At 71.7% G+C, this 55813-nt stretch carries 54 protein-coding genes, 1 tRNA gene and 1 riboswitch (2 of these 56 cut by a window edge); of the genes, 16 read left to right on the top strand and 39 right to left on the bottom strand.

Annotated elements, in window-relative coordinates; genetic code table 11:
• On the top strand, window positions 1-394 hold the end of the coding sequence (locus DJ010_RS07560) for a DUF1206 domain-containing protein (RefSeq protein ID WP_109692992.1). 419 nt of this gene lie to the left of the window's left edge; only the last 394 of its 813 coding nucleotides appear in the window; its start codon lies off the left edge, out of view; its stop codon occupies window positions 392-394.
• A gap of 10 nt (window positions 395-404) precedes the next feature.
• Here DJ010_RS07560 and DJ010_RS07555 read toward each other — a convergent pair whose 3' ends face one another.
• Window positions 405-3383 (bottom strand): AfsR/SARP family transcriptional regulator, encoded by a 2979-nt coding sequence (locus tag DJ010_RS07555; protein WP_146207281.1) that lies wholly within the window; start codon window positions 3381-3383, stop codon window positions 405-407.
• Between the two features lie 50 nt (window positions 3384-3433).
• Window positions 3434-4201, bottom strand: coding sequence for a PIG-L deacetylase family protein (locus DJ010_RS07550; RefSeq protein WP_109693167.1), 768 nt, complete (start codon window positions 4199-4201; stop codon window positions 3434-3436).
• A gap of 149 nt (window positions 4202-4350) precedes the next feature.
• On the opposite strand from DJ010_RS07550, the gene DJ010_RS07545 reads away from it, so the two are divergent.
• Window positions 4351-5451, top strand: a complete 1101-nt coding sequence (locus tag DJ010_RS07545; protein ID WP_109692990.1) for a class I SAM-dependent methyltransferase — start codon at window positions 4351-4353, stop codon at window positions 5449-5451.
• A 3-nt stretch (window positions 5452-5454) separates the two neighbouring features.
• On the opposite strand, the gene arc is transcribed toward DJ010_RS07545, so the two are convergent.
• The 4 genes from arc to DJ010_RS07525 all read right to left on the bottom strand — a co-directional run bounded on the left by arc (window position 5455) and on the right by DJ010_RS07525 (window position 10206).
• A complete protein-coding gene (gene arc, locus DJ010_RS07540) occupies window positions 5455-7197 on the bottom strand; it encodes a proteasome ATPase (protein WP_439331691.1) in 1743 nt (580 codons plus the stop codon).
• A gap of 92 nt (window positions 7198-7289) precedes the next feature.
• Window positions 7290-8057 carry a glutamine amidotransferase gene (locus DJ010_RS07535; protein ID WP_109692988.1) on the bottom strand — a complete coding sequence of 256 codons (768 nt, stop codon included), beginning with the start codon at window positions 8055-8057 and terminating at the stop codon, window positions 7290-7292.
• Complete coding sequence (locus DJ010_RS07530; RefSeq protein WP_439331690.1) at window positions 8057-9025, bottom strand: tRNA (adenine-N1)-methyltransferase; 969 nt, start codon at window positions 9023-9025, stop codon at window positions 8057-8059. Before DJ010_RS07530 ends, DJ010_RS07535 begins: the two co-directional genes overlap by 1 nt.
• 35 nt (window positions 9026-9060) lie before the next feature.
• Window positions 9061-10206: a site-2 protease family protein gene (locus DJ010_RS07525; RefSeq protein ID WP_245927322.1), complete on the bottom strand. Its 1146-nt coding sequence runs from the start codon at window positions 10204-10206 to the stop codon at window positions 9061-9063.
• A gap of 44 nt (window positions 10207-10250) precedes the next feature.
• Here DJ010_RS07525 and DJ010_RS07520 point away from each other — a divergent pair, with 44 nt between their 5' ends.
• Window positions 10251-11171: a RecB family exonuclease gene (locus DJ010_RS07520; protein ID WP_109692987.1), complete on the top strand. Its 921-nt coding sequence runs from the start codon at window positions 10251-10253 to the stop codon at window positions 11169-11171.
• Here the strand turns inward: DJ010_RS07520 and DJ010_RS07515 are convergent.
• From DJ010_RS07515 to metH, 9 genes are all read right to left on the bottom strand, one after another.
• Window positions 11147-12466, bottom strand: coding sequence for an ABC transporter ATP-binding protein (locus DJ010_RS07515; RefSeq protein WP_211318690.1), 1320 nt, complete (start codon window positions 12464-12466; stop codon window positions 11147-11149). The genes DJ010_RS07520 and DJ010_RS07515 overlap by 25 nt on opposite strands.
• Window positions 12450-13505 carry an ABC transporter ATP-binding protein gene (locus DJ010_RS07510; RefSeq protein ID WP_109692985.1) on the bottom strand — a complete coding sequence of 352 codons (1056 nt, stop codon included), beginning with the start codon at window positions 13503-13505 and terminating at the stop codon, window positions 12450-12452. The genes DJ010_RS07515 and DJ010_RS07510 overlap by 17 nt, the downstream gene beginning before the upstream one ends.
• A 1-nt stretch (window position 13506) precedes the next feature.
• Window positions 13507-14445 (bottom strand): ABC transporter permease, encoded by a 939-nt coding sequence (locus DJ010_RS07505; protein ID WP_109692984.1) that lies wholly within the window; start codon window positions 14443-14445, stop codon window positions 13507-13509.
• A complete protein-coding gene (locus DJ010_RS07500; RefSeq protein WP_109692983.1) occupies window positions 14445-15485 on the bottom strand; it encodes an ABC transporter permease in 1041 nt (346 codons plus the stop codon). The genes DJ010_RS07505 and DJ010_RS07500 overlap by 1 nt, the downstream gene beginning before the upstream one ends.
• A 106-nt stretch (window positions 15486-15591) precedes the next feature.
• On the bottom strand, window positions 15592-17226 hold the full coding sequence (locus DJ010_RS07495) for an ABC transporter substrate-binding protein (RefSeq protein WP_158282965.1): 1635 nt from the start codon (window positions 17224-17226) through the stop codon (window positions 15592-15594).
• 86 nt (window positions 17227-17312) lie between these two features.
• A complete protein-coding gene (locus DJ010_RS07490) occupies window positions 17313-18002 on the bottom strand; it encodes an HAD family hydrolase (protein ID WP_245927320.1) in 690 nt (229 codons plus the stop codon).
• A complete protein-coding gene (locus tag DJ010_RS07485) occupies window positions 17999-19018 on the bottom strand; it encodes an aldo/keto reductase (protein ID WP_109692981.1) in 1020 nt (339 codons plus the stop codon). The genes DJ010_RS07490 and DJ010_RS07485 overlap by 4 nt, the downstream gene beginning before the upstream one ends.
• Window positions 18954-20252 carry a PAS domain S-box protein gene (locus tag DJ010_RS07480; RefSeq protein WP_439331685.1) on the bottom strand — a complete coding sequence of 433 codons (1299 nt, stop codon included), beginning with the start codon at window positions 20250-20252 and terminating at the stop codon, window positions 18954-18956. Before DJ010_RS07480 ends, DJ010_RS07485 begins: the two co-directional genes overlap by 65 nt.
• Window positions 20253-20258: 6 nt before the next feature.
• The gene (gene metH, locus DJ010_RS07475) at window positions 20259-24023 is read right to left on the bottom strand and encodes a methionine synthase (protein WP_109692979.1); all 3765 of its coding nucleotides are present in this window, start codon (window positions 24021-24023) and stop codon (window positions 20259-20261) included.
• 14 nt (window positions 24024-24037) lie between these two features.
• Window positions 24038-24116: riboswitch (S-adenosyl-L-homocysteine riboswitch) on the bottom strand.
• 80 nt (window positions 24117-24196) lie between these two features.
• On the opposite strand from metH, the gene DJ010_RS07470 reads away from it, so the two are divergent.
• Window positions 24197-25042, top strand: a complete 846-nt coding sequence (locus DJ010_RS07470; RefSeq protein WP_109692978.1) for a PAC2 family protein — start codon at window positions 24197-24199, stop codon at window positions 25040-25042.
• Here DJ010_RS07470 and mshC read toward each other — a convergent pair whose 3' ends face one another.
• The 4 genes from mshC to DJ010_RS07450 are packed head-to-tail and all read right to left on the bottom strand — an operon-like array spanning window position 25043 to window position 28361.
• Window positions 25043-26281 (bottom strand): cysteine--1-D-myo-inosityl 2-amino-2-deoxy-alpha-D-glucopyranoside ligase, encoded by a 1239-nt coding sequence (mshC, locus tag DJ010_RS07465; protein WP_109692977.1) that lies wholly within the window; start codon window positions 26279-26281, stop codon window positions 25043-25045.
• 30 nt (window positions 26282-26311) lie between these two features.
• The gene (locus DJ010_RS07460) at window positions 26312-27052 is read right to left on the bottom strand and encodes an SCO1664 family protein (protein WP_109692976.1); all 741 of its coding nucleotides are present in this window, start codon (window positions 27050-27052) and stop codon (window positions 26312-26314) included.
• Window positions 27053-27059: 7 nt separating this feature from the next.
• Window positions 27060-27644: a DUF3090 domain-containing protein gene (locus DJ010_RS07455; RefSeq protein WP_109692975.1), complete on the bottom strand. Its 585-nt coding sequence runs from the start codon at window positions 27642-27644 to the stop codon at window positions 27060-27062.
• 9 nt (window positions 27645-27653) lie between these two features.
• Window positions 27654-28361 (bottom strand): histidine phosphatase family protein, encoded by a 708-nt coding sequence (locus tag DJ010_RS07450; protein ID WP_211318689.1) that lies wholly within the window; start codon window positions 28359-28361, stop codon window positions 27654-27656.
• 71 nt (window positions 28362-28432) lie between these two features.
• On the opposite strand from DJ010_RS07450, the gene corA reads away from it, so the two are divergent.
• A complete protein-coding gene (gene corA / locus DJ010_RS07445) occupies window positions 28433-29416 on the top strand; it encodes a magnesium/cobalt transporter CorA (protein ID WP_109692974.1) in 984 nt (327 codons plus the stop codon).
• Window positions 29417-29422: 6 nt separating this feature from the next.
• Here the strand turns inward: corA and DJ010_RS07440 are convergent, their stop codons facing one another.
• Window positions 29423-30247: an undecaprenyl-diphosphate phosphatase gene (locus tag DJ010_RS07440; RefSeq protein ID WP_109692973.1), complete on the bottom strand. Its 825-nt coding sequence runs from the start codon at window positions 30245-30247 to the stop codon at window positions 29423-29425.
• A 74-nt stretch (window positions 30248-30321) separates the two neighbouring features.
• On the opposite strand from DJ010_RS07440, the gene DJ010_RS07435 reads away from it, so the two are divergent.
• On the top strand, window positions 30322-31272 hold the full coding sequence (locus DJ010_RS07435) for an aldo/keto reductase (RefSeq protein WP_109692972.1): 951 nt from the start codon (window positions 30322-30324) through the stop codon (window positions 31270-31272).
• A complete protein-coding gene (locus DJ010_RS07430) occupies window positions 31272-31469 on the top strand; it encodes a DUF5703 family protein (protein WP_109692971.1) in 198 nt (65 codons plus the stop codon). The genes DJ010_RS07435 and DJ010_RS07430 overlap by 1 nt, the downstream gene beginning before the upstream one ends.
• A 9-nt stretch (window positions 31470-31478) precedes the next feature.
• Here the strand turns inward: DJ010_RS07430 and DJ010_RS07425 are convergent, their stop codons facing one another.
• Both DJ010_RS07425 and DJ010_RS22400 read right to left on the bottom strand, forming a co-directional pair.
• Window positions 31479-32789 carry a M20/M25/M40 family metallo-hydrolase gene (locus tag DJ010_RS07425; RefSeq protein ID WP_109692970.1) on the bottom strand — a complete coding sequence of 437 codons (1311 nt, stop codon included), beginning with the start codon at window positions 32787-32789 and terminating at the stop codon, window positions 31479-31481.
• Window positions 32790-32801: 12 nt separating this feature from the next.
• Window positions 32802-34064: a hypothetical protein gene (locus DJ010_RS22400; RefSeq protein WP_211318688.1), complete on the bottom strand. Its 1263-nt coding sequence runs from the start codon at window positions 34062-34064 to the stop codon at window positions 32802-32804.
• Window positions 34065-34127: 63 nt separating this feature from the next.
• Here DJ010_RS22400 and DJ010_RS07415 point away from each other — a divergent pair, with 63 nt between their 5' ends.
• Window positions 34128-34595, top strand: a complete 468-nt coding sequence (locus tag DJ010_RS07415; protein WP_109692969.1) for a GNAT family N-acetyltransferase — start codon at window positions 34128-34130, stop codon at window positions 34593-34595.
• Between the two features lie 7 nt (window positions 34596-34602).
• Here DJ010_RS07415 and DJ010_RS07410 read toward each other — a convergent pair.
• Window positions 34603-34691, bottom strand: a tRNA-Leu gene (locus tag DJ010_RS07410).
• 143 nt (window positions 34692-34834) lie between these two features.
• Between DJ010_RS07410 and DJ010_RS07405 the strand changes: the two genes are divergently transcribed.
• Window positions 34835-35113 (top strand): Fe-S cluster assembly protein HesB, encoded by a 279-nt coding sequence (locus DJ010_RS07405; protein ID WP_109692968.1) that lies wholly within the window; start codon window positions 34835-34837, stop codon window positions 35111-35113.
• Here DJ010_RS07405 and DJ010_RS22900 read toward each other — a convergent pair whose 3' ends face one another.
• Both DJ010_RS22900 and DJ010_RS07395 read right to left on the bottom strand, forming a co-directional pair.
• The gene (locus DJ010_RS22900; RefSeq protein WP_211318687.1) at window positions 35114-35707 is read right to left on the bottom strand and encodes a M23 family metallopeptidase; all 594 of its coding nucleotides are present in this window, start codon (window positions 35705-35707) and stop codon (window positions 35114-35116) included.
• Window positions 35708-35891: 184 nt separating this feature from the next.
• On the bottom strand, window positions 35892-36389 hold the full coding sequence (locus DJ010_RS07395; protein WP_245927318.1) for an HNH endonuclease: 498 nt from the start codon (window positions 36387-36389) through the stop codon (window positions 35892-35894).
• 55 nt (window positions 36390-36444) lie between these two features.
• Here DJ010_RS07395 and DJ010_RS07390 point away from each other — a divergent pair, with 55 nt between their 5' ends.
• The gene (locus DJ010_RS07390) at window positions 36445-37050 is read left to right on the top strand and encodes a LysR substrate-binding domain-containing protein (protein ID WP_245927316.1); all 606 of its coding nucleotides are present in this window, start codon (window positions 36445-36447) and stop codon (window positions 37048-37050) included.
• A gap of 8 nt (window positions 37051-37058) precedes the next feature.
• On the opposite strand, the gene DJ010_RS07385 is transcribed toward DJ010_RS07390, so the two are convergent.
• The 5 genes from DJ010_RS07385 to DJ010_RS07365 form a co-directional block, all read right to left on the bottom strand.
• The gene (locus tag DJ010_RS07385; protein ID WP_158282964.1) at window positions 37059-37571 is read right to left on the bottom strand and encodes a calcium-binding protein; all 513 of its coding nucleotides are present in this window, start codon (window positions 37569-37571) and stop codon (window positions 37059-37061) included.
• A 120-nt stretch (window positions 37572-37691) separates the two neighbouring features.
• Entirely contained in the window at window positions 37692-38327 is a 636-nt protein-coding gene (locus DJ010_RS07380; protein ID WP_146207279.1) for a sigma-70 family RNA polymerase sigma factor, read from the bottom strand.
• Window positions 38327-39352, bottom strand: coding sequence for a serine/threonine-protein kinase (locus DJ010_RS07375; protein ID WP_158282963.1), 1026 nt, complete (start codon window positions 39350-39352; stop codon window positions 38327-38329). Before DJ010_RS07375 ends, DJ010_RS07380 begins: the two co-directional genes overlap by 1 nt.
• 73 nt (window positions 39353-39425) lie before the next feature.
• Window positions 39426-40748, bottom strand: a complete 1323-nt coding sequence (locus tag DJ010_RS07370; protein ID WP_109692964.1) for a choice-of-anchor P family protein — start codon at window positions 40746-40748, stop codon at window positions 39426-39428.
• A gap of 123 nt (window positions 40749-40871) precedes the next feature.
• Window positions 40872-42311, bottom strand: coding sequence for a GuaB1 family IMP dehydrogenase-related protein (locus tag DJ010_RS07365; protein ID WP_211318686.1), 1440 nt, complete (start codon window positions 42309-42311; stop codon window positions 40872-40874).
• Between the two features lie 35 nt (window positions 42312-42346).
• Between DJ010_RS07365 and galK the strand changes: the two genes are divergently transcribed.
• The gene (gene galK, locus DJ010_RS07360) at window positions 42347-43465 is read left to right on the top strand and encodes a galactokinase (RefSeq protein ID WP_109692962.1); all 1119 of its coding nucleotides are present in this window, start codon (window positions 42347-42349) and stop codon (window positions 43463-43465) included.
• Between the two features lie 4 nt (window positions 43466-43469).
• On the opposite strand, the gene DJ010_RS07355 is transcribed toward galK, so the two are convergent.
• From DJ010_RS07355 to DJ010_RS07345, 3 genes are all read right to left on the bottom strand, one after another.
• The gene (locus tag DJ010_RS07355; RefSeq protein ID WP_109692961.1) at window positions 43470-43781 is read right to left on the bottom strand and encodes a hypothetical protein; all 312 of its coding nucleotides are present in this window, start codon (window positions 43779-43781) and stop codon (window positions 43470-43472) included.
• 64 nt (window positions 43782-43845) lie between these two features.
• A complete protein-coding gene (locus DJ010_RS07350; protein WP_109692960.1) occupies window positions 43846-45060 on the bottom strand; it encodes an acyl-CoA dehydrogenase family protein in 1215 nt (404 codons plus the stop codon).
• Window positions 45060-46424 (bottom strand): acyl-CoA dehydrogenase family protein, encoded by a 1365-nt coding sequence (locus DJ010_RS07345; protein ID WP_109692959.1) that lies wholly within the window; start codon window positions 46422-46424, stop codon window positions 45060-45062. The genes DJ010_RS07350 and DJ010_RS07345 overlap by 1 nt, the downstream gene beginning before the upstream one ends.
• Window positions 46425-46530: 106 nt before the next feature.
• Between DJ010_RS07345 and DJ010_RS07340 the strand changes: the two genes are divergently transcribed.
• Complete coding sequence (locus tag DJ010_RS07340; RefSeq protein WP_109692958.1) at window positions 46531-47136, top strand: peptide deformylase; 606 nt, start codon at window positions 46531-46533, stop codon at window positions 47134-47136.
• Window position 47137: 1 nt separating this feature from the next.
• Here DJ010_RS07340 and DJ010_RS07335 read toward each other — a convergent pair whose 3' ends face one another.
• Both DJ010_RS07335 and cobA read right to left on the bottom strand, forming a co-directional pair.
• The gene (locus DJ010_RS07335) at window positions 47138-47956 is read right to left on the bottom strand and encodes a TrmH family RNA methyltransferase (RefSeq protein WP_109692957.1); all 819 of its coding nucleotides are present in this window, start codon (window positions 47954-47956) and stop codon (window positions 47138-47140) included.
• Entirely contained in the window at window positions 47949-49205 is a 1257-nt protein-coding gene (gene cobA / locus DJ010_RS07330) for a uroporphyrinogen-III C-methyltransferase (RefSeq protein ID WP_211318685.1), read from the bottom strand. Before cobA ends, DJ010_RS07335 begins: the two co-directional genes overlap by 8 nt.
• Window positions 49206-49273: 68 nt before the next feature.
• On the opposite strand from cobA, the gene DJ010_RS07325 reads away from it, so the two are divergent.
• The 3 genes from DJ010_RS07325 to DJ010_RS07315 are packed head-to-tail and all read left to right on the top strand — an operon-like array spanning window position 49274 to window position 52240.
• Window positions 49274-49801, top strand: coding sequence for a YbhB/YbcL family Raf kinase inhibitor-like protein (locus DJ010_RS07325; protein WP_109692956.1), 528 nt, complete (start codon window positions 49274-49276; stop codon window positions 49799-49801).
• Between the two features lie 15 nt (window positions 49802-49816).
• Window positions 49817-50167 carry a hypothetical protein gene (locus DJ010_RS07320; RefSeq protein ID WP_109692955.1) on the top strand — a complete coding sequence of 117 codons (351 nt, stop codon included), beginning with the start codon at window positions 49817-49819 and terminating at the stop codon, window positions 50165-50167.
• 60 nt (window positions 50168-50227) lie between these two features.
• Window positions 50228-52240: an elongation factor G gene (locus tag DJ010_RS07315; RefSeq protein ID WP_109692954.1), complete on the top strand. Its 2013-nt coding sequence runs from the start codon at window positions 50228-50230 to the stop codon at window positions 52238-52240.
• Here the strand turns inward: DJ010_RS07315 and DJ010_RS07310 are convergent.
• The 4 genes from DJ010_RS07310 to DJ010_RS07295 form a co-directional block, all read right to left on the bottom strand.
• On the bottom strand, window positions 52229-52882 hold the full coding sequence (locus tag DJ010_RS07310) for an FMN reductase (protein WP_109692953.1): 654 nt from the start codon (window positions 52880-52882) through the stop codon (window positions 52229-52231). The two genes, DJ010_RS07315 and DJ010_RS07310, sit on opposite strands and share 12 nt — an antisense overlap.
• 2 nt (window positions 52883-52884) lie before the next feature.
• On the bottom strand, window positions 52885-54060 hold the full coding sequence (locus DJ010_RS07305) for an LLM class flavin-dependent oxidoreductase (RefSeq protein WP_109692952.1): 1176 nt from the start codon (window positions 54058-54060) through the stop codon (window positions 52885-52887).
• A gap of 84 nt (window positions 54061-54144) precedes the next feature.
• On the bottom strand, window positions 54145-54882 hold the full coding sequence (locus DJ010_RS07300) for a PP2C family protein-serine/threonine phosphatase (RefSeq protein ID WP_109692951.1): 738 nt from the start codon (window positions 54880-54882) through the stop codon (window positions 54145-54147).
• 64 nt (window positions 54883-54946) lie between these two features.
• Complete coding sequence (locus DJ010_RS07295; protein WP_109692950.1) at window positions 54947-55174, bottom strand: hypothetical protein; 228 nt, start codon at window positions 55172-55174, stop codon at window positions 54947-54949.
• 220 nt (window positions 55175-55394) lie between these two features.
• Here DJ010_RS07295 and DJ010_RS07290 point away from each other — a divergent pair, with 220 nt between their 5' ends.
• Window positions 55395-55813, top strand: partial view of an alpha/beta hydrolase gene (locus tag DJ010_RS07290; RefSeq protein WP_245927314.1) — the 5' portion only. It continues 586 nt past the right edge of the window; 419 of the gene's 1005 nt are visible here — the first part of the coding sequence; the start codon lies at window positions 55395-55397; its stop codon lies off the right edge, out of view.

Here is a 55813-nt window from a genome sequence, read left to right as displayed (position 1 = left end):
CTCGAAGCTGATGGACCTGCCGTTCGGTCCCTGGCTGGTCGGGGCGGTCGGCGTCGGGATCATCGGCTTCGGCCTCAACAGCGTCCACCAGGGTCTCAGCGACCGGTGGGAGAACGACCTGCAGCACGGCGCCCGGTCCGGGAGCACGGGCACCGCGCTCGCCACGATCGCGCGCACCGGGTTCGTCGCGCGGGGCGCCGCGTTCGCGATGATCGGCGGCCTGTTCGTGTGGGCGGCACTCACCCACGACGCCCGGAAGTCCGCCGGGCTCGACCAGGCGCTGCGCGAGCTCCGCGACGCGCCGTACGGCCCGTGGCTGCTCGGCGCGATCGCCGTCGGTCTGGCCGCCTACGGCTTGTTCAACGTCGCCAAGGCCTGGGCGCTGCGCGACTGACGCGCCCGGCTCAACCGGCGACCGCCATCAGCTCGGCTCGTGCGCGGTCCAGCACCTCGCCGGCGGTGAGCCGGTCCGCTTCGGCGCGCACCGACGTCAGCTCCTGGGCGGGCACGAGGTCGTCGACCGACACGTAGACCCGGCTGCTGTGGCGCGCGATCGACGGCCCGACGGCCGCGGCACCCGGTTGGACGTCGGCGACCATCAGCAGCAGCGCCGCCGTCCGGTGCCGCCCGGCCTCGGCGAGCAGGCCGGCGGCGTTGCGCGCCGTCGTCCAGAGCTGGGTGGCGTGGCCGGTGCGCTGCCAGAGGTCGAGCAGCTCGGCGAAGTCCCGTGCGGCTGCGGGCAGGTCGCCCAGCCGGGTGCGGGCCGACGCCAGCGCCACGCTGGCGACCCCGACGACGAAGGTCGTGCCGGCCCGCCGGGCCATCTCGATCGCCTCCAGGTAGCAGCCGACTGCCTCGGCCGGCGACGTGGTCGCGCGCAGCTCGCCCTCGACGTAGGCCGCGAACGCGGCGTGGGACCCGCAGCCGGACCTCCGGATCGCGGGGTGTGCTCGGTCCAGCAGCTCCCGCGCCCGCTCGTGGTCGCCTCCGTACGCAGTCGCGAGCGCAGCGGAGGCCAGCCAGGCGCCGCTCACGACGCGGCGGCCCTCGCCCGAACGGACCCAGAGCTCCGCGGCCCGGGCGAAGTCCCCACGGAAGTGGGCCACCGAGCCGAGCACGCGGAGCGGGCGGTGCAGCTGCGCTGGCGTGGCGTCCGGGCCGGCGAGGGCGATCGCCCGCTCGGCCAGCGTCCGGGCCCGGTCGAGGTCGCCGACCAGCCGGGCGGCCTCGCCAGCGGCGCCGACCACCTCCACCTCGCTCTCGTGCCCGGCGAGACGGGGATCGTCGGCCAGCTCAAGCGCCCAGGCCCACAGCTCCCGCAGGTCCCGCCAGATCGAACCCTCCTCGAGCGCGAGGGTGATCCCGACCAGCACGTCGTCGCGGCCTCGCGTCCTCGCAACGTCCCGTGCTGCGCGGAAGTTGTCGAGCTCGGCCCGGAGATGCGCATCCATCGCGACCTCCTCGGGCCCCATGATCCGGCGTCCGACGTCCACGGCGACCGTCAGGCACCGGTCGAGGAAGCGCTCCTCGGCACGCTCGAGCTCGCCGAGCCGAGTGAGCTCGTCGAGCAGGAAGGCGCGCACCGTGTAGAGCAGCCGGTATCGGCCGCTCACGGGGTCGGCTGTGAGCAGCGAGACGTCGACCAGCCGGTGCAGCGCGTCGACCGGGTCCGCCACGTCGACGGCCGGGCCGAGATCGTCGGCGACGGCCTCGACCGTCGCCAGGTCCGCGCCACCGGGGAACGGCGCCAACGCTCTCAGCAGCGCCTGCTCCCCGGGAGCGAGCAGGCAGTACGACGAGTCGATCGTCGCTCGCAGCGTCCGCTGCCGCTCGTCGTCGCGGTCACCGCGACCCGTCGCCAGGTCCAGAGCCCGGCTGAGCCGCTCCCGGACGTCGCGCAGCGGCATCACCGCGACCTGGCGTGCCGCCAGCTCGATCCCGAGCGGCAGCCCGTCGAGCCGTTGCAGCACCTCGACCAGGTCGTCGGGGTCCGCGGTGGCCAGGTCGAAGTCCGGACGTCGCCGGCGAGCGTGTTCCACGAAGGCCCGGACGGCGTCGTGGCGGTCGAACGCGGCCGGGTCCGTCGCGTCGCGGGGCACTGACAGCGGCTGGAGGCGTACGACGTACTCCCCGGCCGCGTTGAGGCTGGCCCTGGACGTGGCCAGCACCGCGACACCGGCCGCGCCCCTCCCGAGCGCCTCCACCAGTCGGCGGGCGGCGTCGCTGACGTGCTCGCAGTTGTCGAGGACCACCAGCAGGTGCGCCTCGGACAACGCGCCGGCGATTTCGTCGGCCGTCGCGTCGCCGTCGAGCCGGAGGCCCAGGGTCGTGACGACGGCCTGGCACACCCGCTCGGGCCGGTCGACCGCGGCGAGGTCGACCACCACGGCCGGCAGCCCGGGCTCGTGCGGGTCGGCGGCGATGTCGAGGCTCAGTCGGGTCTTGCCCACCCCGCCCGGACCGGCGAGGGTGACCATCCCGTGCGTCGAAAGCAGCCGGGTCACTTCCGCCCGCTCGTGCCGACGGCCGACGAGGGGGCCCTCGGAGCGCACCCGTCGAGCGGGACGGGACGGCGGGGTCGGCGTGGTCGACGCGGCTGGAGGGGCCGCCGAGGCCGGCGCGAGCCCTCCCGCCGCCACCTGCTGCTCGAGCTCGGCGAGGGCCGGCGACGGGTCGAGCCCGGCCTCCTCGATCACCCGGCGCCGGAAGTCCTGGGCCGCTGCCATCGCGTCCGCCGTGCGGCCCTCCGCAGCCAGCGCACGGACGTGGAGCAGGGCCGTCCGCTCCCGCAGCGGGGCCGCTGCCGTAGCGCGGGCCGAGTCCACCACGATCCCGTGCTCACCGGTGGCGAGCCTCGCTTCCAACAGGTCGTCGACCAGTCGGAGCCGCAGCTCCTCGACGGCGACGGCCTCGACCTCCAGCTCGGGCACCGCGCGGAACTCCTCGAGGGCCGGACCGCGCCACAGCTCGAGCGCCGCCCTCCCGAGCGCGGCGGCCTCGACCGGCGGGCGGCCGTCCCCGATCGCCGTCCCGAGCCGGCGCGCCGCGTCGAGGTCCAGCTCGCCGGGCTCCAGACGCAGCAGGTAGCCGCCACCGTGACGCTCGAGCCGGTCGGCGAGCGGCCCGAGGTGGCCTCGGAGCCGGGACACGTGGCTGTAGAGCGCCTGCACGGCGTTGTCCGGTGGCGCGTCGGGCCACAACCCGTCGACGAGCCGGTCGGCACCGACCACCCGGCCGGCGGCCAGCGCCAGGAGCGCGAGCAGGGTGCGTCGTCGTACGCCCGGCACGTCGACCTCGGTGCCGCGGACCCGGAGCGCGAGCGGCCCCAGCAGGTCGACCCGCAGCGGGAGCGACGTCCGGTCGACGGCGGCGGGGTCGGGCACCCGCCTACGATGCCGCAGCTGAACCGGGGATTTCTCCCGATTTCCGCGGTTCAACGAGCGGGCGCCGCGAACACCTCCACCGAGACCCAGCGCCGGAACCGCTCGATGCCGACCGCGTCGATCAGCCCCGACGTCTGCGACGCCTGGGCGTGCAGGGCCGCCACCTTGCGGTCGAGCAGGGCGTCGTCGGGCACCAGGTGCACGACGACCTCCTCGGGCGTGACGATGCGCGGCCGGCCGAGCTCGTAGACACCGAAGTCCTCGTCGAGCTCACGGTCGCGCTGCGCCGTCGCCGGCGTCTCGACCGGGTGGAGCAGCCGCACGTCGCCGCCCGCCTGGTCGAGCGCGAGGTCCACCCAGCGGCTCACGGCGCGGTGGTCGGGGTGCCCGGTGACGCCGTCCGGGCCGAAGGTGAGCACGGTGTCCGGCTGCACCTGGTCGAGCACGGCCCGGATCCGCGCCACGGGTCCCGCGGCGTCGACCTCGGCGCACCCGCCGTCGGGCAGGTCGAGCCAGTGGTGGTCGGAGACACCGAGGATGGCCAGCGCGTCCTCGAGCTCCCGGGTGCGGACCGCAGCGAGGGCCGCTCTCGCCCGCGCCCCGGCGTCCGGGTCCGCGGCCTCCCCGCGGGTGGCGGTGACGCACACGGCGGGGCGATCGACGGCCGCCAGCGCGGCCAGCAGGGCACCGGAGAGGTAGGCCTCGTCGTCGGGGTGCGCCCACACGCCGAGGACCGTGCCGAGCCGCGCGACGTCGGCCGCGCCCACGGTCCCGCCGACGAGCCCGTCGGCGCACGGAGTGATCAGGTCGTGAGTCATGTCGCCGATGCTCCGGGCCACCGCTGTCACGGCTCTGTCACGGCTCTCGCCGGCGGTGGTGGTGGCGCGGCAGCGCCCTGCCAGCACGGGACGTGACGGTAGGGCACCAGCGGCGCCACCGGGCGCTGTCCAGCAGAAGGAGAAGGACCATGACCACCACCGACATCGACACCGACATCGACACCGACGTCGAGACCGCCCTCGACCTCGCCCGCCTCGAAGGCTTCGCGACCCGCGTCGCCCTGGACCGGGCCGCCGCCTACAACGGCGTGCTGGTCTACCTCGGTGACCGGCTCGGGATCTGGCGCGCGCTTGCGGCGGGTGACCGCTTCACGGTCGCCGAGCTCGCCGAGCGGTGCGGCGTCGCCGAGCGCTACCTCCAGGAGTGGCTGTCGACCCAGGCCGCTGGCGGCTACATCGAGTACGACGCGCCGACGCGGTCGTTCTCACTGCCGGCCGAGCACGGCCTGGTCCTGGCCGACGAGAACACCCTCGCCTCGGGGATCGCCGGGTTCGAGGTCATCGCCGCCGTGTGGGCCGCAGCCGACCAGCTCGCCCACGCCTACGTCACCGGTGACGGGGTCGGCTGGCACGAGCACGACTCGCGTCTCTACTCCGGCGTCGACCGGTTCTTCGCGACCCAGTACCGCAACTCGCTCGTCCAGGAGTGGATCCCCGCGATCGACGGCCTGACCGAGGAGCTCGAAGCGGGCATCCGGGTGCTCGACGTCGGCTGCGGGCTCGGCTCCGCCGACATCCTGATGGCGCAGCGGTTCCCCGGCTCCACCTTCGACGGCGTGGACTACCACGAGGAGTCCGTCCGCCGCGCCATCGCGGCGGCGGCCGAGGCCGGTGTCTCCGGGCGGGTCACGTTCCGGCAGGCCGACGCGACGTCGTACGACAGCAGCTACGACCTGATCTGCTTCTTCGACGCCGTGCACGACATGGGAGACCCGGTCGGCGCCCTGGCCCACGCCCGCGAGCACCTCGCCCCGGGCGGCCGGGTGCTCGCCGTGGAGCCGTACGCCGAGGACACCCTCGAGGCGGGCATCGGCAGCCCGGTGGCGCTGACCTACTTCGCCGCCAGCTCCGCGCTCTGCGTGCCGAACAGCATCGACCAGGGCGGGGAGGCGCTGGGGGCGCAGGCCGGTCCGAAGCGGCTGCTCCAGGCCTTCGTCGACGCGGGGTTCAGCCACGCCGTGGTCGCCGCGGAGACGCCGTACAACCTGCTGATCGAGGCGCGCGCCTGACCCTCAGAGGTACTGACCGGTGTTGGAGACCGTGTCGATCGACCGCCCCGGCTCTGTGCCCTGCTTCCCGGTGATCAGCGTGCGGATGAACACGATCCGCTCGCCCTTCTTGCCGGAGATGCGGGCCCAGTCGTCGGGGTTGGTCGTGTTCGGCAGGTCCTCGTTCTCCTTGAACTCGTCGACGCAGGCCTGGAGCAGGTGCGAGATCCGCAGCCCCTTCTGGTCGTGGTCGAGGAAGTCCTTGATCGCCATCTTCTTCGCGCGGTCGACGATGTTCTGGATCATCGCGCCGGAGTTGAAGTCCTTGAAGTACAGGACCTCCTTGTCGCCGTTGGCGTAGGTGACCTCGAGGAAGCGGTTCTCCTCGGTCTCGGAGTACATCCGCTCGACCGCGGCGCGGATCATGCCCTGGACCGTCGCGGCCGGGTCGCCGCCGAACTCGGCGAGGTCGTCGGTGTGGAGCGGCAGGTTCGACGTGAGGTACTTGCTGAAGATGTCGCGTGCCGACTCCGCGTCGGGCCGTTCGATCTTGATCTTCACGTCCAGCCGGCCCGGCCGGAGGATCGCGGGGTCGATCATGTCCTCGCGGTTCGAGGCGCCGATGACCAGCACGTTCTCGAGCAGCTCGACGCCGTCGATCTCGCTGAGCAGCTGGGGGACGATGGTGTTCTCGACGTCGGAGGAGACGCCCGAGCCGCGGGTCCGGAAGAGCGAGTCCATCTCGTCGAAGAACACGATCACCGGCGTACCGCTGCTGGCCTTCTCCCGGGCCCGCTGGAACACCAGCCGGATGTGGCGCTCGGTCTCGCCGACGTACTTGTTGAGCAGCTCGGGGCCCTTGATGTTGAGGAAGTATGACTTCCCCTCCGCGCCGGTCTTGGCGGCGACCTTCTTGGCCAGCGAGTTCGCGACCGCCTTCGCGATCAGCGTCTTGCCGCAGCCCGGCGGGCCGTAGAGCAGGATCCCCTTCGGCGGCTTCAGCTCGTGCTCGGCGAACAGCTCCGGGTAGAGGTAGGGCAGCTCGACGGCGTCCTGGATCATCTCGATCTGGTTGCCGAGCCCGCCGATGGTCTCGTAGGTGATGTCGGGGACCTCTTCGAGGACCAGCTCCTCGACCTCCGACTTCGGCACCCGCTCGTAGACGTAGCCCGCGCGGGCGTCGAGCAGCAGCGAGTCGCCCGCGCGCAGGGTCTCGTCGAGCAGCGGCTCCGCGAGCCGGACCACGCGCTCCTCGTCGGCGTTGGCGATGACCAGCACCCGCTCGCCGTCAGCGAGCAGCTCCTTGAACATCACGACCTCGCCGACCGTCTCGTAGTCGAACGCCGCCACCACGTTCAGCGCCTCGTTGAGCATGACCTCCTGGCCGCGCCGCAGGGAGTCGAGGTCGACGTTGGGGCTCACGCTGACGCGCAGCTTGCGGCCACCGGTGTGCACGTCGACGGAGTCGTCCTCGTTGCGCTGGAGGAACGTGCCGAACCCGGCCGGTGGCTGGGCGAGCCGGTCGACCTCCTCCTTGAGCTTGAGGATCTGGTCGCGCGCCTCCCGCAGGGTGCCGGCCAGCCGTTCGTTCTGTGCCGTCACTGCCGCGAGCGAGCGCTGGGCGTCGGCGAGCCGCAGCTCCAGCGAGCGCGACCCCCCACCCGGGGTCTCGGTCAGCCGGTGACGCAGGTCGTTGATCTCGGCCTCGAGGTAGCGCACCTGCTCCTCGAGCTCCTCGCGGCTCTGGCGACGCCCGTCAGCACCCATGCTCGACATCGGCTCACACCTCCTGGTCGATACCTGACTACGACCCTACTCGGAGGGATGTTGCAGGGAAGGGCAACTTCGCGGGGCGTCGGTCACGATTGCATTGCGTCGGGCTGCCCGTCGCCCTGCCGGCAGCGGGCCGCGAAGTTCCTCAGGATCGTCATCGGGTGGACCACCGTGACGGCCGCGGCGGCCGCCCCGAGCACGTCCTGCTCGGAGGGGTCGAAGTAGCCGTGGTGGGCGTAGACCGCGATCCGGGTGAGGATGCCGCCGAGGTCGAGCTCGGGATGGAACTGGGTCGCGTAGACGTTGCTGCCGACCCGGAACGCCTGGACAGGAGCCGCGGCGGACGTGGCGAGGGCGACGGCGTGGTCGGGCAGCCGGCTGATGGCCTCCTTGTGCCCTCCGTACGCCGTGAACGCGGGCGGCAGGCCGGCGAACAGCGGGTCGACGGCGCCCTCGTCGGTCAGCTCGACGCTGACCGGGCCGACCGGCTCGGGCCAGGAGCGGTCGACGACCGCACCCTGGTGCCGGCCGACCGTCCCGATGCCGTAGCAGGCGCCGAGGAACGGGAAGTCCCGGGCGACGACGTCGTCGAGGAGCCGGGCCAGGTCCTGCTCGGCCTGGACCTGGGCGTCGGGCTTCGACTCCTCGGGGTCCGAGGCGTTGTAGGCACCGCCGCCGAGGATGATGCCCGCCCAGGCGTCCAGGTCGACGTCCGGCAGCGGGGAGGTGCCGAGCTCGAACCGGCGGACCTCCTCGATCGGGACACCGAGGAAGCGCGCGAACGCGGCGTGCTCGTCGAGGGCGGCCCGTTCCTCCGTGCGGATGGACAGCAGCAGGAACGGCTTGGCCGCCATCAGTCCTCCGCGGCCTCGTCGGTGCGCGGGTCCGCCTCGTCCGCGCGGGGCCCGGTGTAGTCGGGCCCGTAGGCGCCGGGGGCGGGCCGCCGGGACTTGCGCGGGGCGCGCTCCCCCGGCGCCATCCGGCGCGCGGTCACCAGGAACGCGGTGTGGCCGATCATCTTGTGCCCGGGACGGACGGCGAGGCCCTCGACGTGCCAGTCCCGCACCAGCGACTCCCACGCGGACGGCTCGGTGAACCCGCCGTGCACCCGCACGGTCTCCACGAACCGCGACATCTGGGTGGTGGTCGCGACGTAGGCGCAGAGGATGCCGCCCGGGCGGAGGGCGTCCGCGGCCGCGTCGAGGCAGTCCCAGGGGGCCAGCATGTCGAGGATGATCCGGTCGCACCGCTCCCCCGACGCGGGCAGCGCCTCGGCGAGGTCACCGATGGTCAGCTGCCAGGCCGGGTGCGCCTCGCCCTCGGCGGCGCCGAAGAACTGGCTGACGTTGCGCCGGGCGACGTCGGCGAACTCCTCGCGCCGCTCGTAGGAGGAGACCCGTCCGTGCGGGCCGACGGCGCGCAGCAGCGAGCAGGTCAACGCTCCGGACCCGACCCCGGCCTCGACCACGTGGGCCCCGGGGAAGATGTCGGCCATCGCCACGATCTGGGCCGCGTCCTTGGGGTAGACCACGGCCGCGCCGCGCGGCATCGAGACGACGAACTCCGACAGCAGCGGCCGGAAGACGAGGTACTCGCCGCCGGCCGAGGAGGTCACGGTGAACCCCTCTTCCCGGCCGATCAGCTCGTCGTGGTCGAGGTGGCCGCGGTTGGAGAAGAACCGCTTGCCCGCCTCGAGGCAGAAGTTGTGCTTGCGTCCCTTGCCGTCGACCAGGCGGACCCACTCGCCGGCGCGCAGCGGTCCGCGGTGCACGCCGGACCAGGCCGCGGCAGCGACGTCGCCGGGGTCCCCGGCGGGGTCGATGGTGCCGGCATCGGTGGAGCTCACGGTCGGGGAGCCTATCCAGCCCGGACGGCCCGCTCCACGTCGGCGGTGGCCAGCACGCCGAAGACCGAGCCGTCGGGCTCGACGAGGAGGTACTCGCTGGCCGGGGTCCGACGGATCGCGTGGAGCAGCTCGGCCCCGGTGATGGACACCGGCAGCCGCAGCCCCTCCTCGAGGGTCCGGGTGACCGTCGACACCGCGACCCACGGCCGCCGCTCCTCCGGCATCGCCCGCATCGCGGCCTCGTCGACCACGCCGACGGCGCGGCCCGCGGTCGTCACGGTGACGATGCTCCCGGCCTGCGCCTCCTGGGCGCGTCGGACGGCCTCGGCCAGCGGCAGGTCGTCAGGGACGGCGAGGGTACGACGCGCCAGGTCGCGGGCGACGACCGCGGAGAGGCGGGTGCGGATCTTGGCCGAGGCGATCGCCTGGCTGGCGCCCGTCCAGAGGAACAGCGCGATCACGAACGCGAGCACGGTGTCGAGCAGCGTGATCTCGTCGTACCCGAGGGCCGGCAGGACGAGCGGCAGCAGCAGCACGGCCACGGCCGTCACGCGCCCGCCCCAGCCCGCGGCCACCACACCGGTCTCCGAGCGGCCCGTCGCCTTCCACACCGCGGCCTTCAGCACCCGGCCGCCGTCGAGCGGCAGGCCGGGCACCAGGTTCATGACGCCGATGATCAGGTTCGCGCCGGCGAGCCCCTGGACGGCGAGCAGCAGCAGCCCGTCGGGCGTCACGAACCACAGCGCGACACCGACCGCGCCGACGCCCAGGGAGGTCAGCGGGCCCACGACCGCGATCCAGAACTCCTGGCGCGGGGTGCGGGACTCCCCCTCGATCGCCGTCACCCCGCCGAGGAAGTGCAGCGTGATCGAGTGCACCTCGAAGCCGTAGTGCCGGGCCGCGACGGCGTGAGCGGCCTCGTGCAGGAGCACGGCCAGGTAGAGGACGACGGCGAACGCGACGCCGGCGACGTACTTCCAGCCGCCGAGGCCCGGCTCCACCGCGTCGACGTGCGGAGCCATCACGAACGCGATCAGACCGGCGACGAGGAACCACGACGAGGACACCAGCACGTCGCTGCCGGCGATGGTGCCGATGCGGAACGTCCCGGGAGGGTTCCGCCCGCGCCGGCCGCTCTCCTGGTCGCTCGTAGCCACGACTCGAGGCTATCGCTGTCGGTGGCATCCCCTACCTTCGGTGCATGAGCACCCCGACCGTCCCGGCCGGCGTCACGCCCGTCGATCCCGCGGAGCGGGTCGGCACGCGCGTCGACGGCGTGGACGTGCTCGGGGCGTTGTCGCCGTCGCGCGCGGGCGACTTCCTCGCCTGCCCGCTGCTCTACCGGTTCCGCACCGTCGACCGGCTTCCCGAGCCGCCGTCGGTCGACGCCCTCCGCGGCACCGTGGTGCACAAGGTGCTGGAGGACCTGTTCGACCTGCCGGCGCCCGACCGGGTGCCCGGCCGCGCCGCCGCGATGGTCGAGGGAGCCTGGGAGGTGCTGCTCGCGGCCGAGCCGGCCCTCGCCACGCTGTTCCCCGAGCACGACGAGGGAGCGGCGGTCGGCGCCTGGCTGGAGTCGTGCCGATCGGTGCTGGAGCGCTACTTCAGCCTCGAGGACCCCCGCCGGCTGGAGCCCGCCGACCGCGAGCTCTACGTCGAGACGGTAACCGACTCCAAGCTGCTGCTCCGCGGGGTCATCGACCGGGTCGACGTCGCGTCCGACGGGGCCATCCGGCTGGTCGACTACAAGACCGGGACCAGCCCCGGGCTCGACTACGAGGGCCGGGCGCTCTTCCAGCTCAAGTTCTACGCGCTGGTCGTCTGGCGGATGCGCGGGATCATCCCCAAGCGGTTGCAGCTGATCTACCTCGCCAACGCCGAGGTGCTCTCCTACGACCCCGACGAACAGGACCTCCTCGCCACCGAGCGCAAGGTCCTCGCCGTCTGGGACGCGATCAAGCACGCCCAGGAGACCGGCGACTGGCAGCCGAGCCCGGGGCCGCTGTGCCGCTGGTGCTCCCACCAGGCGCTGTGTCCCGCCTACGGCGGCACCCCGCCGCCGTTGCCGGAGCCGTCGGAGGAGTCGGGCCGGGAGGCTCAGGCCTCCGACTCCTCCGGGTAGAGCACGCACGCGACCTCGACGCCGCCCGACCGACGCAACGCCGGGTCGACACCCTCGTGGAACCGGACCCGGACCCCGGACCCCTCGTCCTCGATCATGTCGACGCCGCGCCACATCGGGTCGTCAGGAGCCTCGGACCGGACCCGGTCGAGGAACGCTCGGGCCGACTCGGCTCCCTCCTTGCCCAGCGTGGCGCTCTTCTCCGGCCGCTCGAGGTGGTCGAGGTCGCCGACGAGCGAACGCTCCGCCTCGTACTCCTCCGGCGAGCGCCGGGTCCAGTGCGCCTCCACGATGGTGCGCAGGTCCCGCGACTCCCAGCCGCAGATGTCCGTCGCCTCGCTGCACCGCGGGTGGAACGAGCAGCCGAGCGGCGGCTGGGCGGCGTCCGGCACCTCTCCCCGCGGCAGGTCGCGCGGCAGCTGGCGCCCCGGGTCGGGGTCGGGGATCGCGCGCAGCAGCGCCTTCGTGTACGGGTGACGCGGGTTGGCGAAGATCTCCTCGGTCGGCCCGATCTCCACGATCCGGCCGAGGTACATGATCGCGATCCGGTCGCAGAAGTACTTCGCGCTCGCGAGGTCGTGGGTGATGTAGACGTAGGTGAGGCCGAGGTCCTTCTTGAGGTCGAGCATCAGCTGCAGGATCTTCGCCCGCACCGACATGTCGAGCATCGAGATCGGCTCGTCGGCGACGAGCACGCTCGGGCCGGTGATGATCGCCCGCGCGATGACCACGCGCTGCTTCTGCCCGCCGGAGAGGTCCCGCGGGTACTTCTCGAGGAACAACTCGACCGGGGACAACCCCACCCGCTCGAGCGCGTCGATCACCTTCACGCGCCGCTCCGCCGCGGACCGCATACCGTGGACGCGCAGGGCGTCGCCGACGGCCTCCTCGATCGTCATCGCCGGGTTGAGTGCGGCGCTGGGGTCCTGGAAGACCATCTGGATGTGGCGGCGCATGTCGCGCAGGCTGCGGCGGCTCAGCGAAGCCAGGTCCTGCCCGCGGAACTTGATCGAGCCCTCGGTGGCGGGCGCGAGGCCGAGGAGCGACCGGCCGAGGGTCGACTTGCCGCTGCCGCTCTCGCCGACCAGCCCGACCACCTCACCCGGCGCGAGCGCCAGGTTGACGCCGTCGACCGCCTTCACGACGCCGGCGTCACGGCCGAACAGGCGCGCCAGCGTGCCGCCGCGCAGACCGAAGTGCACCGACAGGTCGCGGACGTCGACGATCGGGGACGCCCCGAGCCCCGACCCCGGCATCGTGCTGTCCGGCATCGTGCTGTCAGGCTTCGTCGGCAACGGCCAGCTCCTCCTGCTTGAGCGGGCGGGTGCCGCCCTCCGGGATCTCCTCCTGGGGTCCGACCAACCAGCACTCGACCCGGCCACCGGTGGGCCGCTCGATGTTGATCGGGTTCTTCGTCGCGCAGACGGCCATCGCCTCCGGACAGCGCGGGTGGAACCGACAGCCGTCCGGGGGGTCGACCAGGTCCGGCGGCGACCCCGGGATGAAGTTCAGCCCGGTCGTGCGCAACGAGATCGTCGAGCGGAGCAGCTCGCGGGTGTAGGGGTGCTGTGGGTTCTCGAAGACGTCGGCGACCCGGCCCTGCTCGACGATCCGGCCGGCGTACATCACCGCGACCCGGTCGCACGCCTCGGCCACGATGCCCACGTTGTGGGTGATGAGCAGCAGCGACGTCCGGAAGTTGCGGCGCAGGTCGTTGAGGATCTGCACGATCTGCGCCTCGACCAGCACGTCGAGGGCCGTGGTCGGCTCGTCCGCGACGATGAACGCCGGCTTGAGCACGAGCGCCAGCGCGATCATCAGCCGCTGGCGCATGCCGCCGGAGAACTCGTGCGGGTAGGAGCGGTAGCGGGTCGGCGGGATGCCCATCTGACGCAGGGCGTCGAGCGCCCGCTGCTTGATCTCGTCCTTGGACAGCCCCGGGTCGTGCTGCTTGATGGTCTCCTCGAAGTGGTCGGAGATCCGCAGGAGCGGGTTCAGCCGGGTCAGCGGCTCCTGGAAGATCATCCCCAGCTCGACGCCCCGCAGCCGGTAGGCGTCCTTCGGGCGCATCGACAAGACGTCCTTGCCGTCGAACCAGACCTCGCCGTCGCGCTTGGCGCCGGGCGGCAGCAGCCCCATCAGCCCACGGCCGAGGGTCGACTTCCCGCAGCCGGACTCGCCGACCAGCCCGAGGGTCTCCCCCGGTGCGATGTCGAAGCTCACGCCGTCGACCGCGCGGATCGCGCCGCGCGTGGTGCCGTACCAGACCCGCACGTCCCGCGCGGAGATCACCGGATCCGTGGAGGAGGCCTCCATCGAGATGGCCGGTTCCATGTCAGCGCTCCTCCCGGGCCGCGGGCCCGCTCATGACCACCGGCAGCAACCGGCGCCGGCGCAGGGTGGGGTTGATCGTCTCGTTGAGCCCCTCGCCGACCAGCGTCAGGCCGGTCACGAGGAGCACGATCGCGAGGCCGGGGTAGAGGCCGGTCCACCAGATGCCGGAGCCCGCGTCGGCCAGCGCCCGGTTGAGGTCGTGCCCCCACTCTGCCGCGTCGGTCGACTGGATGCCGAGCCCGAGGAAGCCGAGGCCGGCGAGCGTCAGGATCGCGTCGGCGGCGTTGAGCGTGCCGAGCACCGGCACGCTCTGCACCACGTTGCCGAACAGGTAGCGCCGCATGATCACGAAGTCGCTGGCCCCGATCGCACGGGCCGCTTCGACGTACGCCGCCTCCTTGGCGCTCACGGTGGTGTTGCGGACGACACGGAAGTACTGCGGCACGTAGATCGCCGACAACGACAGCGCGACCGCGAGCACGGTGCCGCCGAGCAGGCCGGTGAGCAGGAACGAGAACACGATCGCCAGCAGGAAGGACGGGAAGGCGAACATCGCGTCCATGATCAGCACGAGGATCCGGTCGACCCACCCGCCGTAGTAGCCCGACACCAGGCCGAGCGGGACGCCGACCGCGACGCAGATGACGATCGACAGGATCACGACCTCGATCGCCGTGCGGGCGCCCCAGATGACCCGGGACAGGACGTCGAAGAACAGGCGGTCGGTGCCGAACCAGTGGTCGCCGCTCGGCGCTCCTGCCTTGGGGAACTTCACCCCGTCGGCGGAGGCCTGCGCGAAGCCGTACGGCGCCAGCAGCGGCGCGAAGATCGCCAGGATGACGAAGACGGCCGTGATCGCCAGCCCGATGACGAGCATCCAGCGGGCCAGGCCCGCGGTCTCGGTGAACGGCTTGGCCAGGATCTTCAGGAACTTGCGCATCAGTACCTCACCCGCGGGTCGATGAGCGCGTTGACGATGTCGACGAGCAGGCTGATCAGGACCACCGCGATCGCGAAGACCGTGACGATGCCCTGCACCGCCACGTAGTCGCGGTCGTTGATGTACTCGACGAGCCGTTGCCCCAGCCCCGGCCAGTTGAACGTCGACTCGGTGAGCACCGCACCGCCGAGCAACAGCGCGAACTGGAGCCCGATCACCGTGATGACCGGCACCAGGGCGTTGCGGAACGCGTGCCGGCGGGTCACCTTGCTGGTGCTGATGCCGCGGGCCTCGGCGGCCTCGACGTAGTCGCTCTGCATCGTCTGCAGGATGTTGACCCGCACCAAGCGGATGAACACGCCGCAGATCAGCAGGCCGAGGGTCAGCGCGGGCAGCAGCAGGTGCTTGAGGACGTCCTCGATGTAGTAGCTGTTGCCGCTGAGGAAGACGTCGAAGAGCAGGACGTGGGTCTTGTTGAGCCCGTCCCGCTCCATGTAGAAGACCGTCTCCACGCCGGCCGCGCCCGAGGTGGGCAGTCCGAGGGGCTTCGCGACGTAGGCCTGCAGCAGGAAGCCCACGAAGAAGATCGGCGCGGCGTAGGTGAGGATGCCGAAGACGCGGATCACGACGTCCGGCACCGTGTCGCGGTAGCGCCCGGCGACGAGCCCGAGCGGGATGCCGAGCAGCAGGGCGATCACGAACGCGGCCAGGGTCAGGCTGAGCGTGGCGCCGCCGTTGTCGCGGACCACCTCCAGCACCTTCTGGTTGTCGCTGAAGGTGGTGCCGAAGTCGAGCCGGACCACCGAGGAGAGGTAGTCCCAGTACTGCTGGATCAGCGGGTCGTTGAAGCCGAGGGCGGTCCGCCGCTGGTCGAGGGCCTCGTCGTTGAGCTTGCCACCGAGGGCCGCCGACACCGGGTCGCCGGGAGCGACCCGCAGCACGATGAACACCAGGGTGAGGATCACCCAGATCATCGGGATGACGAGCAGCACCCGCTGCAGGATGTAGCGCGGCAGGGATCCGGATCTGGAACCGGTCATCTCACGTCAATTCGTCGGTCCGTAGGTTCTCCACGCGTGGCACGTGGGGAGAGAACCGCGGCTCTCTCCCCACGTGCCGATGTGCGCGGCGGGCGCGATCAGTCGATCACTCGCCGGTCTTGCTCACCAGCCAGAAGCGGAAGATGAAGGACGGGTCGAGCGTGTCCTCCACCCCATCCATCTCCGGGCGGTAGATGCCGGTGTTCTGACCGACCCACGACGGCATGAACGGGACGTCCTCGGCGATGATGCCCTGCAGCTCCTCGAACGCGGCCTCCCGGGCGGCCGGGTCGGACTCGCCCTGCTCGGTCGCGACCAGGTCGTTGGCAGCCGGGTTGCTGTAGCCGTTCTGGAAGAAGCCGCCGTCGACGACGAACGGCGACAGGTAGGTGTCGGCGTCCGGGTAGTCCGGGAACCAGCCGAGGGCGAACAGGTCGTAGGCGCCCTCCTTGTAGATGGTCTGGTACTGCTCCCACTCGGTGCTCTTCAGGTCGACGTCGAACAGGCCGCTGTCCTCCAGCTGCCGCTCGAGCTCGTTGGCCTCGTCCTCCAGCGCAGGGCCGTAGTGCGTGGGTGTCCAGCCGACGGTCAGCTTGACCGGCGTCTTGATGCCGGCGTCCTCGAGGATCTGGGCAGCGGCGTCCACGTCGGGCTCGCCGTACTTGTCCGCGAACGCGTCGACCTGACCACCGAAGCCCGGGGGCACGATGGAGTACAGCGGGTCGACGGTGCCGTCGTAGGCGTTCTCCGCGATGGCCTCGCGGTCGAAGACCTGCGCGGCGGCCTGGCGGACGGCGACGTCCTTGCCGACCTCGCCGTCGGTCTTCCAGACCCAGTAACGGATCTCGGCGCCGTTGCCGGTGGCGACCTCGACGTCGTCGTTCTCCGAGAGGTCGGTGATGTCGGTCGGGCTCAGGCTGCGCCAGGCCACGTCGACCTCACCGGACTCGATGGCCAGCTTGAGGGCGGACGGCTCCGAGAAGTACTTGACGAAGACGGTCTCCGCGAGGGCGACGTTCTCACCGGTGTACTCCTCGTTGGCCTCCAGGGTGGCCTGGACGCCCGACTCGTACTGGCTGAGCTTGTAGGGGCCGGAGCCGACGACCTCGTCGTCGTTGAGCTTCACGTCGGCGGGGAAGGTGTCCTCGTCGACGATCGCTGCGGCACCGGGGTAGGTCAGGACGTACTGGAACGTGGTGTCCGGCTTGTCCAGGTTGAAGACCACCGTGGTGTCGTCCGGGGTCTCGATGGCGTCCGGGTTCAGGGTGACCGTGCCGTCCGCGGCGGTGTCGGTGATGCTGCCGAGCAGATAGATCGCCGCGCCGTTGGCGTCCTGGATCGCGATGGACCGCTCGAAGCTGTACTTCACGTCGGACGAGGTGAGGTCGTTGCCGTTGGAGAACTTGAGGCCCTCCTTCAGCGTGCACGTGAGGGTCTGCGGGTCGTCGTAGACGCACTCCTCGGCGGCGTCGCCGACGATCTCCGTCGAGTTCGCCGGGACCGTCACCAGCGTCTGGTAGATGTTGTACTCCAGCGTGCTCGAGCCCAGGTCGTAGGAGCCCGCCGGATCCAGGGCCGTCACGGTGTCGGTGGTGCCGAGGGTCCACGGCACACCGGTCGAGCCGCCCTCCCCGGGTCCGGATCCGCCGTTGCCTCCGCCGGGCTCGTCGTCGCCGCAGGCCGCGAGGGAGACGGCCAGCGCTCCCGCACCCACCAGGGCGAAGAACTTCTTCCGCTTCACGAGTGTCACCTCAGAATCGCTTCAGGCGGGCGCCGCTGGTCGGGCCCGAACTCCGTGCGGAAGATACTCCCGGGGGTTTCCGGCGGCTAGGGAAGATCCCCCGCGGCCAGGTCTCGATCCGGCAACGTTTTCAGCACGGCGGGTGTGACCCCGACGAGCGAGTCGACGAAGGTGCGGCGCTCCCCCGGCGGCACCTCGACGTGGTTGGGCACGACGAGGACCTGGCAGCCGGCGGCCGCCGCCGAGGTCGCGCCGGTCCCCGAGTCCTCGATCGCGATGCACTCCTCCGGTGCGACGCCGAGCGCCGCCGCGGCCGTCAGGTAGGGCTCGGGGTGGGGCTTCCCCTGGTCGACCTGGTCACCGGTGACGATCACCCGGAAGGTCTCCGGGGGCAGGTGCTCGAGGATCGGAGCGACGAACCGCTCGTAGGACATCGTCACCAACGCGCAGGGCACGCCGTCCGCCTTCAGCGCCAGCAGGAGCTCGCGCGCGCCCGGGCACCACGGCACCGAGTGCTGCACCCGCTCGACCACCCCGTCGAGGAGCCGTTCGACGACCTCCTCGGCGGTCAGCGAAGTCTCCAGCCGCTCGCGGATGTACTCGCCGGAGTACATCAGGCTGTGGCCGACGAGGTGCTTCGCGTCCTCGGTCGTCCACGTCCCGCCGTGCTCCTCGACCAGCTCGACCTCCGTCGCCATCCAGTACGGCTCGGTGTCGACGAGGGTGCCGTCCATGTCCCACAGGACTGCCGCGGGCAGCGGCCGCTCCTCGTTCACCAGCGGGGGTGGATCGAGGCGCGGAAGTGGCGGTCGTAGATGGCGGCGACGCCGTCGAGGAGCTCGGACGCCAGGGGCGGCAACCCTGCTGCGGCTGCGTTGGCCTGCGCCTGGTCGGTCGAGCGGGCGCCGGGGATCACCGTGGTGACGCCGGGCTGCTGGACCACCCACGCGAGCGCGACCTGGGCGGGCGTCGCGCCGGGCGGGCCGTGCTCGGCGACCAGTGCGGCGAACTCCCGGGCCGCCGCCAGGCCGGCGGCGTAGTCGACGCCGGAGAACGTCTCGCCGACGTCGAAGCTCTCGCCGTGGCGGTTGAAGCTGCGGTGGTCGTCGGCCGCGAACTGCGTCGACTCGTCGTACCGCCCGGACAGGAGACCCGACGCGAGCGGCACCCGGGCGATGATCCCCACCCCCGCCGACGCGGCCGCGGGCAGCACCTCGTCCAACGGCTTGCGCCGGAACGCGTTCAGGATGATCTGGATGCTCGCCACCGCGGGGCGCCGGATCGCGGCGAGGGCCTGTGCACACGTCTCGACGCTGACCCCGTAGGCAGCGATCGCGCCCTCGTCGACGAGGGTGTCGAGGGCGTCGTAGACCGCGTCGTCCTCGATCACCGCGCTCGGCGGGCAGTGGAGCTGGACCAGGTCGAGCGTGTCCACGCCGAGGTTGCGGCGCGAGCGGTCCGTCCACGCGCGGAAGTGGTCGAGCACGTAGTTCTCCGGCACCTGCTCCACGCGGCGACCCATCTTGGTGGCGACCAGCACCCCGCTGCGGGTGCGCAGGAACCGGCCGATGACCTGCTCGCTGCGACCGTCGCCGTAGACGTCGGCGGTGTCGAAGAAGGTCACGCCGGCGTCGTACGCCGCCTGCAGGACATCGAGCGCGTCCTCCTCGGAGACCTCGCCCCAGTCCGCGCCGAGCTGCCAGGTGCCCAGGCCGACGACGGAGGCGTCACGACCGGTGCGGGTGAACGGCCGCTGCTGCAGGGGTGAGCTCGAAGCTCGCGATGAAGACATGGGTCTCTCCGTCCAGGAGTCGTGGGGTGACCGTGAGCTCGACATCCACCTCGGACCCGTCGGCACGGACGACCGGGACGGTGAGCGGCAGGTCGAGCAGTACCCGGCGGCCGTTGGTGGCGTTCAGGGTGGTGCCGGCGATGTGGGCCTGGTGGTAGCGCTGGGGCACGACCACGATGATCCGGCGCCCGAGCAGGTCGCTCTCGGACTCGTAGCCCAGGAAGTCGACGACGGCCGGGCTGACGGCCACGATGATGCTCGCCGGGTCGGTCGCCAGGATCGCTTCGTCCCCCTGGGCCAGCTCCCGGTAAACCTGCCGGAGCTTGGTCTCGTCGGCGAGCGGGACCCGGACGTCGGTGCGCGCCCGCCACGGACGCGGCAGCGCCTCACCGACCGTCTGGCGCACGACCTCGCTGCAGATCCACTGACGCATCTCGGCGATCTCGGGCTGCGTCGGGGGGCCGAGGAAACGACCTCCCGAGGCGGCCGCGGACGCCTGGGTGAGCAGCCGGTCGAGCGTCGCGAAGTGCGGGACCGATGCGCGGGGGACCCTGATCGCGAAGTCGTCGGCCGTGACACCAGGCTCGATGGCGCCGGCCAGCAGCTCCTCGGGGCTGTCGGGGAGCTCCGGGACCGGGATCTGCTCGTACAGCAGGCTCAGCACCTCGCTGGCCCGGGCGTGGTCGTCGAGCGCGTCGTCGTCGGTGTCGAGCGCGAACAGGAGGTACTCCCGCAGCAACGCCTGCGCGTGCTCCTGCCAGGCCCAGTGCATGAGCAGGGGCATATTGCGGAGCGTGACGGGCACCTCCGCGTCCGACGGCACCTCCCGGAGAGCGGCGTCGCCGGACGAGCCGGCGCCCGCGGCCGGGCTGCCCAGCTCGAACCACACGACCTTCCCCTGCGGACGCGGCTCCGCGCCCCACCGTTGCACGCTCTGGTCGACGATGTGCAGGCCGCGACCGGTGCCGGAGGTGAGCGCGTAGTTCCGCTGGGCCGGCAGCTGGCTGCTGCCGTCCATCACCTCGACGCGGACGCCGTCCGGGGACGCCCACGCCTCCATCGAGAGCGGCACGCCGGTGTGCATCAGAGCGTTGGTGATCACCTCGGAGACGGCAAGCACGGCCGCGTCGGCCCACGCGTCCGCGGACGCGTCGTCCAGCAGCTGCATCAGAGCACGGCGAGCCACACCAGCGCTCCTGGGATCAGCCGTGAGCTCGACGTGGACGTGGGACACCCGGGGTCAGTCCTCCGGGTCGTAGCCCAGGTTGGGCGAGAGCCACCGCTCCGCCTCGGCGAGGGTCCAGCCTTTGCGTTCGGCGTAGTCGGCGACCTGGTCACGGCCGAGGCGGCCGACGACGAAGTACTGGGCCTCCGGGTGGCTGTAGTAGATGCCGGACACCGCCGCCCCGGGCCACATCGCCATCGACTCGGTGAGCTCGATGCCGGTGTTGGCCTGGACGTCGAGCAGCCGCCAGATGGTCTGCTTCTCGGTGTGGTCGGGACACGCCGGGTAGCCCGGTGCGGGTCGGATGCCGGTGTACTTCTCCGCGATCAGGTCCTCGTTGGTCAGCTGCTCCTCGGGGACGTGCGCCCAGAACTCGGTGCGCACCCGCTGGTGCAGCCGTTCGGCGAACGCCTCGGCCAACCGGTCCGCGAGCGCCTCGAGGAGAATCGCCGAGTAGTCGTCGAGCTCCTCCTTGAAGGCCATGATCCGGTCGGTCACCCCGATGCCGGCCGTCACCGCGAAGGCACCCACCCAGTCGCCGCCGGCGGCCAGGTCGGCCCCGATGGGCGCGACGTAGTCGGCCAACGACCGGTTCGGGACCCCGGCGCGGTGCTGCCCCTGCTGGCGCAGCTGGTGGAGCGTCGCCACGATCTCGGCCCGGCTGTCGTCGCCGTAGACCAGCACGTCCTCGCCGGTGCTCGCGGCGGGGAACAGGCCGTAGACGCCGTTGGCGGTGAGCCACTTCTCCTCGACGAGCTTGTCGAGCATCTCCTGCGCGTCGTCGTAGAGCTTGCGCGCGGCCTCGCCGTGGGTCGGGCTGTTGAGGATGTCGGGGAACTTGCCCTTCATCTCCCACGCGTTGAAGAACGGCTGCCAGTCGATGTAGCCGCGCAGCTCGGTGAGGTCGTAGTCGGTCAGGACGTGCACGCCCGGGGTCTTCGGCTGCGGCGGCGCGTAGCCGGACCAGTCGATGGGCGACTTGTTGTCCTGGGCCTCGGCGAACGACAGCTGGGGGCGGTCGGACTTCTGGGAGTGCCGGGCGCGCAGCGAGTCGTAGTCGGACTTGGTCGCGTCCAGCAGCGCGGGTCGCTGCCGGTCGTCGAGCAGAGCGGCCGCGGTCGGCACCGAGCGCGAGGCGTCCTTGACCCAGACCACCGGGCCGTCGTACTTCGGGTCGACCTTGACCGCCGTGTGGGCACGCGAGGTCGTCGCACCGCCGATCAGCAGCGGGATGTGCATGCCCAGGCGCTGCATCTCGGTGGCGAACCCGACCATCTCGTCGAGGCTGGGGGTGATCAGGCCGGACAGACCGATGATGTCGGCGTCGTGCTCCTTGGCCGCGTCGAGGATCTTCTGCGCCGGCACCATCACGCCGAGGTCGATGACCTCGTAGTTGTTGCAGGACAGCACGACACCCACGATGTTCTTGCCGATGTCGTGGACGTCGCCCTTGACGGTCGCCATGACGATCGTGCCGTTGGTCTCCTTGGCCGTGGCGAGCTCGGGGTTGTCGAGCTTCTCCTGCTCGATGAACGGGATCAGGTAGGCGACGGCCTTCTTCATGACCCGCGCCGACTTCACGACCTGCGGCAGGAACATCTTGCCGGCGCCGAAGAGGTCGCCGACGACGTCCATGCCGGCCATCAGCGGTCCCTCGATGACCTCGATCGGACGGCCGCCGCGGGTGGCGATCTCCTGGCGGAGCTCCTCGGTGTCGGCCTCGACGTGGGTGTCGATGCCCTTCACCAGGGCGTGCGTGATCCGCTCGCCCACCGGCAGGCTGCGCCACTCCTCGGCCTGTGCCTCGGAGACCTCACCGCTGCCGCGATGCTTCTCGGCGAGCTCGAGCAGCCGCTCGGTCGCAGCGACGGAGTCGTCGGTGCGGTTGAGGACGACGTCCTCGATCGCGTCGCGCAGCTCGGGGTCGATCTCGCTGTAGGGCACCAGTGCCCCGGCGTTGACGATGCCCATGTCGAGACCCGCCTCGACCGCGTGGTAGAGGAAGACCGCGTGGATCGCCTCGCGCACGGGGTTGTTGCCGCGGAAGCTGAAGCTGACGTTGGAGATGCCGCCGGAGACCTTGGCACCGGGCAGGTTCTGCTTGATCCAGCGGGTGCCCTCGATGAAGTCCACGCCGTAGCCGGCGTGCTCCTCGATGCCGGTCGCGACCGCGAACACGTTGGGGTCGAAGATGATGTCCTCGGGCGGGAACCCGACTTCGTCGACCAGGATCCGGTAGGCGCGCTCGCAGATCGACTTGCGCCGCTCGAGGTTGTCGGCCTGGCCGTCCTCGTCGAACGCCATCACCACTGCCGCCGCGCCGTACTTCTTGCACAGCCGGGCCTGCGCGCGGAACTCTTCCTCGCCGGACTTCAGCGAGATCGAGTTCACGATCGGCTTGCCCTGGACGTTCTTCAGGCCGGCCTCGATGACCTCCCACTTGGAGGAGTCGACCATGATCGGGACCCGGCTGATGTCGGGCTCCGAGGCGATCAGCTTGGTGAACCGGTCCATCGCGGCGACGCCGTCGATCATGCCCTCGTCCATGTTGACGTCGATGACCTGGGCGCCGGCCTCGACCTGCTGCGCCGCCACCGAGAGGGCGGTGTCGTAGTCGCCGTCCTTGATCAGGTTGCGGAAGCGCGCGGAGCCGGTGATGTTGGTGCGCTCTCCGACGTTCACGAACAGGCTGGCCTCGTTGATCGTGAACGGCTCGAGGCCCGAGAGCCGCATCGCCGGCTCGACGGTGACCGGCTCGCGGCGGGTCTTGCCCTCCACCGCGCCCGCGATCGCGGCGATGTGGTCGGGCGTGGTGCCGCAGCAGCCGCCGACGATGTTGACGAAGCCGGCGTCGGCGAACTCCGAGAGGACGCCCGCGGTGTCGGCGGGCGCCTCGTCGTACTCACCGAAGGCGTTGGGCAGGCCGGCGTTGGGGTACGCCGAGACGAAGGTGTCGGCCAGCCGCGAGAGCTCGGCGATGTAGGGCCGCATCTCCTTGGCACCCAGCGCGCAGTTGAGGCCGACGGCCAGCGGACGGGCGTGGCGGACGGAGTCCCAGAACGCCTCGGTGACCTGCCCCGACAGGGTGCGGCCGGAGGCGTCGGTGATGGTGCCGGAGATGACGACCGGCCAGCGACGGCCGGTCTCCTCGAACAGGGTCTCGACCGCGAAGATCGCGGCCTTCGCGTTGAGCGTGTCGAAGATGGTCTCGACGAAGAGCAGGTCGGCACCGCCGTCGACGAGCGCCCGGGCTGCGGTCAGGTAGGCGTCGACGAGCTGGTCCCAGGAGACGTTGCGGGCGCCGGGGTCGTTGACGTCGGGGCTGATGGACGCGGTGCGGGTCGTGGGACCGAGCGCGCCGGCGACGTACCGCGTCGTCTCGGTCGCTGTGGCGACCTCGTCGCTGACCCGGCGGGCCAGCCGGGCGGCCTCGTAGTTGAGCTCGTAGGCGAGCTCCTCCATGCCGTAGTCGGCCAACGAGACGGCGTTGGAGTTGAAGGTGTTGGTCTCGATGATGTCGGCGCCGGCCTCGAGGTACTCGCGGTGGATCCCGGCGATCAGGTCGGGCTGCGTGATGGAGAGCAGGTCGTTGTTGCCGACCAGGTCGCTCGGCCAGTCGGCGAACCGCTCGCCGCGGTAGCCGGCCTCGTCGGGCCGGTCGCGCTGGATCGCGGTGCCCATGGCGCCGTCGAGGACGACGATCCGCTCCCGCAGCAGCGCGGTGAGCTCACCGGTCGCGTCCGGGCGCCAGTGTTCTGTCGCCACCGTCTCCTCCGTCATGCCACATCCTTCCGTGATGGAAGGCGCCCTTGGAGATCCGTCGAGCGTGGCGGGCCGCCTACGACGGGGCCCGTTGCAACGCCTCTCGACACCACGATCCTAACCGGCCCCGGCGACCCGCCCGTGATTTCCCGCATGCTGGTTCGTCCCCGCGCCGGACTAGGCTCGGAAGCGTGATGGAGATCGAGGACACGCCGGAGCTCAACCGGCCGGTGGTGATCGCAGCGTTCGAGGGGTGGAACGACGCCGCGGAGGCGGCCTCGGCGGTCGTGGACCACCTCATCGACGTGTGGGACGCGCGCGTCGTCGCGGCGATCGATCCCGAGGACTACTACGACTTCCAGGTCAACCGGCCGAGCGTCGGCGTGGACGACAACGGGTTCCGCAAGCTGACCTGGCCCAGCACCCACGTCGCCGTGGCCTCGCCCCCCGAGCTCGACCACGACGTGATCCTCGTGCGCGGCATCGAGCCCAACATGCGCTGGCGCGGGTTCTGCGCCGAGCTGCTGGCCTGCATCGACGACCTCGGCGGTGAGCTGGTGGTGACGCTGGGCGCGCTCCTGGCCGACACCCCGCACACCCGCCCGATCCCGGTGACCGGCACCGCCACCGAGCCGGACCTGGTGGACCGGATGAAGCTCGAGCAGTCGACCTACGAGGGCCCGACCGGCATCGTCGGTGTGCTCCAGGACGCGTGCGTGAAGCTCGACATCCCGGCTGCGTCGTACTGGGCGGCGGTGCCGCACTACGTCGCGCAGCCGCCGTGCCCCAAGGCGACGCTGGCGCTGCTCGGCCAGATCGAGGACCTGCTCGGGCTGAGCATCCCGCTCGGCGACCTCCCGGAGGACGCCCGGGCGTGGGAGCGCGGGGTCGACGAGCTCGCCGAGGAGGACGAGGACATCGCCGACTACGTGCGGGCGCTCGAGGAGACCCGCGACACCGCAGAGCTGCCGGAGGCCTCGGGCGAGGCGATCGCGCGGGAGTTCGAGCGCTACCTCAAGCGGCGCGAGGAACCCTAGCTAGAGCGACAGGCCCAGCGCGGCGTCGAGGACAGGGAGCAGCGTCGCGGCTGCGTCCGGGTCGCTGGTGTCGGCCAGGCCGTCGGTGCCGAGCGTCGCGGCGACCCAGGCGTCGATCGCTGCGGTCGCTCGCGGCGCGTCGAGGTCGTCCGCCAGCGCTGCGAGCACCTCGGTGACCACGGGGGCGGCCGCGGCACCGGCCCCCAACGCGAGCGCCCGGCGCCACTGCGCCACGTCGTCGACGGCCGACCAGAGCTGGTCGTCGGTCCACTCCCAGTCCTCGCGGTAGTGGTGCCGCATCAGCGCCAGCCGGATCGCCATCGGGTCGATGTCGCTGTTGCGGAGGGCGGAGACGAAGACCAGGTTGCCGCGCGACTTCGACATCTTCTCGCCGTCGTAGCCGACCATGCCGGCGTGCGCGTAGGAGCGGGAGTACGGCGCTCCGGTGGCGACCTGTGCGTGGCCGGCGCACATCTCGTGGTGCGGGAAGACCAGGTCGCTGCCACCGCCCTGCACGTCCATCGTCGACCCGAGGTGCTCCAGCGCGATCGCGGCGCACTCGATGTGCCAGCCGGGTCGGCCGCGGCCGAACGGGCTGTCCCACGACGGCTCACCTGGCCGCTCGCCGCGCCACACGACGCAGTCGAGGGCGTCCTTCTTGCCCTCCCGCTCGGGGTCGCCGCCCCGCTCGGCGAAGAGCGCGAGCATGGTCTCCCGGTCGTAGCCGGACTCCTGGCCGAACGCCGGGTCGGCCGCCACCGAGTAGTAGACGTCCTCGTCGACCTTGTAGGTCGCACCCGCGGCCTGGAGCCGCTCGATCAGCGCGACGGCGAGGGGGATCGACTCCACCGCGCCGATGTACTGCTCCGGCGGCAGCACCCGCAGCGCCTGCATGTCCTGGCGGAACAGCTCGGTCTCGCGCTCGGCGAGCTCGACCCAGTCGACCCCGACCTTGGTGGCGCGCTCGAGCAGCGGGTCGTCGACGTCGGTGACGTTCTGCACGTACTGCACGCCGTGCCCGGCCGACCGCCAGGCGCGGTTGAGCAGGTCGAAGGCGATGTAGGTGTTCGCGTGGCCCAGGTGGGTGGCGTCGTACGGCGTGATGCCGCAGACGTAGAGCCGGGCGGTGCCGTCGTCGGGGGTGATCGTCGTCCGCTCGCCGGAGGCGGTGTCGTGGATCGCCACGGCCGGTCCGACCACGGACAGGGTCGGGACCTCGGGGGCGTTCCACGCGCGCATGCGGCGATGCTAGCCGCCCCGATCAGGCCGTCAGAACGGCGGCCAGGGGATCGCCGGCCAACCCTGCTGGGGGTGCGGGAGCTCGCCGCGGGCGATCAGCCGCTCGCCCCGTCGCTCCAGGGTGGCGATCTCCAGGTCGGTGAGGTGGACGGCGAGCCGTTCGCCCAGCGCGCCCCGCACGGCCTCCAGCACGGAGGTGACCGCGGCGCACTCCTCATCGGTGAGCGGGCTCGCGGCCCATCCCCACAACACGGTGCGGAGCTTCGGCTCGTGGTGGAAGGTGACGCCGTGGTCGACGCCGTACCGGTGCCCGTCGGGCATCGCCAGCACGTGACCGCCTTTGCGGTCGGCGTTGTTGACGAGCACGTCGAAGACCGCCATCCGGCGCAGCGCCGCGGTGTCCTCGTGCACGAGCGTCACGTCGCGGTCACGGTCGTCGACCCCGTCGAAGACGGCGAACCAGCCCTCGGGCACCCGGCCGGCGCGGACCAGCGTCACCGCGTCCTGGTCGGGGTCGACCTCCTGCCACTCCTGGAGCATCCCGGGCCCGTGCGGGCCCTCGCCCCACCACGTGCGCGGCACCACGTTCCACCCGAACGCCTCGCTGACCCGGTAGGCAGCGACCTCGCGGTCGGCCAGCGTGCCGTCCGGGAAGTCCCAGAGCGGCCGCTCCCCCGCGACCGGTTTGTAGACCACCTCGCGACCGTCGAGCTCGGCGAGGAACGTCGCGTTCGACGCCGGCATGATCCGGCCGCGGAGGGTCAGGTCCATCCGTGCGTCATTCGGCCCGGCGCCGGAAGCCGTTGGCGCGCACGCAGAGGTGCCCCTCCGGGTCGATCGGCTGCCCGCAGAACGGGCAGTCGGGCCGTCCGGCGCCGACCACCCGAGCCGCCCGCTGGACGAAGGCCCGGGCGTACCCCGCCTCGATGCGGACGACGAACACCTCCGACGGCTCGGCCTCGTCGAGCAGCACCGGGTCCTCGGCCTCGTCGGTGAGCCCGACCATCTCCTCACCGACCGGGAACACCTCGATGACGACGCGCTCGGCCTGTGGGTCCCACGACAGCGTCATCGTGCCGGCGCGGAACTCCTCGGCGATCGGGAGGTCCAACGGGTCCTCGTCGGTGAGGCCGACCGGGGCGACCGCCGGGATCACGGTGCTGGTGTGGGCCTCGGTCATCACCTCGTCGAGCAGCTCGTCGACCCGCTCGGCGAGCGCGGCGACCTGCTGCTTCTCCAGCGCGATGCTCACGACGCGGGTGCCCTCGCGGGCCTGCAGGAAAAAGGTGCGCGCTCCGGGCTCGCCGACGGTGCCGGCGACGAAGCGCTCGGGCGGGTCGAAACCGTGCACGATCGGTGGCATGGAGCCAGCCTACGAGGCGCTGGTAGGCCCGGCTCCGCCGCCGACCACCGCGCCGGAGCGACGTGCCTTCTTGGCCGCCGGCCGCTTCAGCCAGGACAGGTCACCGGCGTGGGTGTTGGAGGCGAGGACGTAGGGCCGGTCCGGGGTGTACTGGATGATCGACACCGACGCCGGGTCCACGTTCACCCGCTGGAACAGGTCGAGGTGCATCCCCAGCGCGTCGGCCAGGACCGCCTTGATGATGTCGCCGTGGCTGACGGCGACCCAGACCGCGCCCGGACCGTGCTCGGCCTCCACCGCGGCGTCGTGGCGTCGTACGGCCTCGACGGCGCGGTGCCACATCGCCACCATGGACTCCCCGCCGGGGAACACAGCCGCCGACGGCTGGCGCTGCACGGTCGCCCAGAGCTTCTCCTTGGCGAGCTCCCGGATCGGCCGTCCCTGCCACTCGCCGTAGTCGCACTCGGCCAGGCCCCGCTCGCCGGCGATCCGCGGCCGGTCGGGATGGCCCGCGGCGATCGCCTTCGCCGTCTGCCGGCAGCGCTCCTGCGGGCTCGACACGAGGGCGGCCAGCGGCACAGCGGCGATCCGTTCCGCCGTACGACGTGTCTGCTCCTCCCCCGTCTCGTCGAGCCGGACGCCCGGGGTCCGGCCGGCGAGCACGCCGGAGGTGTTGGCAGTCGAGCGACCGTGTCGCACCAGGAGAACCGTGGCCACGGGGGCAACCGTAGCCAGTGGGGTTGCGAGGCTCGCTTCGCTCACGCCTCGACCACCGGTACGTTTCGGACGTGATCGTCGACAGCGCCGTCTACCGCAAGGGAGTGCGCGTCCCGGTCGACTGCCACGTCCACGACTACGACGCGCTCAAGGCGGCCGCGGCCGAGGGCGAGCACGACTTCGTGTGGGTCGGCCTCTACGAGCCCGGCCACGACGAGCTGGCCGAGATCGCGGACGCGTTCGGCCTGCACCCGCTGGCGGTCGAGGACGCCGTGGTCGCCCACCAGCGGCCGAAGCTCGAGCTCTACGAGGGCAACCTCTTCCTCACCGTGAAGACGCTCTGGTACGTCGACGAGGACGACGCCGTCGAGACCGGCGAGATCAACCTGTTCGTCGGCGACGACTTCGTGATCACGGTGCGGCACGGCCGCGGCTCGCAGCTCAAGGACGCCCGGCACGACCTCGAGGCCAAGCAGAGCGTGCTCAGCCACGGCCCGTCCGCGGTGGTCTACGCCGTGTGCGACACCGTGGTCGACGGCTACCTCGCGGTCCTCGAGGAGCTCCAGATCGACGTGGACGAGGTCGAGGCGTCGGTGTTCTCGCCCGAGCGCACCAACGACTCCGAGCGGATCTACACGCTCAAGCGGGAGCTCTCGGAGGTACGACGCGCGGTGCTGCCGCTCAAGGAGCCGATGCGGCGGTTCAGCGTCGGCGCGGTGCCCGGGATCCTGCCGGACGCCGGTCCCTTCTTCCGTGACGTCAGCGACCACCTCTCGATCGCGTCGGAGGGCATCGACACCCTCGACGAGCTGCTCTCGGCGGCGTTCGAGGCCCACGTGGCGGCGATCCAGGTCCAGCAGAACGACGACATGCGCAAGATCTCGGCCGGCGCCGCCCTGCTGCTGCTCCCGACCCTCATCGCCGGCGTCTACGGCATGAACTACGACCACATGCCCGAGCTGCACTGGGAGTACGGCTACCTCTGGGCGCTGTTCCTCATGATCGGCAGCGCCGCCGTGCTCTGGGCCTGGTTCAAGAAGTCGGGCTGGTTCTAGCCGCGATCACGCGGACAGGACCCCCGCGGCGAGCAGGGCGAGCACCCCGCTGCCGAGCAGCACCCGGTAGATCACGAACGGTGCGAGCGTGTGGTGGCTGACGAACTTGAGCAGCCAGGCGATGGCGGCGTACCCGATGACGAACGCCACGGCGGTGGCGACCAGGGTCGGGCCCCAGCCGTACATGTTGTCGCCGTGGGGGATCTCCTTCATCTCGTAGACGCCGGCGCCCACCACGGCCGGGATCGCGAGGAGGAAGGAGTAGCGGGCGACCGCGGCCCGCTCGAAGCCGAGGGCCCGGCCCATGGAGAGGGTCGCGCCCGAGCGGGACACCCCGGGAACCAGCGCCGCGGCCTGGGCGGCGCCCATCAGCGCCGCCTCGCGCATCGTCATCTGCTTGATCTGCTTGGTGTTGCTCCCGAGCTTGTCGGCGGCGAGGAGCACCAGACCCATGACGATCAGCATCGTGGCGATCAGCCACAGGTTGCGGAAGTGCGACTCGATGGTGTCCTTGAAGAGCACCCCCAGGATCACGATCGGCAGCGAGCCGACGATCACGAACCAGCCCATCCGGGCGTCGAGGTGGCCGCGGTACTCCGGCTTGAAGAGCGACAGCGTCCACGTGCGCGCGATGTTCCAGATGTCCTTGCGGAAGTAGAGGAGCACCGCCAGCTCGGTGCCGATCTGGACGACGGCGGTGAAGGCGGCGCCCGGGTCGCCCCACCCGAACAGCTCGGGGAAGATCCGCAGGTGCGCGCTGCTGGAGATCGGCAGGAACTCGGTGAGGCCCTGCAGCGTGCCGAGGAACAGGGCCTGCAGGAAGTCCGCCACGGTGAGGGATCCTACGGACAGATCGTGGGCGAGCCGTGAGCCGCCCCGAAGGGTGAGCGGCTACCTTGGCCCCCATGCAGCAGCGGTACGTCGGAAGCAGCGGTCTCCGGGTGTCGCGGCTGGGTCTCGGCACGATGACCTGGGGCAAGGACACCGACGAGCACGAGGCCCGCGACCAGCTGGTCGCCTTCTGCGAGGCCGGCGGGACGCTGGTCGACACCGCCGCCGGCTACACCGACGGCCGATCCGAGGAGCTGCTCGGGTCCCTGGTGGGCGACGTCGTACGACGTGACGACGTGGTGCTCGCGACCAAGGCCGGGATCTGGCGCCGCGGCGGTGAGCGCACCACCGACACCTCGCGGCGCGCGCTGCTCGGAGGGCTCGACACCTCGCTCCGGCGGCTCCGGACCGACCACGTCGACCTGTGGCAGGTACACATCTGGAGCGACGAGGTGCCGCTGGAGGAGACGCTCGCGGCGCTCGACCAGGCGGTGTCCTCCGGTCGCGCCACCTACGTCGGGATCTCCAACTACACCGGCTGGCAGACCGCGCAGGCGGCGACCTGGCAGCGCGCGGCGGCCGGGCGGACCCCGCTGACCTCCACCCAGGTGGAGTACTCCCTGGTGAGCCGCGACGTCGAGCGCGAGGTCGTGCCGGCCAGCGCCGCGCTCGGCCTCGGGATCCTGCCGTGGTCGCCGCTCGGCCGCGGGGTGCTCACCGGCAAGTACCGCACCGGCATCCCCGGTGACTCGCGCGCCGCGTCGCCCGTGTTCGCGTCGTTCGTCGAGCGCTACCTCGACGAGCGCAGTCGCGGCATCGTCGAGGCCGTCGTCCGCGCGGCCGACGGGCTGGAGTGGACGCCGCTCGAGGTCGCCCTGGCATGGGTCCGCGACCGCCCCGGCGTGACCGCGCCCATCGTCGGCGCCCGCACCGCCGCGCAGCTCAAGGGTGCCCTCGGCGTGGAGCACAAGGAGCTGCCGCCCGAGATCCGCTCCGCCCTCGACGACGTCTCGGAGCCGGCCTGATGCGGCGCGAGGGGGTCGAGTGGCAGTTCGAGAAGGTCACCTTCTCCCGGGAGTACCCGCGCAACGTCGTCACCAAGCTGCTCGTCGAGCGCGCCGAGCACGGCGGCTGGGAGCTGGTGCGCGTGCGGATCACGCCCGACGGGACCCGCCGGGTGATCCTGCGCCGCAAGATCATCCGGGCGGTGCGGACCGCCTGAGCACGGTCCTCAGACCTCGTCGAGGAACCGGTCCATCACCCGCGCGCCGAACTTGAGGGCGTCCACGGGCACCCGCTCGTCCACGCCGTGGAAGAGCGCGGTGAAGTCGAGGTCCTCGGGCAGCCGGAGCGGCGTGAACCCGTAGCAGCGCATGCCGAGGTCGCGGAAGTGCTTGGCGTCGGTGCCGCCGCTCATCAGGTACGGCGCCACCAGCGCGTCGGGATCCTCCGCCAGCAGGCTCCGCGTCATCGTGTCGACCAGCGCGCCGTCGTACGGCGTCTCCCAGGGGTCCTGCTTCGAGACGTAGTCGATGCTGATGTCCTCGCCGCACAGCTCGGCCAGGGTGGCGTAGAACTCGTCCTCGTAGCCGGGCAGCGAGCGCCCGTCGACATGGGCCGTGGCCTCGGTCGGGACGACGTTGACCTTGTAGCCGGCGCCGAGCATGGTCGGGTTGGTCGTGTTGCTGAGGACGGCGCCGAGCATCCGGGTCGCGCTGCCGAACTCCTCCACCAGCTCGCGGGCGTTCTCCGGGGTGACGTCGGTGCCGGCGAGCTCGCCGACGGTGCCGAGCAGGGTGCGCATCGTGGGCGTCAGCCGCACCGGCCACTCGTAGGCACCGATCCGGGCGACCGCCTCGGCGATCCGGGTCACCGGGTTGTCCTGGTTGATCATCGAGCCGTGACCGGCCGTGCCCCGGGCGGTGAGCCGCATCCAGGCCATGCCCTTCTCGGCGGCTTGGACGAGGTACATCCGACGCCCGCGGACCGTCGTGCTCCAGCCACCGACCTCGCCGACCGCCTCGGTGCAGCCCTCGAACTCCTCGGGGTGGTCGCGCACCATGACCTCGGCGCCGAGATGTCCCCCGGCCTCCTCGTCGGCGGTGAAGCACAGCACGATCGGCCGGCTCGGGATCCGGCCGGTGCGCTGGCGCTCGCGGACGACCGACAGCAGCATCGCGTCGAAGTCCTTCATGTCGACCGCGCCGCGGCCCCACACGCTGAGCCCACCCTGTTGGCAGTCCTGGACCTCGCCACTGAACGGGTGCACGGTCCAGTCCTCGGCCGCGGCCGGCACCACGTCGAGGTGGCCGTGGAGGAGCAGCGCGTCCTCGCGGGTGCCGTCCCCTCCCCACCGCGCGAACACCGACGCCCGCCCGGGGGTGCTCTCGTAGATCCGGGCCTCGATCCCGACCTCCTCGAGCAGCCCGGCGACGTGCTCGGCTGCCTTGCGCTCTCCCGGTCCGTCGTCCGAGCCGTAGTTGCTCGTGTCGATACGGATCAGGTCACGGCAGATGTCGACGACCTCGTCCAGCTCCTCCATCCGGCCATCCTGTCACCCGCAGCTGATCGGGCGGGGGTCCTTGCCGTCCCGGTCGGCTTTCGGGTCCCGTCCGGCACCGCAGTCGACGCGCTTGTCCTTGCGCCCGTCCTTCGCGTCGAGCTGGTCGCGCCCGCCGTCGCCGTACAGCTTGTCGGCGCCGGCACCGCCGCAGATCGTGTCGTTGCCGCCGCGCCCGTGGATGGTGTCGTTGCCGCCGAGGCCCACGATCACGTCGGGCCCGCTGGTGCCGTTCGTGGTGTCCGCGCCGGGCTCCCCGACGATGGTGGACGGCCTCCCCTTGCAGGTGGGCAGGGGCGCGGGGAGCCACCGGTCTCGGAGGAAGGCCCAGATCCGGCCCTCCTGACCCTGGATGACGTGCCCGCCCTTGGTCACGAGGACCAGCTGGTAGCCGTCGCACTCGTCCCCGTGACCGGTGAGGTCGAAGACCCGCGCGGTGTTGCTGCCCACCTGGTAGGCCTCGCGGAGGACGCCGTTGTTGGGCCCGCCGACCTGGTCGGTCCAGCAGCCGTGCTGCTGCGCCCACAGCTTCATCGGGCTGAAGACCCGCCAGTCGACGTCCCAGTCGACCGGCTGGTGGTAGGCAGCGGTCGGTGGTGGCGCCACGGCCCGGTCGTTGGTGCCGTGCAGGTGGAGGATCCGCGCGTCGCTGCTGTGCAGGCCGGGCGTGCTGACCTCGGCGTTGCACTGGGCGTCGCCGTCCTGGCAGTACAGCAGCCCGGCGTTGACCGCCACGGCGGCGATCTTGTCGCGCGTGCCGGAGCGCTGCAGCAGGTAGTAGGGCATGTAGGCGCCGCGCGACGAGCCGCCGACGAAGATCTGGTCGGCGTCCACCGAGCCGCAGGCCGCGAGCTGGTCGATCAGCTTCTCGAGGAACTGGCTGTCGAGCGGCCCGGGGCCATCGGCTGCCCGGTGGTTCCACGTCTGGCCGGTGCCGTTCGGGGTGACGACGATCGCCCCGTCCGGGTCGGTGAACTTCCAGAACTTCGGCGCGATCGCCGACCCGTCGCCGCCGTCGCCGTGCAGCCAGATGAGCACCGGCCGACCGCCCACCTCGGGCACGGTCTGCGGCACCCGCCAGTAGTAGGTGTGGTTGTCGCCGTCGGTCGTCTGGATCTGGCTGCTGCCCGACCCGGGGCCGCCGCACACCGGCGGCTCGAGCAGCGCGACGGGTGGCTCGGCCGAGCCTGCCGACACCGGCACCGCCAGTCCGACCAGGGCCACGACGGCTGCAGCCGCCTTCACGACGAGGCGCATCCTCGGACGCTAGCGACGTCGTCGCCGCGAGTGGCCCGAACCGGATTTCCTTAACCTGGACCCATGATCGAGACGGTCCCACCCCACGACGACGACCGGCTGTCCGCAACGGCCCGGCTGATGCACGACTTCAACACGGAGTACGACGAGCCCTCCCCCGGCCCGGACGCGCTGGCCGGCATCCTGGCCCGCCGGATCGCCGACGGCCAGGCCACGGTCCTGCTCGCCCGCGACGACGCGGGCGAGCCGGTCGGCATCGCGATCGCCCGCCTCTCACCGTCGCTGTGGAGCGACGCGCTGGAGGCCTACCTGGCCGAGCTCTACGTCGTACCGCCGCGGCGCGGGCAGGGCTTCGGCCGCGAGCTGCTCACCGCGTTCCTCAACACCTCGCGGGACGCCGGTGCCGACTACGCGTTCCTCATCACGAGCGAGACCGACGTCTCCGCCCAGCGGGCGTACGAGGCCGCCGGCTTCCGTCGTACGGAAGGAGAAGGCGGGCCGGTCATGCTCGCCTACGAGCAGGACCTCTAGGTCGATCTGGTGTCCGAGGGGGGACTTGAACCCCCACGCCCTAATACGGGCACTAGCACCTCAAGCTAGCGCGTCTGCCAATTCCGCCACCCGGACGAGTGCGCGCTGACACTAGCAAAAGGAGCCCCGGATCCCCGCATCGGGGACCCCCTCCCGACACGCCTACCGGCGGCTCGCCTTGAACCGCCACCGGCAGCCTGCAACGGTGGAGATGCCCTGCACTCAACCAGAAAGCAGTCATGCTCACCCTGACCGAGAACGCACGCGACATCGTCAAGCGCTACACCGACCACCCGGACACCCCGGAGGACGCCGGACTGCGCATCACCAGCACCGCGGAGGCGCAGCTCGCGGTGACGACCGCCGACCAGCCCGTGGACGGCGACCAGCTCGTCGAGCAGGACGGCGCCAAGGTCTACCTCGACGCCGACGCTGCGCAGCAGCTCGACGACAAGGTCCTCGACGCCGGCATTGACGAGGCCGGCAACGTCCAGTTCGGGCTCCTCACCCAGGCCTGATCAGGGCCGCAGGCCCCATTCGGCCAGCGCGGCCTCCGGGTCGACCGGGTCACCGCCGCCGGGCCGCACCTCGAGGTGGAGGTGCGGACCGGTGGTGTTCCCGGTCGATCCCACCGCACCGACGACCTGCCCGGTCGAGACCCGCTCCCCGACGGAGACGCTCTGGGTCGACTGGTGGCAGTACCAGATGTCGGTGCCGTCCTCGAGCCGGATGACGGTCTTGTAGCCGTAGGCCCCGTCGTAGGACGCGCCGGTGACCACCCCGTCGCCGATGGCCACCAGCTCGGTCCCCTCGGCCGCCGCGAAGTCCAGGCCGGTGTGGTCGCTCGACCAATAGCCCCCGGCACTGCCGTAGTGGGCGGTCAGACGGTAGTCCTGCACCGGGAGCACCATCTCGGGCGGCTCCGGGCGCATGGTCAGGCCGTCGACCACCTCGAGGTCGACCCCGGCCTCGGCGACCACCGCGCCGAGCCAGTCGGGCCGGGCGGAGTCGGCGTGGGCGGCGTGGGGCGCTCCGAGCGTGCAAGCGGCGACGCCGGCGGCCACCGGCGCGATCAGTGCGCGGCGGAGACGGCGGGTGTGGATCTGGTTCATCGCTTCCTCTGGTTCGCAAAGTGCGTTCTTTTGCAAGCACTTGCTCTCCAGTGAGCCAAGACCGACCCACGATTCTCAACTCGATGGGACCGCTCGTGTGGGCCGGCTCACGAGAACCTGTTGCCGTTCCCGCTCAGCCACCCGCGTTTCCGCGACCGATATCACACGGAAGGTAAAGGCCGCCTCAACGGCGGTGCGCCCAGGCGGCGACCTCGATGCGCGTCGGCACCCACGGCTCGAACCGCAGCCGCATCCCGGCCTCGCCGGGGGTGCGGTTGCCCTTCCGGCTGTTGCAACGGCCGCAGGCGGCCACGGTGTTCAGCCAGTCCCAGGTGCCACCGCGTGAACGGGGCAGGAGGTGGTCGATCGTGTCGGCGTGGGCACCGCAGTAGGCGCAAGAGTGCTGGTCGCGGCGCAGCACCGCCTCGCGGCCGTACGCCGCCGGCCGGTACATCCAGGTCGCGACGACGTACCGCACCAGCCGGAGGACCCGCGGCCACGGGTGCGGGCCGATCCGCCGGTCCGCGTCGGCCTCGTGGACGACGGCCACGCCGCGGAACAGCATCCGCACGGCGTGCGGGAAGGAGACCACGTCGTGCGGCTCGTACGACGCGTTGAGCAGGACCACGGGTGCGTGGGTCGTGACGGGGATCGCCTCCTTCCGCTGACGAAGCCTAAGCACAGCAGATCCGCACACCTAGGGACTTTCGGCGAACTCCTCCCCCTACTGTGGCGACGTGGACCGAACCATCGACCGCCTCAGGGTGGCCTTCGTGCCCGGTGTGACCCCCGACAAGTGGGCCCGCGTGTGGCGCGAACGGCACCCTGACATCCGCCTCGAGCTGCTGCCGGTCGAGGAGGAGCAGCAGCGCGCGGTGCTCGACGACGGTACGGCGGACCTGGTGCTGGCCCGGCTCCCGGTCGACCGGGAGCGGCCGACCCCGCTGCACTGCGTGGTGCTGTACGAGGAGCTGCCGGTGGTGGTCGCCTCCACGGAGCACTTCGTGGCCGCTGCCGACGAGGTGACCACCGACGACCTCGGCGACGAGCAGCTGGTGCTGCCGGAGCGCTCGGGCTGGCGGCCCACGGCCGACCAGCTGACCTTCCCGCCGATGACGGCCAAGGAGGCGGTCGAGGTCGCGGCCGCCGGAACGGGTGTCGTCGTGCTGCCGATGGCGATCGCCCGGCTGCACCATCGAAAAGACACCGTGCACCGACCCGTCGCCGACCTCCCGGCCACCCAGGTGGCGCTGGTGTGGAGGAAGGACGACGACGGACCGGTGCACCAGGACTTCGTCGGGGTCACCCGCGGCCGCCGCGCGAGCAGCGGCCGCGGGGGCTGACCCGCATCTCAGATGGCTTCAAACGTGTCGCAGCCCGCGAACTCGTCGCCGGGGTCGACGGAGTCGTAGTAGACCGTGTCGTAGCCCGGGCCGCACTTGATGTAGTCGGCGTTGCCGTCGGCGTAGACGTAGAGGTAGTCGTTGCCGTAGCCGGCCCGCACCTGGTCGGGACCGAAGCCGGGCACCAGGTTGTCGACACCGTCGTTGCCGTACAGGCTGTCGGCTCCCCCGCTGCCGGCGAGGTAGTCCGAGCCGCTGCCGCCCTTGAGGACGTCCTTGCCGTCGGCGCCGTTGAGGTAGTCGTTGCCCGCGCCTCCGAGCAGCAGGTCGGCGCCGGCGTAGCCGTAGAGGGAGTCGTTGCCCTCGAACGCGGTGATCTTGTCGGCGTACGGCGTGCCGTAGAGGACGTCGTCGAGGTGACCGCCCGGGACGTCGGCAGCGGACGCGGAGCCGGCCGTGAAGGCGGCGACGCCGGCGAACGCGGCCGCGGCACCGAGGGTGAGGATTCGGATGGAACGCATGGGTGTCTCCTGGGGTTCGGGACCGGCCCCTGCGGCCGGTCTCATCCACCGGATGCGGCCCGGACCCCCTTCAGTTCCCGGATCTGCCGAACTTTTTTCTCCCGCCGCCCGCGGGACCGCCTAGGTCCAGCTCCAGGTCTGCTTGGCCAGCAGGTCCCGCGCTCGTGCGATGCGGGAGCGCACGGTGCCGACCGGCACCCCCAGCCGCTCGGCGATCTCGTCGTAGCCGAGGCCGTCGAACTCCCGCAGGACGAGCGCCTCGCGGTAGGGCTCCGGCACCCGTTCCAGCGCCTGTCGCACGGCGACCTCGTCGGCGACCACGGAGCTGAGCCGGCGGGCGAACGCCCACTCCTCGGGCACCTCCTCGCCGGACGGCTCCGACTTGCGCTGCTTGCGGCGCAGCAGCTGGAGCGCCTCGTTGCGGGCGATGGCCCGCACCCAGGTCTGGAAGCGGGCGCGCCCCTCGAACTGGTCGATCTTCTCGAGCACCGCGATCAGCGTCAGCTGGGCAGCGTCCTCGATGTCGGCCGGGTCGACGAGCAGCGTCGTGATCGCCGGGTGGGCGATCCGGTGCTTGTGCACGAGCTCGAGCAGCAGCTCGGTGGCGGGGAGTGCTCCCCCCGCGCCGTGCAGCGCGAGGCCGTCGAGGATCGCCACCCGGTCGTCCTTCCCGGCACCGGCGAACTCGGCGACGACCGCTCCGCGCGCGGCCGGATCGCCGCCCGCGGCCGTCTGCAGGATGGCCGGGTCAGTCACTACGCACCTCCGGTGGTGTCGAGAAGGACCAGGATCACGACCGCGACCACGATCAGGGCGGCGACGAGCACCGCGACCAGCACCGGCCCTCCGGGAACGCCGCCACGGACGACGACCACCTCCGGCTGGCCGGCGAACCCGGCCGGTTGGGCGTCGGGCACCGGGGAGGCGGGTCGCGCCGGTGCGGCGTGCTGCGTCGCCCGGCTCGGGATGGTGACGGTCGCGCGGATGCTGTCCAGGGCGCCGACCAGCTCCTCCGACCAGGTGCGGGCGTCGGGCTGCCGCTGCTCACGGTCCCGGGACATCCCGCGCCCGAGCACGGCGTGCACGCGGGCGTCCCGCGGTCCCTCGGTGAGCTCGAGCAGCTCGGCGACGACCGCCGACGCCGCGAAGATGTCGGCCCGGCCGTCGATCGGAGCGCCGACAGCGGCCTGCTCGGGAGCCATGTAGGCCGGGGTCCCGACCGCTGCGGTCACGAGCCGGGTCGACTCCAGGGCCTTCGCCAGACCGAAGTCGGTGAGCACGAGGAAGTCGTCGTCCCGCAGCAGCCGACCGCCCGGGAAGCCGTCCGGCGGGTGCCCGTCCGGCGCCGGCCGCACGAGGATGTTGGACGGCTTGATGTCACGGTGCACGACGCCGCGGTCGTGGATGGCGGCCAGGGCCGACCCGAGCGCGGACGCGACCGCCCGCACGTCGTCGGTGGTGAGCGGCGTGCCGCCGGTCTCGACGGCCTCGACCCGGTCGGCCAGCGTGCCGCGCTCGGCCAGCTCGAGCACCAGGTAGGGCCGGCCGTCCGGGAGCTGCGCGACGTCGTGGACGGCGGCCGTGCGCGGCGAGGCGATCCGCCGCATGACCCGGGCCTCCTTGATGAACCGCTCGCGGCCGTCGGGGTCGAAGGCCACGTGCGCCGCCAGCACCTTCAGCGCGACCAGCTGGTCGAGCACGGGATCCTCGGCCCGGTAGACCGCGGCGTGAGCGCCGACGCCGATCCGGTTGAGAACGACGTACCGACCGACCTCCTCCACGCCGTCATCCTGACAGAAAACGAGGACGCCGCCAGCCCGATCGGACCGGCGGCGCCTCGTGTTCTCGTCGGGGTCAGGGAGTACGGAGGACCCAGGCCCCTGCGACGCCGACCTCGATGTCGATGCCGGCGATGTCCTTCGGCGCACCGGGCAGCGCCTGGATGTGCAGCGCCCGCACCGCGATGCCGTCGTACGGGAACGGCAGGTCGGTCTGCTCGTTGATGATGACCTTCACCAGCCCCGGCACCTCGATCGTCGTGTTCGGCTCCACGCCGATCGGGATCGACTTGCCGGCGATCGTCAGGCCGACGATCTTGGCGGTCGCTTCCTTGACGGTCGGATCAGTGCCGCTCTTGACCACATGGGCTTCTGCTGTGACCGCGTTGAGCGTGATCAGGCCGTTGAGCAGGTTGACCGCCCCGATCCTCGCCGACATGGTCGCGTCGGTGAGGTCGCTGGTGACGGTCGCGTTGGCCGTGTTGCTGAGCACGTTGGCCTTCACGACGCCCGGCAGCAGCACCTTCGCGGTGCTGTTGTCGAGCTCGACCCCGTTGGTGCCGCCCGCGGGGCAGATCACGACCGCGGTCGGGGCCGACCGGATGTTGAGCGCGTCACCGACGTGGACGCCCACCTGGGTGGAGTAGGCGTAGCCGAACGCCGGGGAGCCCTCGATCGGCTCCGGGATCAGGATCCGCGCCATGGTCGGGGTGAGCTCGATCGATGCCCCGGCGCTGAGGCCGGCCTGGGGCTTGAGGAGGACGATGCGAAGGCCGGTGGCCTGGGACTTGATGAGCGCGTCGCCACCCACCTGGCCGCGCACGTCGTTGACCACGACGCTGAGGACGCCGGGGATCGTGATGCCGGTGTTCTTCGGCACGTTGAACGGGATCTTCTGGTTGCCGATCTTGACGCCGACGAACCGGGTCTTGCCGGTGCGCGACACCTCACCGTTGCGGATGGTCGCGGTGGCGGTGGTCTCGATCGCGTCGGCCTTGATCAGGCCGTTGAGCAGGCTCACGCCGGCGATGCGCGCGTAGGAGGACACCTCGATGCCGCCCAGCACCTTGCGGGTGCTGTTGCGCGACTGGATGGCCTCGACGTGCGCGACGCCGTTGAGGACGTCGACGTTGGCGGTCTTGTTCTCGACCGCGCGGGGTGCCGTCTCGACGCGCAGCGAGCTGGCCGCGGTCAGGTCGGACTTCACGACACCGGCCACGTTGATCCGGGTGCCGCCGCTGACGGCGTGGTAGACGGGTTCGGTGCCGGCCGGCGCAGCTGCGTGCGCGACCGACGTGGTGAGGCCGCCGATGTCGACGACGGTGACAAGGGCAGCGAGCAGGGCTGTTACGACGCCGAGAATGCCGCGACGCAGAGCCCTCGGGAGCGTGAGGGACATAGCGGAAGCCTATTCAGAGGTGAGGGATTCGTGCTCACATATGGCAACAGTTTTACTTGCGCCGAGTTACGGCTCCTGGCGCTCGGATCCCGCGGAGCCGTCCGGCCGGCAGGGGTCGCGGGGTCACCAGCTCGTCGCCAGCGGGCGACCCTCGTGGAAGCCGGCCGTCGACTGGACACCCACGACCGCCCGCTCGTGGAGCTCCGCGAGCGTGGTCGCGCCGGCGTAGGTGCAGGCCGAGCGGACCCCGGCCGAGATCTGGTCGATGAGGTCCTCCACACCCGGGCGGGCCGGGTCGAGGTACATCCGCGAGGAGGAGATGCCCTCCTCGTAGAGGCCCTTGCGGGCCCGGTCGAACGCGGACTCCGAAGCGGTGCGGCCCGCCACCGCCCGGGCGGACGCCATCCCGAACGAGACCTTGAACGGTCGGCCGTCGGCGTCGTGCAGCAGGTCGCCGGGCGACTCGTGGGTGCCGGCGAACCAGGAGCCGATCATCACCGAGGAGGCGCCGGCGGCGAGCGCGAGCGCGACGTCCCGCGGATGGCGGACTCCCCCGTCGGCCCACACGGCGGCGCCGACGTCGCGCGCAGCGGCGGCGCAGTCGAGGACTGCGGAGAACTGCGGGCGGCCGACGCCGGTCATCATCCGGGTGGTGCACATGGCGCCCGGCCCCACGCCGACCTTGACGATGTCGGCGCCCGCTGCGGCGAGGGCGCGGGTGCCGTCGGCGTCGACCACGTTGCCCGCGGCCACGGGGACTCCCGGATCGAGCGAGCGGACCGCCTGGAGCGCCTCGACCATCCGGTCCTGGTGGCCGTGCGCGGTGTCGACGACCAAGCAGTCGACCCCGGCGTCGAGCAGGGCGCCCGCCTTGGCCTCGACGTCGCCGTTGACCCCGACGGCGGCCGCGATCCGCAGCGCCCCACGGTCGTCGACGGCCGGGGTGTAGAGGGTGGCGCGCAGGGCCCCGGTGCGGGTCAGGACGCCGACCAGCCTCCCGTCGCCGTCGACACCGACCGCAACGGCCGCGCGGGCCTCGTCGAGCGCGTCGAACGCCTTCCTCGGCTCGGTGCCCTCCTCGAGGACCACCTCGACCGGGCGCATCACCTGGTGCGCCTGGGCGAACCGGTCGACCTCCGCGCAGTCGGACTCCAGCACGACTCCCACCGGCCTGCCGTCGTCGTCGACGACCACCGCGGCGCGGTGCGAGCGCTTGGGGATCAGCGACAACGCCTCCGCGACCGTCTGGTCGGGCCGGAGCTGGATCGGGGTGTCGAGCACCAGGTGCCGGCTCTTCACGAACGACACCACCTCGGCGACGACGGGTGCCGGGATGTCCTGCGGGATCACGACCAGCCCGCCGCGCCGGGCCACGGTCTCCGCCATCCGCTTGCCGGCGATGGCGGTCATGTTGGCGACCACGACGGGCAGCGTCGTACCCGTGCCGTCGTCGGTGGCGAGGTCGACGTCGTACCGGCTGGCGACGGACGAGCGCCGCGGCACCATGAAGACGTCGTCATAGGTCAGGTCGTGGGCGGGAACCCGGTCGTCGAGGAATCGCACACCGTGAATCTATCTGCGCCGGGTAATGATGAGGGGTGACCTCGGTGACCGCCCGCGCCCCAGGCCGGGTCAACCTGATCGGCGACCACACCGACTACAACGGGGGGCTCTGCCTGCCGTTCGCCATCCCGCTGGTCACCACGACGCTCGCGCGGGCCCGCGGCGACGACCGGCTGCGGATCCGGTCCGACGCCTACCCCGACGGCTGGACCGGCCGCCTCGGCGACATCGCCTTCGACCAGCGCGCGGCCCTGCCCGACTGGGTGCGGTACGTCGCAGGGGTGCTCTGGGCAGCGCAGGAGGACGGCTGGCCGGTCACCGGGCTCGACCTGGTGGTCGACAGCGACCTCCCCCGGGGAGCCGGGTTGTCGAGCTCGGCCGCCCTCGAGTGCTCGGTCGTGCTCGCCCTGGCCGCCCTGGTCGACCGGCCCCTCGACCCCGGCAGCCGGCAGGCGTTCGCCGGCCTGTGCACCCGGGCGGAGACGGAGTACGTCGGCGCGCCCACCGGTGGCATGGACCAGCTGGTCTCGCTCCTGGGCCAGCCCGACCACGGACTGCTCATCGACTTCGCCGACACCAGCGTGCGGCAGGTGCCCCTGGCGCTGCGGGAGGCAGGACTCACGGTCCTCGTGATGGACACCGGCGCCGGGCACGAGCTGGCGGACGCCGACGGCGGCTACGCGCAGCGACGCAAGGAGTGCGACGCCGCCGCGGCGTCGCTGGGTCTTCCCCGCATCGGACTGGCCTGGCCCGACGACCTCAGCCGCCTCGACGACGACGTGCACCGTGCCCGCGCCCGCCACGTCGTCTCCGAGAGCTCCCGCGTCGAGGACGTGATCACGGCGGTCGCGGCCGGCGACTGGTCCGAGGTCGGCGCGATCCTCACCGCTTCCCACACCTCGCTCAAGGGCGACTTCGCCGCGTCCACGCCCGAGCTCGACCTCGCCGTCGCCACGGCGGTCGACGCCGGTGCCCTCGGCGCCCGGCTGACCGGCGGCGGCTTCGGCGGCTCCGCGATCGCGCTGGTGGCCGAGGACGGCGCGGCCGTCGTGCGTGACGCCGTGGACAGCGCCTTCGCCGACGCCGGCTACGAGCAGCCCGCCCACCGGCTGGTGCTTCCCGCCGCCGGCGCCACCCTCACCCGCGGCGCGTAGCCGGTCAGCGGCGGCGGGCGGTGAACGTCCCCGCGACGATCAGGACGAGCGCCCAGTTGGTGCGGCTGACGAACTCGCCCAGCACGTGGCGAGGCTGGGTGAGGTCCAGCTTCGGTCCGCCGAGCGGCGAGGCGACGCACCAGATGCTGATGCCGATGGCGACCGCGAGCAGGAGGAGCTCGACGGCGCCGAAGGAGGCCTGCTGCGAGTTGAGGACAGCGGCGGCAAGGAAGCCGAGCCAGGCCAGCCAGCGGAGGGAGCGCTGGTACCAGGAGGGTCGGCGCTCGGCCGTCGCCTCCGGGAGCTGTTGGACCACGGGCGACAGCGTGGCGGAGCCTGGCCCGCGAGGGCAACAGGCTCCGCCGTACGCCGTACGCCTGCTACTTGAGCTCGGCGCTCGACAGGCCGAGCAGCCGACGAGCGATGATGAGCTGCTGGATCTGCTGGGTGCCCTCGAAGATGTCGAGGATCTTGGAGTCGCGCGCCCACTTCTCGAGGAGCTCGGTCTCGGAGTAGCCCACCGACGCGCACAGCTCGACGCAGCTGAGCGTCACGTCGGAGCCGACCCGCCCGGCCTTGGCCTTCGCCATCGACGCCTCGAGCGAGTTGGGCTTGCGGTTGTCGGCCATCCAGGCCGCCTGGAGGGTGAGCAGCCGCCCGGCCTCCCAGTCCGCCTCGAGCTGCAGGAACCGCGCCGCTGCCGCCGACTGGAGGTTGGCGGGCTTGTCGTAGTCGACCTCGACGCCGGCCTCCTTCAGCAGGTCACGGGTCAGGTCGAGCGCCGCCCGAGCGCAGCCGACCGCCATCGCGGCCACCAGCGGGCGGGTGTTGTCGAAGGTCGCCATCGCCCCGGCGAAGCCCTGCTCGACATTGATTTCCGGTGAGCCGAGGAGGTTCTCCTTGGGCACGCGGGCGTCGGTGAACGTGATCACCGCGGTGTCGGAGGCGCGGATGCCGAGCTTCTCCTCGAGCCGCTCGACCTTCACGCCCGGGGTGTCCTTCTCGACCACGAACGACTTGATCGCCGCGCGGCCGAGCGACTTGTCGAGGGTCGCCCAGACCACGATGCAGTCGGAGCGCTCACCGGAGGTGACGAAGATCTTCTCGCCGTTGATGACGTACTCGTCGCCGTCGAGGACGGCGGTGGTGGAGATGGCCGCCGAGTCGGAGCCGAAGCTGGGCTCGGTGATCGCCATCGATGCCCACTTGCCGGCGAAGCGCTCGAGCTGCTCGTCGTTCGCCACCGACGCGATGGCGGAGTTGCCGAGGCCCTGGCGCGGCATCGACAGCAGCAGGCCCACGTCGCCCCAGCACATCTCGGCGACCGAGGTCACCGACGCCAGGTTGGAGCCGTTGCGGACCTTGCCGTCGTCCTCGCTGGAGTCGCGGCGCACGCCGGCGGCGCCCGCACCCTCGCTGGCGCCGGACTCGGCGAGCCCGTCGATCATCGCCGCGAGCATGTCGAGCTCCTTGGGGTACTCGTGCTCGGCGATGTCGTACTTGCGCGAGATCGGTCGCAGCATGTTCATCGCGACCTGGTGCGCCTGGTCGATCAGCTGGCGGTGCTTCTTGGGCACCTCGAGGTTGATGGCCATCAGACCAGCACCGTCCCTTCCATGATCCCGACGGCACGCAGGTCGCGGTACCACCGCTCCACCGGGTGTTCCTTGACGTAGCCGTGTCCACCGAGCAGCTGCACGCCGTCGTTGCCGATCTGCATGCCGCGGTCCGCGCACAGCTTGCGGGCCAGGGCGACCTGCTTGCTGAAGTCCTTGCCGGCAGCGGCCCGGGCGGCGGCGCGGTAGGTCAGCAGCCGCATCGCCTGCAGCTCGATCGCGATGTTCGCGACCATGAACGCCACCGACTGCCGGTTGGCGATCGGCTCGCCGAACGCCTCGCGCTCCTTGACGTACGGCGTCACGTAGTCGAGCACGGCCTGACCGGTGCCGACCGCGAGCGCACACCATGCGAGCCGCGAGAGGCGGACGCACTCGAGGTACGTCGAGCCGTCGGTCTCGCCGAGGACCGCGTCGGCCGGGACCTTGACGTCCTTCAGCTCCAGCGTCGTCATGCCCGCGGCGCGGACCCCCATGGCGGGGTCGCCCTCGATGGTGAGGCCCTCGGTCGAGGACTCCACGAGGAACAGCACCGGCTTGCCGTCGAGCGAGGCACCGACGACGAACAGCTCGGCGTCGGAACCGCGGGCGACCTGGCTCTTGCGGCCGTTGAGCACGTAGCCGTCACCCGCCTTGGTCGCGGTGGTGGCGGGGCTGGTGACGTCGAAAAGCACGGTGGGCTCGTTGAGCGCCAGCGCGGCGGCCGGCACCTCGTCCCCGGTGAACGCCGGGAGGTAGGTCTGCTGCTGGGCGTCGGTGCCCCAGAGGCCGATCGCGGTGGCGACCGAGCCAGGTGCCAGCGACGCGACGGCGAGACCCATGTCGCCCTTGGCGAGCGCCTCGGCGACGAGGGTGCCGGCCATCGCGGACCGCTCCTCGGAGACCCCGCCCAGCTCCTCCGGCAGGCCGAGGATCGGCAGACCGATCTCGAGGCTCGCCTTCAGCAGCGCGTCGGGGGCAGCGCACGCCGCGTCCGCCTCGGCAGCCGCGGGGCGGACGACCTCGGTCGCGAACTCGCCCACCACGTCGACGAGCATCTGCTCGTCCTCGGTGGGCGTCAGGTCGAAGACGCCCGTCGAGGGCGCGGCGGCCGCGCGGACGCCCGGCTTGCCCTTCTTGCCGGCCTTCGCGAAGGTCCGGCTCGCCTGCGTGATCGTCTTGAACCCGCTGCGGGTGACGGTGAAGACCGCCTGCTCGGTCTGCTTGCGCAGGCCGACACGGTCGATGAGGTCGCTCTGGGCGAGCTTGCTGAGACCGGCGACGAGGATGCCGATGGGGTCGCGGCGCGCGCTGGTCGGGACCCCGTGCTTCCCGCCCGGTCTGAGGTTGCTGGTCAAGGACATGGCCCAAATGTAACTGCGAGTTACACACAGCGCTACAGGTGGTCGCCAAATGGCGGGCAAATGCCGAGTGCGGCTCGTCACAACGGGCCCCCTAGGATCGGTGGCCATGTCGACCCAGGGCTCCGACGAGGCCGTCAACGCGCCGTACGGACCGCTCCCGCGTGGCGGTTCGGTCCGTGCGATCACCCGCTGGGGCACTCCGGTGATGCACCGTGCGCAGCAACCGGTGACCGCGGAGCAGTACGGCAGCGAGGAGCTGCGCTCGCTCGCCGCCGACATGGTCGCGACGATGTACGCCGCCGACGGGGTCGGTCTGGCCGCCTGCCAGATCGGCGTCGATCTCGCGATGTTCGTGTTCGACTGCCCGGACGAGTCGGGCGAGCGGTACGTCGGCGTGGTCTGCAACCCCACCGTCACCGTGCCCGAGGACCGCGGTCGCAAGCTGGACGACGGCGACGAGGGCTGCCTTTCCTTCCCGGGGGCGTTCTGCCCCTGCGCCCGCCCCGCGTTCGCGACCGTCGAGGGTTTCGGCCTGGACGGGACGCCGGTGCGGTTCGAGGGTGACGGCCTGCTGGCGCGCTGCCTGCAGCACGAGACCGACCACACCAGGGGCACTGTCTTCGGGGACCGGCTTCCCACCAGGGCGCGCAAGAAGCTCCAGAAGGCGCACGACGCCGCTGCCGGCGACTACCCGCCGGAGTGGCCGACCTGAGTCATCCCGCCACCGCCGCCCGCCCGGCGGTGACGTAGCACGCGACCGCGGAGGCGGCCGCCACGTTGAGCGAGTCGATGCCGGCCGCCATCGGGATGATCGCGCGCCGGTCGGCCGACTGCTCCCACCGTGTCGACAGGCCGTGGCCCTCCGAGCCGAGCACGAGCGCGACCTTGTCGAGGCCGGCCACCGCCTGCTCGATCGGTACGGCGTCGTCGGCGAGCGTGAGCGCGACCGTGGTGAAGCCCGCGGTCGACAGGCCGGGCAAGGCGGCGTGCCAGTCGGGCAGACGGGTCCACGGCAGGCTGAACACCGCGCCCATGCCGACCTTGATCGAGCGCCGGTAGAGCGGATCGGCGCAGCGCGGCGCGAGCAGGGCGGCATCGAAGCCCATCGCGGCGGCACTGCGGAAGATCGCGCCGACGTTGGAGTGGTCGACGATGTCCTCGAGGACGACGACCGACCGCGCACCGTGGAGGACGTCGACGACGGGCGGGAGCGGTCGTCGTACGAGGGAGGCCAGGGCACCCCGGTGCACGTGGAAGCCGGTGACCTCCTCGGCGAGTGCCTCCGAGACGACGTAGCAGGGTGCGTCGGTCGTGGCCAGCACGTCGGCGAGGCCGTCGAGCCAGCGGGGCGCCATCAGGAACGAGCGCACCTCGAAGCCGCCCTCGACCGCGCGCCGGACGACCTTCCCGCCCTCGGCGAGGAACAGGCCGTGCTCGGCCTCGAGGTGCTTGCGCAGCTGGACGTCGCGCAGGTCGCGGTAGTCGGCGAGCCGGGGGTCCCCGGCGTCGGAGATCGCGACCTGCTCAGCCATCGGCCGGCGTGCCCGGGTCGGGGAACGGGTCGGGGAACGAGTCGGGGAACGCCACGCGGACCACCTCGCCGATCACGATGATCGCCGGTGGCTGCACCCGCTCGGTGGCGACGGTCTCGCCGAGCGTGCTGAGCGTGGCGAGCACGGTCCGTTGGGTCGGCATGGTGCCGTCGCACACGATCGCGACGGGGGTGCCTGCCTCGCGGCCACCGACGAGAAGCGCCTTCGCGATCTCCGGCGAGTTCTCGACGCCCATCATCAGCACCACTGTCCCGCGCAGCCGTCCCAGCGCGTCGAAGTCGACGAGCGACTCGGGGTGCCCCGGCGGTAGGTGGCCCGAGACGACGGTGAACTCGTGGGTGATGCCGCGGTGGGTGACGGGGATCCCGGCGATGGCGGGTACGGCGACCGGGCTGGTCAGCCCGGGGATGACGGTCACCGGCACGCCCGCCTCGCGGCAGGCGATGACCTCCTCGTATCCCCGACCGAACACGAAGTTGTCGCCGCCCTTGAAGCGGACGACCCGCTTCCCCGCGAGGGCGCGCTCGACGATGACACGGTTGATCTCGGCCTGCTGGGCGCTGCGGCTGCGCGGCAGCTTGGCCACGTCGACGAGCTCGACGTCGGCCGGCAGCTCGCCGAGCAGCTCGCGGGGCGCGAGCCGGTCCGCGACCACGACGTCGGCCTCCATCAGCGCCTTGCGGCCGGCGACGGACATCAGCTCCGGGTCGCCCGGGCCGCCACCGACCAGCGTGACACCCGGAGTCCGGTCCCGGTGGTGGGGCGCGGCGATGCGGCCGTCGCGCAGTCCCGCCAGCACCTCGTCGCGCACGGCGGCCGAGCGGCGCGGGTCGCGGTTGCCGAGCACCGCGACGGTCACCCCGGCGTGCCGGCCGACCGCCGGGGTCCAGGCGGTGCCTCGGGTCGCGTCGTCCGAGCGCACGCAGAAGATCCGTTGCTGCTCGGCGAGCTCGCTCACCCGGTCGTTGACCGCGGGGTCGTCGGTGACCGCGACGACGTACCAGGCGCCGTCGAGGTCGGCGTCCTCGAACCGACGCCGGTGCCAGGTGACCTCGCCCGAGCCGACCAGTCCCTCGATCGCCGGGGTGGCCTCCGGCGAGACCACGTGCACGTCGGCGCCGGCCGCGATCAGCTGGGGCACCCGCCGCTGGGCGACATTGCCGCCGCCCACGACCACCACCCGTCTCCCCCCGAGGCGGAGGCCGGACGGGTACGGCGGGAAATCCATGGGGACCATCATCGACCGCGCGCGTTTCGCCCCTGTCAACGACTCACCTGCCGGACTAGATTCGCAGCATGGTTCTCGATCGCCCCGTTGCTCCCGATCCCTACGAGCTGCTGCCCGCCGTACCGTCCTTCGGCGTGACCAGCGCCGACGTCACCGACGGCCAGCCCCTCAAGGACGACCAGGTCGCCGCCCACGGCAACAGCTCACCGCAGCTGTCCTGGGAGGCCGGGCCCGAGGGCACGCAGAGCTACGTCGTGACCTGCTTCGACCCCGACGCCCCGACTCCGAGCGGCTTCTGGCACTGGGTACTGGTCGACCTCCCGGCCGACGTCACGAGCCTCGACGCCGGCGCGGGCGCCGAGGGCGCATCCCTGCCGGGCGGCGCTTTCATGTGCCGCAACGACGGCGGCCCGAAGGCGTTCATGGGCGCCGCTCCCCCGGAGGGCGACCAGGTGCACCGCTACTACTTCGTCGTCCACGCGGTGAAGGAGCCCTCTCTCGGCGTCGACTCCGACGCCTCCCCCGCCGTCGTGTCGTTCAACCTGGCCTTCAAGACGCTGGCCCGCGGCATGGTCGTCGGCACCTACCAGCACTGAGCCTGGCCGGTCGCCGTGCGGAAGGTCGTCGGCGGGGTGGTGCTCCTGCTGGGGGTGCTGCTGGTCGCGGCCGCCGCCTGGTGGGGCGCGACGACGCTGTTCGAGGGTGACGGGAGCGAGGACGAGCCGTCCGGCGACGTCGAGTGCGTCCCGGTGGCCGCGCGGGGTGAGGCAGATGCCGCTCGCCGGGCGTTCACCAAGGAGCACGCCGACGCCCGGTGGTTCCGGTCCGCTGGGGTGAAGAAGATCGACGATGGGTTCGTCGTCCTCGTGACCCTGAGGGGGCGGACGCCGACGCCGGAGCTGCCGGGCTGTTCGTCGGGCGTCCCACTTGTGGTCAGGGGCGGTCCGCCGCAGACCGGCTGAGCGCAACTCGAGCGTCGCCGACCCCTTGTGGTGGACGCCACATCGGAGCAACGTAAGCCCATGGCCGACAAATCCTCGCGAAAGGCCAGTGACCAGGACCTTGCGGCGCCCGGGCCCGACCGGATCCGCAACGTGGTGCTGGTCGGGCCCACCCAGTCAGGCAAGACCACGCTGGTGGAGGCGCTCACGCACGTGACGCTCGGCCAGGGCAGGTCCGTGTCCCTCTCCGTCGCCCCCGTCGTCGTCGAGGGCACGAAGGTCAACGTCATCGACACCCCGGGCTACGCCGACTTCGTCGGCGAGGTGCGCGCCGGGCTGCGGGCCGCCGACTGCGCGCTGTTCGTGATCGCGGCCAACGAGGGTGTGGACGACGGCACCCGCGAGCTGTGGCGGGAGTGCGCTGCGGTCGGGACGCCACGAGCCGTGGTGGTGACCAAGCTCGACCACCCGAGGGCCGACCACGACGGCGTCGTCCGCGCGGCACGGGCGGCGTTCGGCGAGAAGGTGCTGCCGGTCTACTGCCTCGAGGACGGCGCGCTCCAGAGCCTGATCCGGTCCGAGTCGGAGGACCCGCGGCGCGGCGAGCTGATCGAGGCGATCATCGAGGAGTCCGAGGACGAGACCCTCATGGAGCGCTACCTCGGCGGCGAGCAGATCGACGAGAAGATGCTCGTCGAGGACCTCGAGACCGCGATCGCGCGCGCGAACTTCTTCCCCGTCATGCCGGTGTGCGCGCAGACCGGCACCGGTCTCCCGGAGCTGCTCGACCTGTGTGTGCGGGCCTTCCCGTCGCCACCCGAGCACGTGCCGCCCGAGGTCTTCACCCCGGAGGGGAAGGCCGAGCAGCCGGTCAGCTGCGACCCCGACGGGCCCCTCGTCGCCGAGGTGGTGAAGACCACCAGCGACCCCTACCTCGGGCGGGTCAGCCTGGTCCGCGTCTTCTCCGGGACCCTCATGCCCGACGCCTCTGTGCACGTCTCGGGGCACTTCTCGAGCTTCGGCACCGACGGCCACGAGGACCACGACGAGGACGAGCGGATCGGGGCGCTCGGCTTCCCGACGGGCAACCAGCAGGTGCTTGCGCCCCGGGTGCTGGCCGGCGACGTCGCTGTCGTCGGCAGGCTCTCACGCGCCGAGACCGGGGACACGCTCTCCTCCCCCAATCTCCCGCGCGTGCTGCGCCCCTGGTCGCTGCCCGACCCGCTGCTCCCGATCGCGATCGAGGCCGCCACCCGCTCCGACGAGGACAAGCTCTCCGCGGCCCTGACCCGGCTCGCCGCCGAGGACCCGAGCCTGCGGGTCCACAACGACGGCGAGACCGGACAGCTGGTCATCTGGGTGATGGGCGAGGCGCACGCCGAGGTCGCGCTCGAGCGGCTGCACGATCGCTACGGCGTCTCGGTCGAGCAGCGCGAGCTCGTCACGCCGTTCCGCGAGTGCTTCCTGGGCCCGGCGAAGGGACACGGTCGGCACGTCAAGCAGTCCGGCGGGCACGGCCAGTACGCCGTGTGCGACATCGAGGTCGAGCCGCTGCCCGAGGGGTCCGGGTTCGAGTTCGTCGACAAGGTGGTCGGCGGCGCGGTTCCCCGCAACTTCATCCCGTCGGTGGAGAAGGGCGTCCGCGCCCAGATGGAGCGCGGCGTCCGCCTCGGCTACCCGCTCGTCGACATCCGCGTCACCCTCACCGACGGCAAGGCGCACAGCGTCGACTCCTCCGACATGGCCTTCCAGACCGCCGGAGCGCTCGCCCTGCGGGAGGCGGCCGACGCCGCCGGCATCGCCATGCTCGAGCCGTACGACGAGGTGGCGGTCCTCGTCGCCGACGACCTCGTCGGCGGCGTGATGAGCGACCTGTCGTCGCGGCGCGGCCGGCTGCTCGGCACCGACCAGGTCGGCGACCGGGCGCTGGTGAAGGCGCACGTGCCCCAGCGGGAGCTGGTGCGCTACGCCATCGACCTGCGGGCGTCCACGCACGGCGCGGGCACGTTCAGCCGCACCTTCGCCCACTACGAGCCGATGCCCGAGGACCTCGCCGCGAAGGTGACGCCCCGCGAGCACCGGTCAGCGCACTGAGTCGCCGCCGGCCTCACGGAGCAGCTGCTCGAACGGCGTGACCTCAGCCATTTCCTCCCCCACCGGACGTCGCCGCGGCGCGTGCACGGTGGTCTGCCCCGAGCAGCCGAGCAGCGCGACCAGCTCGGTGGCGGCGCGGTCGGCTCGCTTGCGCAACCCGCCGTCGAGCCCACCCGCACCGAAGTCCTCGCTGGCCGCGAACACCCCGGTGGGCACCACCAGGGCGCGCAGGTAGGCGAAGAGCGGTCGCAACGCGTGGTCGAGCACCAGGCTGTGGCGCGCCGTACCCGCCGTTGCGCCGACGAGGACCGGCTTGCCCTCGAGCGCGCCGAGGTCGAGCACGTCGAAGAAGGTCTTGAAGAGGCCCGAGTAGGACCCGGCGAACACCGGCGTCACCACCACCAGCGCGTCGGCGCGGACCACCTTGTCGATGGCCTCGGCCAGCTCACCGGTGGGGAACCCGGTCAGCAGGTGGTCGGCGAGGGCGTGCGCCAGCGGACGAAGCTCGACGACCTCGACCTCGACCTCCTCCCCGCGGGCCGCGACCGCCCGCTCGACCGCATCCCCGAGCAGGTCGGCGAGCAGCCGGGTCGAGGACGGGACCGACAGTCCTGCGGCGACGACGACGATCGAGCGCACCATGCTCAGAGCTCTCCTTCGAGGACCTTGGCGACCTCCGGGTCGTGGAGGTCGCGATCGGAGGTGCCGGTGGCGGCATCCGCCTCGGCGTACACGGTACTGTCCTTCGCCCCACCGGCCGCGGCCACGAGCGAGGCGTGCGTCGGCGCGTCCGGTACGTGGCTGGGCCGGCCCTCGGCGAAGCCCTTCCGCAGGTCGGGCAGGATCTCGCCCAGCAGGTCGAGCTGCTCGAGGACCGTCTTGAGCGGCAGACCGGCGTGGTCGACGAGGAACAGCTGGCGCTGGTAGTGACCGACGTAGTCGCGGATCGACAGCGTCCGCTCGAGCACCTGCTGCGGCGACCCGACGGTGAGCGGCGTGCCCTCGGTGAACTCCTCCAGCGACGGACCGTGGCCGTAGACCGGAGCGTTGTCGAAGTACGGCCGGAACTCGTTGATCGCGTCCTGGCTGTTCCTCCGCATGAAGAACTGCCCGCCGAGACCGACGATCGCCGAGTCCGCCGGCCCGTGGCCGTAGTGCTCGAACCGCTCGCGGTAGAGCCGCACCATCTGTTCGGTGTGCGCCGGCGGCCAGAAGATGTGGTTGTGGAAGAAGCCGTCGCCGTAGTAGGCCGCCTGCTCGGCGATCTCGGGGCTGCGGATCGAGCCGTGCCACACGAACGGCGGCACGCCGTCCAGGGGGCGCGGCGTCGCGGTGAAGCCGTGCAGCGGCGTACGGAAGCGGCCCTCCCAGTCGACGACGTCCTCGCGCCACAGGCGGTGGAGCAGGGCGTAGTTCTCGATCGCGAGGTTGATGCCCTGGCGGATGTCCTTGCCGAACCACGGGTAGACCGGGCCGGTGTTGCCGCGACCCATCATCAGGTCGACCCGGCCATCGGTGAGGTGTTGCAGCTTGGCGTAGTCCTCCGCGATCAGGACCGGATCGTCGGTCGTGATGAGGGTCGTCGCGGTGGAGAGGACGATCCGCTCCGTCTGGGCGCCGATGTAGGCCAGCGTCGTCGTCGGCGCCGAGGCGATGAACGGCGGGTTGTGGTGCTCGCCGGTCGCGAACACGTCGAGGCCGACCTCCTCGGCCTTCTTCGCGATCTCGACGGTCGCCTTGATGCGCTCGTGCTCGGTCGGGGTCCGGCCGGTGGTGGGATCGGGCGTCACGTCACCGACCGTGAAGATGCCGATCTGCATGTGGTCCACGCTCCTCGATTGTCTGCGTCGTCGCCATCGTAGTTGACATGGCAACCACTTCTCACAACCGGCGCCCTCGGCGGGCTATTCCCCCGGTGCCCGGGCCAGCACCAGCAGCGCCCGGTCGTCGTCCCCGCGTGTGACCTGCTCGAGGATCCGGCCCGGTACGTCGCGCACGGCCCCGCCCGCCGCATCGACGGCGGCACGGGCCTCGCGCAGCAGCCAGTCGATCCCGGCGTCGATGTCGGCGTCGGACCGCTCGATGACGCCGTCGGTGTAGAAGAGCAGCCCGTCGCCAGGCTCGAGCACGCCCCTGCTCACGTCGAACTGCGGTTCGTCGACGACTCCCAACGCCATCCCGCGTGCGTTGTCGACGGTCCACTCCCCTGCCGCGGCCTGCCAGTGCAGGACCGGAGGATGACCAGCACTCCGGATCGCGTAGCCGCCGGTCCGAAGGTCGACACCCACCTGCACCGCGGTCGCGATGCTCTCGTCGGACGGCTCCCGCAGCAGGAAGGCATTCGCCGCCGGCAGCACCTGATCCTCCGACAGCGCAACCAGCAGCCCGCGCAACGCCCCGGCGAACTGCACCGCGTGGGGCAGCGCCGTCTCACCCTTCCCGCACACGTCGACCAGCACCATCGCCAGACCGTCACCGCCCTCGGGCGTCGGCACCCGGTCGGCCACGAAGAAGTCGCCGCCGTAGGAGTAGCCGTTCGCGGCGAGCATCGCGGACGTGCAGGCCCACTCGATCGGCAGGGGCGGCACCTGGCACTGCTCCTGGAGCAGGTCGCGCAGCCCACTCAGGAAGGCCTCGTCCACCCGGTCACCCTAGCCGGGGGCGCTCCCTACCCCGGCCGACCGCGCCGCGCCGGCCGGGCGCTTCTCAGTCCGCCAGGTAGCCGGTGTCGGGATCGACCTGCGCGAGGAAGGACCGGATCTGACTGACGATCTGCTCCTGCGTCATGGCGCGGTCGTCCGAGGTGTTCGACGTGAAGCCGTAGCCCCGGTTCCTCCCGGAGACCCAGGCGAACTGGTAGCGGCCGGGCGCGGTGACGTGCTGCGTCACGTCGAACGTCTCGCCGTCGACGTCGAACCGCTGGGTGCCCGCCATGCGGTCCATCCTATGCGGAAGGCCACCAGGCCGGACGGCGCTCGGGCGGCGGGGGTCTCGATACGCCCTCGCCCAGCGGCTCGGGCTACTCGACCACCGAAGCGAGGGTGCCGCTCAGCGGCGGGAGCCTGGTCGCGGTCGGCGGGGAGATCTGGACGACGGCGTTCGACGACGGGGTCGTCCTGCGAATCCGTCCCGGCGGGTGATGCACACTTTCCCCATGACCGACGACACCGTCGAGCGTCCGCTGGACGCCGAGCCCGAGGCCGGCGACATGGAGATCCGGACCGACGTGCTGGGCCACCCGTGGGAGGCCGAGACGATCGCGCTGCCGCCCGACGAGGAGGGCGAGGTCGTGGCGACGCTGGTGCGGCGTCGGGCGGAGCTTCCGACCGAGCGGGCGGTGCTGCACGTCCACGGGTTCGCCGACTACTTCTTCCACGCCGCGTACGGCGAGTGGTGGGTCGAGCGCGACCACGACATGTACGCGCTGGACCTGCGGAAGTACGGGCGGTCGATCCGGCCGCACCAGACGGCGACCTACGTGGCCGACCTGGAGGAGTACTTCGCCGAGCTCGACCTGGCCTGGGAGCGGATCACGAAGCGCGACGGCCACACGAAGGTCGTGCTGTCGGCGCA

It is taken from the genome of Nocardioides silvaticus (assembly GCF_003160695.1).
Classification (GTDB): domain Bacteria; phylum Actinomycetota; class Actinomycetes; order Propionibacteriales; family Nocardioidaceae; genus Nocardioides; species Nocardioides silvaticus.
Note: the sequence above shows the minus strand (reverse complement) of the source record. Positions and strands in the feature narration are given on the sequence as shown.

What these genes read in the sequence shown, in the direction of transcription:
- DJ010_RS07550 (WP_109693167.1), bottom strand. Translation starts at nt 4,201, where the DNA reads ATGACTCACGACCTGATCACTCCGTGCGCCGACGGGCTCGTCGGCGGG.
- DJ010_RS07545 (WP_109692990.1), top strand. Translation starts at nt 4,351, where the DNA reads ATGACCACCACCGACATCGACACCGACATCGACACCGACGTCGAGACC.
- arc (WP_439331691.1), bottom strand. Translation starts at nt 7,197, where the DNA reads ATGGGTGCTGACGGGCGTCGCCAGAGCCGCGAGGAGCTCGAGGAGCAG.
- DJ010_RS07535 (WP_109692988.1), bottom strand. Translation starts at nt 8,057, where the DNA reads ATGGCGGCCAAGCCGTTCCTGCTGCTGTCCATCCGCACGGAGGAACGG.
- DJ010_RS07520 (WP_109692987.1), top strand. Translation starts at nt 10,251, where the DNA reads ATGAGCACCCCGACCGTCCCGGCCGGCGTCACGCCCGTCGATCCCGCG.
- DJ010_RS07510 (WP_109692985.1), bottom strand. Translation starts at nt 13,505, where the DNA reads ATGGAACCGGCCATCTCGATGGAGGCCTCCTCCACGGATCCGGTGATC.
- DJ010_RS07505 (WP_109692984.1), bottom strand. Translation starts at nt 14,445, where the DNA reads ATGCGCAAGTTCCTGAAGATCCTGGCCAAGCCGTTCACCGAGACCGCG.
- DJ010_RS07500 (WP_109692983.1), bottom strand. Translation starts at nt 15,485, where the DNA reads ATGACCGGTTCCAGATCCGGATCCCTGCCGCGCTACATCCTGCAGCGG.
- DJ010_RS07485 (WP_109692981.1), bottom strand. Translation starts at nt 19,018, where the DNA reads ATGTCTTCATCGCGAGCTTCGAGCTCACCCCTGCAGCAGCGGCCGTTC.
- metH (WP_109692979.1), bottom strand. Translation starts at nt 24,023, where the DNA reads ATGACGGAGGAGACGGTGGCGACAGAACACTGGCGCCCGGACGCGACC.
- mshC (WP_109692977.1), bottom strand. Translation starts at nt 26,281, where the DNA reads ATGCGCGCGTGGAACGCCCCCGAGGTCCCGACCCTGTCCGTGGTCGGA.
- DJ010_RS07460 (WP_109692976.1), bottom strand. Translation starts at nt 27,052, where the DNA reads ATGGACCTGACCCTCCGCGGCCGGATCATGCCGGCGTCGAACGCGACG.
- DJ010_RS07455 (WP_109692975.1), bottom strand. Translation starts at nt 27,644, where the DNA reads ATGCCACCGATCGTGCACGGTTTCGACCCGCCCGAGCGCTTCGTCGCC.
- DJ010_RS07435 (WP_109692972.1), top strand. Translation starts at nt 30,322, where the DNA reads ATGCAGCAGCGGTACGTCGGAAGCAGCGGTCTCCGGGTGTCGCGGCTG.
- DJ010_RS07430 (WP_109692971.1), top strand. Translation starts at nt 31,272, where the DNA reads ATGCGGCGCGAGGGGGTCGAGTGGCAGTTCGAGAAGGTCACCTTCTCC.
- DJ010_RS07425 (WP_109692970.1), bottom strand. Translation starts at nt 32,789, where the DNA reads ATGGAGGAGCTGGACGAGGTCGTCGACATCTGCCGTGACCTGATCCGT.
- DJ010_RS22400 (WP_211318688.1), bottom strand. Translation starts at nt 34,064, where the DNA reads ATGCGCCTCGTCGTGAAGGCGGCTGCAGCCGTCGTGGCCCTGGTCGGA.
- DJ010_RS07415 (WP_109692969.1), top strand. Translation starts at nt 34,128, where the DNA reads ATGATCGAGACGGTCCCACCCCACGACGACGACCGGCTGTCCGCAACG.
- DJ010_RS07405 (WP_109692968.1), top strand. Translation starts at nt 34,835, where the DNA reads ATGCTCACCCTGACCGAGAACGCACGCGACATCGTCAAGCGCTACACC.
- DJ010_RS22900 (WP_211318687.1), bottom strand. Translation starts at nt 35,707, where the DNA reads ATGAACCAGATCCACACCCGCCGTCTCCGCCGCGCACTGATCGCGCCG.
- DJ010_RS07385 (WP_158282964.1), bottom strand. Translation starts at nt 37,571, where the DNA reads ATGCGTTCCATCCGAATCCTCACCCTCGGTGCCGCGGCCGCGTTCGCC.
- DJ010_RS07370 (WP_109692964.1), bottom strand. Translation starts at nt 40,748, where the DNA reads ATGTCCCTCACGCTCCCGAGGGCTCTGCGTCGCGGCATTCTCGGCGTC.
- DJ010_RS07350 (WP_109692960.1), bottom strand. Translation starts at nt 45,060, where the DNA reads ATGGCCATCAACCTCGAGGTGCCCAAGAAGCACCGCCAGCTGATCGAC.
- DJ010_RS07345 (WP_109692959.1), bottom strand. Translation starts at nt 46,424, where the DNA reads ATGTCCTTGACCAGCAACCTCAGACCGGGCGGGAAGCACGGGGTCCCG.
- DJ010_RS07340 (WP_109692958.1), top strand. Translation starts at nt 46,531, where the DNA reads ATGTCGACCCAGGGCTCCGACGAGGCCGTCAACGCGCCGTACGGACCG.
- DJ010_RS07335 (WP_109692957.1), bottom strand. Translation starts at nt 47,956, where the DNA reads ATGGCTGAGCAGGTCGCGATCTCCGACGCCGGGGACCCCCGGCTCGCC.
- cobA (WP_211318685.1), bottom strand. Translation starts at nt 49,205, where the DNA reads ATGGATTTCCCGCCGTACCCGTCCGGCCTCCGCCTCGGGGGGAGACGG.
- DJ010_RS07325 (WP_109692956.1), top strand. Translation starts at nt 49,274, where the DNA reads ATGGTTCTCGATCGCCCCGTTGCTCCCGATCCCTACGAGCTGCTGCCC.
- DJ010_RS07315 (WP_109692954.1), top strand. Translation starts at nt 50,228, where the DNA reads ATGGCCGACAAATCCTCGCGAAAGGCCAGTGACCAGGACCTTGCGGCG.
- DJ010_RS07310 (WP_109692953.1), bottom strand. Translation starts at nt 52,882, where the DNA reads ATGGTGCGCTCGATCGTCGTCGTCGCCGCAGGACTGTCGGTCCCGTCC.
- DJ010_RS07305 (WP_109692952.1), bottom strand. Translation starts at nt 54,060, where the DNA reads ATGCAGATCGGCATCTTCACGGTCGGTGACGTGACGCCCGATCCCACC.
- DJ010_RS07295 (WP_109692950.1), bottom strand. Translation starts at nt 55,174, where the DNA reads ATGGCGGGCACCCAGCGGTTCGACGTCGACGGCGAGACGTTCGACGTG.